The organism is Bacillus sp. KNSH39, assembly GCF_052656585.1.
Genome location: NZ_JBQXYO010000001.1, coordinates 4450172 through 4507842 on the forward strand (window position 1 = coordinate 4450172; position 57671 = coordinate 4507842).

Consider the following 57671-nt stretch of genomic DNA (forward strand, 5'->3'; position numbering starts at 1 on the left):
CCATTCGTTCTAAAAATGGCTGAAGAAGCACTTTTTGTTTTTTTATAACAAATTGGTGTTGTTCTAATTGTACAAGCATAAATAAATCTTGGACGAGATCGGTTACACTATCCGTTTCATCCTCAATAATTTGTAAGTATTCTTCTCGCTCCTCTTTTGTTAAAGAGTCTCTCTTTGCTACCTTCGCATAACCTTTCATATAGGTCAATGGAGTTAATAGTTCATGAGCGACACTAGCGAGAAATTCATTGCGCTCTTTTTTCATATACGTAAGTTCACTCGATAAATCTTCAATTGTTTTTGCTAAACTTCCGAGTTCATCATTTCGTTTAATACCTAATTGAATTGGCTTGTTTAATTTTGACATTTTTTCTGTCGCTCTCTTCATTTTTACAAGTGGTTCTGTAATAACGCGTGAAAAAACAAAGACAGAAATTGTTGTTAAAATAATTGTTAAAACGCTAATGATAAGAAATTGGTTCATGAGTTTAAGTAACATATTTTCTAGGAAAGATGTTTTTAATAACATATATAGCTTTCCTTGAAACTTTGTTGTGTTAAGTGGGCTTACTGTTGTGATGAACTTTGATTTTTTCCAGTTCCTTTCAACGACCAATCCGCCGTCTGGGACAGTTTCTGTTTTACAAGTAAGTTGTTTTTGCATATCTTTTGTTACGGGTTCTGAGGTGGAAATAATTTTGCCATTATGGTCAGTAATAATGATAGCTATATCGGAGTTAGAAATTGATTCCGATTCAACTAAGTGTGCAGCCTCATTCGTAATATCGAACTCAGGGTACACAGGACGTTTAGGATTTTTATTATGTTCAGCGTGTTTCATTTCTTTATAATATTCATCCCGTCTCTCGCGGCTTTTAATTTTTTTACTATAGCGATTACCTTTCTCTAAAAGAGCATCTGTTTCCTCTACAATACGCATTTTTGAAAGGCTTTTATAAAAAGATACGAAAGCAATTGTTTCAATACATAAAGCTAATATTAAAAAGTATGTCCCAATTTTAAGGGAAAGTTTACTCATTTTTTCACCATACCTTATTCATAATAAAGAGTCAGTGGTATACGATTTCCCACTGACCGAAGTAATTATTCACTTTTCCATTTATATCCGACTTTATAGACCGTTTCTAGGTAATCTTCAATCGGAAATCCTTTTTTGCGTAGTTTATCACGGATATTACGAATGTGTGAGTCAATTGTTCTATATTCGATATCTGTTTCATAGCCCCAAATTTTTTCGATTAAATCATCTCGGCTATAAGCACGGTTTGTATTTTGTAAAAATAGTCCGAGTAACGAAAATTCGATAGGAGTTAATGAGATTTTTTCATCATAAACTGTGACAGTATGTTTCGTTTTATCCCACTCAATACCATTGAAACTAACAAAGCCATCTTTTTTTGTACGGCGTAATATAGCCTCGATTCGTGCGACTAATACATGCTCATCAAATGGTTTTGTAATATAATCATCTGCGCCCATCGTGAGGCCTTTCACCATATCGTAGTTTTGGTTGCGAGCTGTTAACATAATGATAGGAACGTTGGAAATTTGACGAATTTGATAGCAAGTATCCCATCCATCCATACTTGGCATCATAACATCTAATAAAATAATATCGAATTCTTTTTGTTCGATTAATTTTAGTGCTTCAAGGCCAGAGGTAGCTTTCATACAAAAATAGCCGCGAGGGCTTAAGAACAGATCTAATAATCGTAACATACGTTCTTCATCGTCTACTAATAAAATTTTTACCATAATCTTGTGCACCCCAAACTGTTCATTCTACTTGTATAGTTTACATGAAAATAATAAAAAACTCTTTTTATGTGATTGAATGGAGGGCTGATTTTTTCGCTCAGAGTAATTGACATAAAAAATGCACTAGTTTTGCACAACTATTTTTTATAATAGAAAACGTAGCGACACAAAATACCCTATGTTGCGACATAACGTCATGTCATTTTATTTATAAAATGACAATTCCATTCTATTGTGTATGTGAGATAGAGAGGGTTTTCGTATTCACCTCGCATCGGATAAGAAAAATTTCCTATCTCACACTTTTTTTAAAAGGAGATCATACACATGAATTCAAAAGAAGAAATTTCAAAAAAAGAAAAGCAAGATCGTAATACGGTTGTCATGTGCGTTGCCGTATCTATGGTTATTATTATAAGTTGCGTAAATAAAATTTTGGGGATTTTATAATATAAAAAAAGCTGATTGCTTCTTAAGAAGCAATCAGCTTTTTTCATTGTTAGGGGGAGTGTTCATATAATAAACCAAGGTAAAATTGCTAATCCAGAAGTTACAATTGCTGTAGTAAATATTAAAAGCATAGCTCGTTTGTTTTGTTTCATGTCACATTCTCCTCTACATATCAAGTACATGCGATCAGCGTGGGATGTAGTTCCCCACTGAGTAAAGTTTCACTTTATATTTTTAGTATAATGAATGGAAAGGTTTGGTACGATCGATAAAGGTGACATGAAGATTACATTGTTGTAATGAAAAAAGCATCTTTCTTAATAAAAAGATGCTTTTGGAAAACTATATTGAAGTATTAATCATTTAAGAACAGAACCATATGTTCCTCGTCCCAATATTGACCGTTATGTTTTAATGAACGCTCTTGTACGCCGTAAGTCTGGAAACCTAATGATTCATATAATTTTTTTGCACCAGCGTTACCAACTACAACATCGAGCATAAGTTGTTCTACATGTAATTTATCGGCATTTTCAATAATTGCTTTAATAAGAGCTCGTCCTGCTCCAAGGCCACGCGCTTTTGGGGAAACGAAAACGGAACCGATTTTTGCTTTATGTTCTTGTTTAATAAAAGGCTTTGTTTCTAAAGTAGCAATGCCGATTAAATCATCATCTTTGAAGACCCCTAGAGTATACTTATCCGGATTGCTTAATCGTTTTGCCATAGCAGCTACAGGATCCTCATGTTTCAAAACGTCTTCATAGGAAGAGCTAAAAGCTTCCGGGTTCTTCGTTAAACCTTCCATACAAACTTTTAAATATATTTCTGCGTCCTCTGTCGTTAATAAGCGAATTTCCATAGTTGTAACCTCCTTGGTCGATTTCAAATAAAATAAATCCATTACTTTTATAAGAGTGTGTATGTGTTTTGTTAGCAGTCTCTTTTAATTTGTAAAAGAATGAAAAGATATATGCTACAATGTTTTGTTTTTTAATATGTAATGAAATTATATATTAACTTTATTAACTATTCAAGTGTTTAATATGTTACATTTTTATAACTAAAATAACTCCTCGATTGAGGAGTTATTTTTTAAACATTGGATTGATAGCCATCAATTCGTTTTTGATGTGTGTAAATATTACAAGAGTCATTTCTAATAAACCCTACGACTGTAATGCCTAAATCATGGGCAAGTTGCAATGCTAGTTTTGTTGGGGCAGATTTAGATAGAACAATTTCACATCCGATTTTTGAAACTTTGAGTAAAATTTCAGATGAAATACGTCCGCTAAATGCGATAATTTTTCCTTTAACAGATATATCATTGCGTAAACAATGACCGTATATTTTGTCTAATGCATTATGTCTTCCGATATCCATTCTTGATAGAAGGATATTATTTCGATCACATAGCGCGGTATTGTGAACACCACCAGTTTGGCGAAAGGTAGTGGAAGATTGTTGTAAAGTATTCATTAAGTAAAAACATTCTTCAGGAGTAATTTTTACATGTATATCATGTAAGTCTTTTGCTTTTGCCGCATCGTTTACGAAAATAAAACCTTGTCTACCTTTTCCGCAGCAAGAAGTGACGTATCGTTTATTATATAAAGTTTGATAGAGCGGATTCACTTTTGATGATTTTACATGGACAATTCCGTTATCTTTTTGAACCCATAGTTCTTCAACATCGTTATAGGAAGAAATAATCCCCTCAGAAATTAAAAAACCAATTACCATATCTTCAATATAATTTGGTGTGCATACGACTGTTACATATTCTTCACCATTCAATTTAATAGTAATAGGAGATTCTGTAACAATCTCATCAAGTTGTTTTGAAAATGTACCAGATTGATAACGTACAATTGTATAAGTCTCTTGCGTAGGCCCCATATTTAATTCCCCTTTTATATGTATTTCTCTCCCACATTTATCATAAAACAATGGGAAAAATAAAAACACCTATTAACAAGAAGATCACAGATTATTTTGGTTATTATTGTATATGTACGATATAATAGAACTGTAGAATAGTGATATTTTCAAGCTTTCGTAGTTATACCTTATAACATCTAGAATCGACTTCATAAGAAAGTATTTGGGTAGAGCGTTTCAAAAAAATGTACAGTAATGCGATTTTGAAAACGGATTCATGATTGTGTTGTACAGTTGGTTGTAAGGAGAGGGGAAACTATGGCAGAACAGACAGTCCGTGTAACCGTCGATGGTAAAGAATTTTCTGCATCAGGTGAAAAGACGATACTACAATTATTTAACGAGAGTAATTTGGAACATCCTCAAATTTGTCATGTACCAGAAGTAGATCCAATTCAAACTTGTGATACGTGTATTGTAGAAGTAAATGGAAAGTTATTGCGTGCTTGTTCAACGAAATTAGAGAACGGTATGCATATCGAAAGACAGTCCCAGCGTGCAAAAGAGGCACAGACTGAGGCAATGGATCGAATATTAGAGAATCATCTACTGTATTGTACCGTTTGTGATAACAATAATGGTAACTGTAAAGTCCACAATACAGTACATATGATGGGAATTGAGGAACAGAAATATCCGTATGAGCCAAAAGTAAGTGCGTGTGAAGTGGATATGTCACATCCGTTTTATCGATATGATCCAAATCAATGTATTGCTTGTGGACAGTGTGTAGAAGTATGTCAAAACTTACAAGTGAATGAAACTATATCGATAGACTGGAGCTTAGACCGTCCACGTGTTATATGGGACAATGGTGTAAGTATAAATGACTCATCTTGTGTAAGTTGCGGGCAATGTGTAACAGTATGTCCATGTAATGCGTTGATGGAGAAATCAATGTTAGGTGAAGCTGGATTCATGACAGGATTGAAACCGGATGTGTTAGATCCGATGATTGATTTTGTAAAGGATGTAGAGCCGGGATATAGTAGTATTTTAGCAGTTTCAGAAGTAGAGGCTGCGATGCGTAAGACGAAAGTGAATAAAACAAAAACAGTTTGTACATTTTGTGGTGTAGGTTGTTCATTTGAAGTATGGACGAAAGACCGCCACATTTTGAAAGTGCAGCCTGTTTCAGATGCGCCGGTTAACGGTATTTCAACATGTGTAAAAGGCAAATTTGGATGGGATTTTGTAAACAGTGAAGATCGTATTACAAAGCCATTAATTCGCCAAGGGGATATGTTTGTTGAAGCTTCATGGGAAGAGGCTCTTGAAGTTGTTGCATCCAATATGCAGCATATTAAATCAGAATATGGAAGTGATGCATTTGGGTTTATTTCTTCTTCGAAAGTAACGAATGAAGAAAATTATCTTATGCAAAAACTAGCCCGTCAAATATATGGAACGAATAATGTAGACAACTGTTCCCGTTATTGTCAATCTCCAGCAACAGACGGTTTATTTAAAACTGTCGGTATGGGCGGGGACGCTGGAACAGTGAAAGATATTGCGGAAGCAGGCCTTGTCATTATCGTTGGAGCAAATCCGACAGAAGGACATCCTGTACTTGCAACGCGTGTAAAACGTGCTCATAAATTACATGACCAAAAATTAATTGTGGCGGATCTTCGTAAACATGAAATGGCAGAGCGTGCGGATTTATTCATTCATCCGCGCCAAGGAACTGATTATGTATGGCTCGCTGGTATTACGAAATATATTATTGATCAAGATTGGCACGATAAAAAGTTCATAGCTGAAAATGTGAAGAATTTTGATGAATATAGCAAAATGGTAGAAAAGTATACGCTTGATTATACAGAAGAAATTACGGGGATTTCGAAAGAAAATCTGAAAGAAATGGCTCGTATGGTATATGAAGCAGATGGTACTTGTGTACTTTGGGGAATGGGTGTAACTCAAAATACTGGAGGAAGTACAACTTCAGCAGCAATTTCAAATCTATTGCTTGTTACAGGTAACTATCGTCGTCCTGGTGCAGGAGCATACCCATTACGCGGACATAATAACGTACAAGGCGCTTGTGATATGGCAACATTACCAAACTGGCTTCCAGGTTACCAAGCGGTTTCAGATGATGCGCTCCGTGCGAAATTTGAAAAAGCATACGGTACTACAATTCCGAAAGCACCAGGCTTAAATAATATTGCAATGTTACTTGCGGCAGATGAAGGAAAACTGCGTGGTATGTATGTTATGGGTGAAGAAATGGCTTTAGTAGATTCGAATGCCAACCATGTACAACATATTTTAGCAAATTTAGATTTCCTTGTTGTTCAAGATATGTTCTTATCGAAAACAGCTCGTTTTGCTGATGTTATTTTACCGGCAGCACCAAGCTTAGAAAAAGAGGGAACATTTACGAATACAGAGCGCCGTATTCAAAGATTATATGAAGTATTGAAGCCGCTTGGTGATTCAAAGCCAGACTGGTGGATTTTACAAAAAGTAGCTCGTGCGCTTGGCGGGGACTGGAATTATGAAAGTCCAAGTGAAATCATGGATGAAATTGCATCGCTTGCACCTTTATATTCTCAGGCAACATACGATCGTTTAGAAGGATGGAATAGTTTATGTTGGGGTAGCCATGATGGTAGCGATACACCGCTATTATATGTGGACGGATTTAACTTCCCGGATAAACTAGCTCGTCTATCATTAGATGAATGGGTACCACCAGTTGTAGCGCCAGATGAGTATGATTTACTTTTAAATAATGGTCGTATGTTAGAACATTTCCACGAAGGGAATATGACGAATAAATCGGCTGGTATTTTATCTAAAGTATCTGAAGTGTTCGTTGAAATCTCGCCTGAACTTGCCCTAGAGCGCAATGTGAAAGATGGTGGTCTTGTAGAATTAGCATCACCATTTGGGAAAATTAAAGTACAGGCACTTGTTACAGATCGTGTAACGGGGAAAGAGCTATATTTACCGATGCATGCAACGGTAAATGAAGAGGCAATCAATATTTTAACTGGAACGGCGACAGATCTTTATACGTGTACACCAGCGTACAAACAAACGATGGTAAAGATGCGTGTATTACGTGAAAAAGGGAAGCGTCCGTTACCATCTTCAAACCCGAGAGATAAAAAGCGTAATCCGCAAAACGGTGTTGAAATCCAGCAAAAATGGCAAAGAAAACAATACGTATCACTTGTGGACTAGGGGGCGGAGATAGTGGCGAAAGAAATTACTGTAATTAAAAAGAAAGTTGTAACAGAGGAAGAACAGAAACAGCAAGTAGCAGATGAACTTCTAAATGAGCTATCTAATAATCGTGAAGCAGTAGAAGAAACGATGCAGCTTTTAGCACAGTTGCAGAAGGCTGGTATATTAGATGCGGCAATTAGTTTACTTGCTGCGAAGGAAGATGTTTCAAAAATCGCTGTGGAGCAATTAAATCGTGAACCCGTTAAAAATGCGTTAAACAATATGATGGGGGCAGGAGAAGCGTTATCTTCAGTTGACCCAGAAATAACGAAGCAAATTACGTCAAGTTTAGTTACAGGATTGCAATTTGCAACAGACGAATTAAATAGTGGTAAAAAAACAAAAGTGATGGATTTCTTTAAAGTATTAAAAGATCCAGATATCAATAGAGCTATTACATTCGGTTTTAGCTTCTTGAAAGCATTTGGACAAGGGTTAGAGAAAAAATAGAATAGATGAAAAAAGTGATGGGAAGTAGCCATCACTTTTTTCATTATATGTATAAGAGTGTTCATGTTAAGCGGAATATATTATTATTAAAAAGATGGATTAGAACTGGAAATATGGAATCCATCTCAAATACCGTTTTAGAATTTGGAGGAATATATGCAACACCGTAAAAAACTATCTATACCAGGAGTAATGAGACATTCCTTTCAAACAGTTAAATTTGCCTTTTGGAATGTATTAACTTTTCAACTTGCTTATAAATTATTAGCAGCGATTGTGTTTGTTCCGCTATTTGGAATCATTTTTAATAAGTTATTGTATTTTGGTGGTTATGCAAATGCGACAAATGATGAATTATTAGCGTTTTTAAAGACGCCTTATGGCATCTTAGCAATCGTAATTTTATCATTGTTAGCACTGTTTCTTATCTTTACAGAATTTGCGGTGCTTATTATTATTTCGTATTTCGCTCATAAAAGACAGAAGGTGAAATTACGTCCGATTTTATATAAAACGGTAACGTATTTACCTACTCTTTTCACATATTGCTTACCAGGATTTATTTTATATGCTGTCGTATTGTTGCCTCTTTTAAATATGGGATATGAAACGGCATTAATCCCGCAAATTCAAATTCCTAACTTTATTACAGGAGAGCTGTTTAAGACAACGATGGGACAAGTTGGTTATTACACGTTCTTTGCTGTAGTCGCGTATTTGAATCTTAGATGGATTTTCGTTCTACCTATTGTTGTTTTAGAGCAAAAACCATTTCGCGTGGCAGCACGTAAAAGTGCAACTTTAGTAAAGGAAAGCTTTTTTAAAGTACTATTCTTTTTAGTAGGATTTTTTATTTCAATTGGAATTGTATATGTCATGTTTTTGGGAATGTATTTATTGTGCCTATGGGGTGTTTATGAATTTACAAACCCGAAAGGAACATTTGCATTATTAGCTGAATCAACGATTTCTGTATTTTTAACGAGTACATTGTATTTATTCAGCTTTATCGTGACGCCATTTTATATTATGGCGATTACGCGATTATACTTACAAAAGGTTCCAGTTGAGGATGTTTTATTAGAAGAAGGATTAGATTATTCGAAAACGAAAGCAGATAAATGTTTCTTCCAAAAACATCGTTGGAAATTCATTGGCGTATACATTGTAGGGATTATTACTGCGGGAATGGTCGTTGCCTTCATTGTAACGTTTATTTCAAATTCGTATAAAGAACCGATTATTATGGCGCACCGCGGGTATATATCAAAAGGCGTAGAAAATACGAAAGAAGCTGTGCAAGGTGCTATTGATGCAAAAGCAGACTACGCTGAAATAGATGTATTACAAACGAAAGACGGTGAGCTAGCGGTTATACATGATTTGAAGCTGAAACGTCTCGCAAATGCTAATGTGCATGTGTCAGATTTAACGATGGCGGAGTTAAGGCAGCTTACCCTTAGTCAAGATGGACTTTCAGGACAAATAAGTACACTTGATGAAATCATTAAGCTAGCAAATGGCAAAATCAAACTTAATATAGAAGTGAAGCTTCATGGGGGCGAAAAAGATTTTGTAAACAAAGTCTTAAAAACGATTAAAGATAATGAATTTGAGAAGCAATGTGTAATTCAAACGTTACACTATCCACTTATTAAAGAGTTTAAGCGTGCAAATCCAGATATAAAAGTAGGGTATATACTGTATGCAAGTAGAGCTAACTTAAAGAATGTGAAGGCTGACTTTTACGTAGCAGAAGAATATATGTTAAATAAGAAATTAGTAAAAGAAGCAAGGAAGTTAAACAAACCAATTTACGTATGGACAGTAAATGATATGGAAAATTTAAAGGCATATTATAAGTTAAACGTAGATGGTATTATAACCGATTACCCTGAAGATGCACGTGAAACAATTAAGATGTTAAAAGAGCAAGAAGCGGAAGAAAGTGATCTGTTTGATAAAATTACTGAAACGACAGATGATTTATTTTCTAAGTTATTTATAAGTTACCCAGCTGCTAGCTAAATGCTAGCAGCTGTTTTTTTGTGAAAAGAATATATCTCTAAAGTATTGAGTAAAGTAATAACTGTATATGTATACGTTATCGCTTAGGTTTCTTACATTGTTAAATTATTGTCAAATAATAAATGATTGCTGTTTATTTTGAAGCAGTATAATAAAAATAGAGTGAAAGATAATGGAATGACACGAAACCCCTAATAGAATCAATGTTTTATATATTTACACTATTCTAAATATAAAAACTTTAGGAAAATGATATGTTAGCGTTTTCATAACTTTTAAGTTATGCTAGAATAAGGACATAAGTTATTAATTATTACAAAAAGAAAAAAGAATCTCTTTTTTCTGTTAATTATAAGGGGGCATTTCATTATGCGTATTGGGGTACCAGCAGAAATTAAAAACAACGAAAACCGTGTGGCAATGACACCAGCAGGTGTTGTACATTTAATTCGTAACAATCACGAAGTATTCATTCAAAAGGGTGCAGGTTTAGGGTCTGGTTTCACAGATGCTCAGTATGTTGAAGCGGGAGCAAAAATTGTTGATACAGCTGAAGAAGCTTGGAATATGGAAATGGTTATGAAAGTTAAGGAACCAATTGAAAGCGAATACAAACACTTCAGTGAAGGCTTAATCTTGTTCACATACTTACACTTAGCTCCAGAGCCAGAATTAACAAAAGCTTTAATCGAGAAAAAAGTTGTTTCTATCGCATATGAAACAGTACAATTAGAAAACCGTTCATTACCATTACTTGCACCTATGAGTGAAGTAGCTGGTCGTATGGCTGCACAAATTGGTGCACAATTCCTTGAGAAAAACAAAGGCGGTAAAGGTATCTTACTTGCAGGTGTTCCAGGGGTTAAACGTGGTAAAGTAACAATCATCGGTGGTGGACAAGCTGGTACAAATGCTGCTAAAATTGCAGTTGGACTAGGTGCGGATGTAACAATCATCGACTTAAGTGCAGAACGTCTTCGTCAATTAGATGACATTTTCGGAAACCAAGTAAAAACTTTAATGTCTAATCCTTACAATATTGCAGAAGCTGTTAAAGAGTCTGATCTTGTAATCGGTGCAGTATTAATCCCAGGTGCAAAAGCTCCAAAACTTGTAACAGAAGAAATGATTAAATCAATGGAACCAGGTTCTGTTGTTGTAGATATCGCGATTGACCAAGGTGGTATTTTCGAAACAACTGACCGTATTACAACTCATGATAACCCAACTTACGAAAAACACGGCGTTGTTCATTATGCAGTTGCAAACATGCCAGGTGCGGTTCCACGTACATCAACTCTTGCATTAACAAACGTAACAGTACCATATGCAGTACAAATTGCTAACAAAGGCTACAAAGAAGCTTGCCTAGGCAACTCTGCATTACTAAAAGGTATTAACACATTAGATGGCTATGTAACATTCGAAGCAGTTGCAGAAGCTCACGGTGTAGAGTACAAAGGTGCTAAAGAATTATTAGAAGCAGAAACAGTATCTTGCTAATAGAAGCATTATACAAAACAAAATCGAACAATATATAAAACAACATGATAAGAGCTAAGAGTGAAGATCTCTTAGCTCTTCTTGGCAAAAGGGGGCATACATCGTGGCCAACCTATTTAAAAAGAAATCCGTTACGCAATTGTTAGGGGAAAGTAAAAGTAAAACTTTGACGAAAACGCTAGGGGCATTTGACCTAACAATGCTAGGGATTGGTGCGATAATTGGTACAGGAGTTCTAGTATTAACTGGATTAGTAGCAGCAAGAGATGCTGGTCCAGCAGTTATTTTTTCATTCATGATTGCAGCCATCGTTTGTGGATTTGCAGCATTATGTTACGCAGAGGTTGCTTCTACACTTCCTGTTTCAGGTAGTGTGTACACATACTCATATGCAACAATTGGTGAGTTTGTAGCTCATTTAATGGGATGGACATTACTATCCGTATATGTTGTAACGACTGCCGCAGTAGCTGGCGGATGGACTGGTTACTTCCATAACTTAGTGAGTGGATTAGGGCTTGAAATTCCAAAAGCACTGCTAACGATTCCGTCTCAAGGTGGTATGGTGAATTTACCAGCAGTTATCGTTACATTAGTTATAACTTGGTTATTATCAAGAGGTACGAAAGAAAGTAAACGCGTGAATAACATAATGGTATTAATTAAAATTGGTATCGTTGTTTTATTCATTGCAGTTGGTGTATTCTACGTGAAACCAGAAAACTGGATACCATTTGCACCGTACGGTTTAAGTGGAGTTTTCGCGGGGGGAGCAGCAGTATTCTTTGCTTTCTTAGGATTTGATGCATTAGCAACTTCTGCTGAAGAGGTAAAAAATCCGCAACGTGATCTACCGATTGGTATTATCGCTTCGTTAGTCATTTGTACAATCATTTATGTTGTAGTTTGTCTCGTTATGACGGGTATGGTTTCTTATAAAGAATTAGATGTACCAGAAGCTATGGCATATGTGTTAGAAGTTGTAGGACAAGATAAAGTAGCAGGTGTAATCGCAATTGGAGCTGTAATTGGTATTATGGCAGTAATTTTTGCTTACATTTATGCAACGACACGTGTATTCTTTGCGATGAGCCGTGACGGTTTATTGCCAGAATCTTTCGCGAAAATTAATAAAAAGACAGAAGCGCCAACATTTACAGTTTGGTTAACAGGAATTGGTAGTGCTTTAATTGCTGGATTTATCGATTTAAAAGAATTGTCGAATTTAGCGAATATTGGAGCGTTGTTAACATTTGCGATGGTTGGTGTGTCAGTTATTATTCTTCGTAAAACACATCCCAAATTACAACGTGGATTTATGGTACCACTTGTACCGATCTTGCCGATTATTTCGATTGCATGTTGTCTATTCTTAATGGTAAATCTACCATTAAAAACATGGATGTACTTCGGTGCTTGGTTAGCAATTGGAGTAGTTGTATACTTTGTTTATTCGAAAAAACATAGTCATTTAAAAGACGATGGAAGTTCGCAGGATAATTTAGAACAAGCTAATTAAAAGCTTAATTAAAAGGGATATAAGTATAGTAAGCCTTGTGCGTCTAGGGAGCGCACAAGGCTTTTTCTTTTCTTGAAATAAAGGGAATGTATATTACTTTGTTGAATTTTTATGTCGGAATATGAAAAAGGGTGTGCGAATTGTGCATCCTTTTTTGTATGAGAATATAGAGGGTGCGGAAAATATGTATACGACTTATTAAAATGTGAACGGAATGTTCATAAAAAAATTCAGATTTCATTGACACATATGATTAGGCGCTCATATAATAAGAGTATAAGATATATGAATGATTGTTCATATGTTCAATTAAAGAGGTGAGCTATAATGGCTGGAAATAAAGTAGAAACACCACAAGAGACATGTTCTCAAACGATAATTCATGAAGAAGTTGTAGAGCAAGTAAAACAAACAATTCCAACTGATGAAAGTTTAAGTAAAGTAGCAGAACTATTTAAAGTATTAGGTGACCGTACACGTACGAGAATATTACATGCGCTATTTGAAGCTGAAATGTGCGTTTGTGATTTAGCTTATTTATTAGGAATGACACAATCATCTATTTCGCATCAGCTTCGTGTGTTGAAGCAAGCGAAACTTGTGAAGAATCGTAAAGAAGGAAAGGTTGTTTATTATTCGTTAGCTGACCAGCACGTAATTCATATCTTCGAGCAAGCGTTTGAACACGTAAACGAAGAAGAATAAAAAGAACGCGAGGAGGGAGAACGATGGCTGAAGCGTTAGTGAAAAAGAAACTGATGTTAGAAGGTTTAGATTGTGCGAATTGTGCAATGAAAATTGAAAAAGGTGTTGGGAATATAGAAGGAGTAAATTCTTGCTCTGTAAACTTTGCAACAAAGACAATGATTTTAGAAACGGCACAAAATAAAGAAAACGAAGTTGTTACGGAAGCAAAACAACTCGTTACAAAATTAGAACCGCATATTAAAGTGCAAGAAGAACAAAAAAATAAAATTGCTAAAGAAGTATTTATATTAGAAGGTTTAGATTGCGCGAACTGTGCAATGAAAATTGAAAATAAAGTTAAGGAAATGCCAGCTGTCTCAGAAGCAACTGTTGATTTCGTATCGAAGAAACTACGAGTAGAAGTTGCGAATAAAAGAGAACTAGAAGCGACTGTAGCAAATATAACAAATGTCGTTCAAAAGTTAGAGCCAGACGTGAAAGTTGTTCGTGAAGAGAAGAACGGTCATGACCACGGGCATAGTCATGATCATGGTGAAGCAAATGTGAAAAAGATGGTAGGGAGATTAGTGGTCGGCGGAATTTTGACAGCAATTGCTGCATTAGCGGGCTTACCACAAATGGTAACAATTCCGTTATTCGTCCTTGCTTATTTATTAATAGGTGGAGATATCGTTTGGAGAGCGGTAAGAAACATAACTCGTGGCCAAGTATTTGATGAAAACTTCTTAATGGCAATTGCAACTGTAGGAGCTTTTGCAATTCAACAATACTCAGAAGCTGTAGCAGTAATGCTATTTTATCAAGTAGGAGAACTATTCCAAAGCATTGCGGTAAACCGCTCTCGAAAATCAATTACTTCATTAATGGATATTCGTCCTGATTATGCGAATGTAAAGGTTGGAAATGAAACGAAACAAGTATCACCAGAAGATGTACAAATTGGCGATTATATTATCGTTAAGCCAGGTGAGAAAGTGCCGTTAGACGGAAAAGTAATTGAAGGAACATCAATGGTAGATACTTCAGCATTAACAGGTGAATCTGTACCACGTGAAGTTGAAGTTGGAAATGATGTATTAAGTGGCTTTGTGAACCAAAACGGTGTGTTGACAATTGAAGTTACAAAAGAATTCGGTGAATCAACTGTATCGAAAATTTTAGATTTAGTTCAAAATGCAAGCAGTAAAAAAGCACCAACGGAAAACTTTATTACGAAGTTTGCACGTTACTACACTCCAGTTGTAGTTATTACAGCGGCAATCATGGCGTTTATTCCACCACTTATTTTAGAAGGAGCTACATTCTCTGAGTGGATTTATAGAGCTTTAGTGTTCTTAGTAATCTCTTGTCCATGTGCGTTAGTTGTATCCATTCCTCTTGGATTCTTTGGAGGTATTGGTGGTGCATCTAAAAGTGGTGTGTTAGTAAAAGGTAGTAACTATTTAGAAGCTTTAAATGATGTGAAATATATTGTTTTTGACAAAACAGGAACATTAACAAAAGGTGTTTTCAAAGTTACAAAAATGGAACCGAGCGAAGGTACTACAAGTGAAGAGTTATTAGAGTATGCGGCATTTGCTGAAGTATATTCTAACCATCCAATTGCCCAATCTATTCGAAAGGCATATGGAAAATCAATTGATGAAAAAATAATCGATGATTATAACGAAATTTCTGGTCACGGTACAGTCGTAAAAGTACAAGGAAAAGAAATTTTTGCAGGTAATGCAAAATTAATGAGAAAAGAAAATATTGAATTTAAGCAACCAGAAACAGTAGGTACATTAGTTCACGTTGCTGTAGATGGAAGATATGCAGGTTATATTGTTATCTCTGATGAGGTAAAAGAGGATTCGAAACAAGCGATTCAAAAGTTAAAAGAACTAGGTATTAAAAAGACAGTAATGTTAACTGGTGATGCAAAACCAGTTGGTGAAGCTGTTGGTAAAGAATTAGGCTTAGATGAAGTTCATGCGGAATTACTACCGCAACAAAAAGTAGAAGAGATTGAAAAAATTGATGCAGCGAAGCACGGAAAAGAAAAAATTGCCTTCGTTGGTGACGGTATTAACGATACACCAGTATTAGCCCGTGCAGACGTTGGTATTGCGATGGGTGGTTTAGGGTCAGATGCAGCAATTGAAGCGGCAGACATCGTTATTATGACTGATGAGCCTTCAAAAATTGCGACAGCTGTAAAAATTGCAAAACGCACAAGAAGTATAGTGTGGCAAAATATCATCTTTGCTCTAGGTGTAAAAGGGATCGTTTTATTACTTGGTGCCTTTGGTATTGCAACAATGTGGGAAGCTGTTTTCTCAGATGTTGGTGTGACACTACTTGCAGTGTTAAATGCAATGCGTGTATTACGAGTGAAAGATTTATAAAAAAGAGGACGCGAACTGGTATTATCCCCTATAGGTAGACAGTAAAAAAAGAGTCCATCTGATATGATGGACTCAATACTGTTTTATCTGGAGGGGATTTTTTTATGGCAAGAAAAGGACAATCATTTCAAAAATATACAGAAGAACTAAAGCAAGAAGCAGTTCGTCTTCGATTAGAAGAGAGAAAATCATTGCGAGAAATTCGTGAACAACTCGGTGTGAAGAGTGATGCTCAGATTATTGAGTGGGTAAAACGTGCGCAACAGGGGGAGTCCTTTGAGGATCAACGTGGTGTCTGGAATCGAAAGAATTTTAATAGTCTAGAAGAAGAAAATGCTTATTTGAAGGCGCAGGTTGAGTATTTAAAAAAGCGCAATCCAAATCTACACGGGAAGGAATGGTCCTAAAGAAAGAACGATTTTCTCTTATCGATTCATTACGCCAAGCCTATCCACTTCGATGGCTGTTTCAAATCGCGGAAGTTTCTAAGGCTGGCTACTATAAATGGCGGAAATATCATAACGTAGAGCGTTTACGTCAGAAAAGGGATATGTGGCATAAAGAACATATTTTATCTATTCATCGTCAGCACCCTTACTATGGGTATAAACGCATGACTCGTGCTTTAGCTCGAGAAGGAATGGTAATGAATCATAAACGTGTTCGCCGTCTCATGAGAGAATTAGGCATCCAATCTATCATCCGGAAAAAACGTCCATTTTACGGAAGGAAAACATCGGTGATATTTAAAAATCATTTGAACCGAGAGTTTCAAGCGGACAAACAAAATCAAAAATATGTAACGGATATTACTTATGTACGAATTGGAGACCAGTTTGCTTATTTGTCAGCCATGTTAGACCTATATAACAATGAAATTGTCGCTTGGAAGCTATCTCGAAGAAATGATTTAGATTTGGTTTTAACTACATTACAACAATTAGAGGGGAAATCCTTATCCATTAAGCCCCTTTTACATTCAGATCAAGGGTTTCAATATACATCAAAATCTTACGCAAAGCAGTTAGAAAGATTAGGATTTGTCGGTAGTCATTCTAGACGTGGAAACTGTTTTGATAATGCGTGTATCGAATCATTCTTCTCACATTTAAAAACAGAGAAGTTGTATTTAGTGCGCCCAAAAACATATGAAATGGCTTATCAAGCAATTCAAGAATATATTCAATTCTATAATACAGAAAGGTTCCAAGAAAAACTTCACGGCCTTTCCCCGATAGAATATCGGGAAAAGGCCGTGGCATAATACTCTTTTTATTACTGTCTACTTGACAGGGAGATGACCAAACCGCGTCCTCTTTTTTATTGGTGATTTTGTTGAAATTGACTCAATAAAATAATATCAAATATTATTTTACTTTAAAATAGTATAATATTAAAATTTACAAATAAGATACATTCGTCTTATTATTTTAATATATTTTTTACAAATATCCATATAGTATTGAAAAAACAGAGAAGGGGAAACTTCTCTGTTTACTTTTGTATGTTTTTTTCAACTTGTTCTCGAACTGTTTGAATGTAATTCATTTTATGATCCCAGCACTCTTGGCTTAAATCGACAGGGTATTCTTCAGGGTTTAAAGTTCGCATATATTCTTCCCAAAATAGAGAGAGGCTCTGTTCATTATATTTTTGAATATCTAATATACTTGGTAGTTCATATGTTCTTTCACCGTTAACGAAAATGTCTTTATGCAGTTCACGGGCTTCAAAGTTTGTTACGAATTTACTTATATATGTGTGAACTGGATGGAACATTTTTAAGCGCTCTTCTTTTCCTGGTTCTTCAGAATCTAACGCAATATAATCGCCTTCTGCATGATCGTTAACCCGATTGATAATACGATAAATTCGTTTCAGTCCTGGAGTGGTAATTTTTTCAGGGTTAGATGAAATTTTAATTGTATCATTTAATTTTCCGTCAGTATCTTCAATCGCAACGAGTTTGTAAACAGCCCCCAATGCAGGTTGCTCAAAGGACGTAATTAATTTCGTTCCAACGCCCCATACGTCAATTTTTGCTCCTTGAGATTTAAGGTGCATAATTGTGTATTCATCTAAATCGCTAGAAGCGATAATTTTTGTATTTGTAAACCCTGCTTCATCTAGTAGTTTTCGTGCCTTTTTCGATAAATAAGCCATATCACCACTATCAAGACGTATGCCATAGAAATCAATACGATCCCCAAATTCTTTTGCAACACGAATCGCATTTGGAACACCAGATTTCAATGTGTCATATGTATCAACGAGAAAGACGCACTTTTTATGAGTTTCAGCGTATTTTTTAAACGCGACGTATTCATCGCGATATGCTTGAACGAAAGAGTGAGCGTGTGTGCCAGCTACAGGAATCCCAAAGCGTTTCCCAGCACGAACGTTGCTTGTAGAGGAGAAACCACCAATAAAGGCAGCACGCGTCCCCCAAAGGGCAGCATCGAACTCATGGGCACGTCTTGTGCCGAACTCTAAAAGCTCATCATTACTTGCAGCATGTTTCATACGTGCTGCTTTTGTGGCAATTAATGTTTGGTAATTCACAATATTTAAGAGGGCAGTCTCAATAATTTGTGCTTCACCAAGTGGTGCATCAACACGTAATAAAGGCTCGTTATTAAATACAACTTCACCTTCTTGCATACTGCGAATCGTCCCAGTGAATTTCATATTTTGTAAATAATGAAGGAATTCTTCTTCGAATTGTAATTCTGCTAAGTAAGCGATATCGCTTTCAGTAAAACTGAAATTTTCTATGTACTCTACAATTTTCTCAAGGCCAGCAAAAACAGCGTAGCCGTTCTCAAATGGAAGCTTTCGAAAATATAAATCAAAAACAGAACGGCGATTATGAATACCATCTTTCCAATATGTATAAGCCATGTTGATTTGATATAGGTCTGTATGTAAGGCATAACTATCGTCTTTATAATGAGTCATCGCGAGAACACCTCCATAATTTGGTTATAGTATACCAATTTTTCACCATTCGTAGCAAAGAAGAGATATTGATGTGAAGTCAAGAGAGAAAAAAATGAAATTATGCATATTTTTTAGAAAATTTATATTTATCAATTTATATTTCTCCAAATTTTATGTATTATTAGAGTAATGGGGGTAATGAGAATGGAGGAGGACAATGCAACAAACATTAGAAAAAATAGGCAAACAAGTCTTTTATAAACGGCTCCAGCAAAAAATGACACAAGAAGAATTATGTCAGGGCATTTGTTCTGTCTCATACTTAAGTAAGATCGAAAATGGAAAGATCGAAGCATCAGAAGAAATTCTACAATTGCTCTGCACAAGACTAGAAATTGCTGTGACGGATTTGAGAGATGTAGAAGAAGATGTGAAGGGGAAGCTAGATGAATGGTTAAATGCACTAGTTCATTTAGACAAGCAACAAGTAGAACGTATATATGAAGAGTTGCAAGGTGAAATGAAGCATGTGTTGGATTTTGAAATTATAAATTATTATAAGTTACTTTATACGCGGTATTTAATGATGAAGCGAGATTTACCTGCTGTAGAGGAAGAATTGGATAAGTTGAAAAAGGTATATAAGAAATACTCACCTTTTCAGAAGATGTTATATACGTATAATAAGGCGTTGTTATATTCTGTGCAGTACAAATATACACAAGCATTAGAATACTTGTTAAAGACAGAAGCGATGGCGAAAGAGTTAGGTTATTATGAAACAGGAATATATTATAATTTAGCGCTAACTTATAGTCAGATGGAAATAGACCACATGACATTATACTTTGCTAACGTGGCATTAGAAGGCTTTAAAAGTGAATATAAATTTAGAAATATAATTAATTGCAAGTTTTTAATTGCTTTTAGTTACACTAGAAAAAAACAATATAACGAAGCTATGGAAATTTATAATCATATCATAAGGGAAGCGACTTCTTTTGCTGATAAAGATAATATTCTATCTATTGCTTTGAATAATATTGGTTACCTGTATTATCGTCAAAAAAATTATACCAAGGCAAAAGAGTATTATATAGAATGTTTAAAGTATAAAAAAGAAGAGGATATGAACTATATTGATGCTATGTATGAGCTTTCGTTACAGTGTATTCAATTAGGAGAAATCGAGGAAGCGGCTAAATGGATTGAAAAAGGCATCATTGCCGCAAGGAAAGATGATAGATATAAAGGGATGCTATATTTATTATTAAGTTTACGATATAAGTATTTTGAAGAAAGAGATGTTTATAAAAAATTTCTAGAAATAGAAGTAGTTCCTTTCTTTAAAGCAGAGGAAAATATAAAAGATTTAAAGAAAATATACTTAGAACTAGCTGAATACTTAGAAGAATGTTCAGATTTTAAAGAAAGTAATCGCTACTATAAGTTAGCGATAAACTTATTAGAAGAATAAGGAGGAGAAATAGTATGAAAAAGTTAATTGCAGGAACATTTGTAGTTATGGCGATTGCGGCGGTGGTATTGGATATTCAGTATGCGTGGAAGCCAGATACTCTTGGCCAAGAAGCTAAAACAGTTCAACAAATTAATTCATAATTGAAAACCCTTTCCAACCGGAAAGGGTTTTTTCAATATTTGTTCCTCAAAATTCTACAAAACTTGAGAAAATAATTATTTGAATTTTTAGTATATTAATAGTGGAAACATAATGCTAATATAAAACTACTCTTTTTCAAAAAAATTTTTTATTAGGGGGAAGGTTCATGAAAAAGAAAAGTTTAGCGTTAGTGTTAGCGACAGGAATGGCAGTTACAACATTTGGAGGGACAGGCTCTGCATTTGCGGATTCTAAAAATGTACTCTCTACGAAGAAGTACAATGAGACAGTACAGTCACCTGAGTTTATTTCTGGTGATCTAACTGGAGCGACTGGTAAGAAAGCGGAATCTGTTGTGTTTGATTACTTAAATGCAGCAAAAGGTGATTACAAGCTAGGGGAAAAGAGTGCGCAAGATTCTTTCAAAGTGAAACAAGTGAAGAAAGATGCTGTAACTGATTCAACAGTAGTACGTATGCAACAAGTTTACGAAGGAGTACCTGTATGGGGTTCTACTCAAGTAGCTCACGTAAGTAAAGACGGTTCTTTAAAAGTATTGTCTGGAACAGTTGCACCTGATTTAGACAAGAAGGAAAAGTTGAAAAATAAAAATAAGATTGAAGGCGCAAAAGCGATTGAAATCGCGCAGCAAGATTTAGGGGTAACACCGAAATATGAGGTAGAACCAAAAGCGGACTTATATGTATATCAAAATGGTGAAGAAACAACATATGCATACGTTGTAAATCTAAACTTCTTAGATCCAAGTCCAGGAAACTACTACTATTTCATTGAAGCAGACAGCGGTAAAGTATTAAATAAATATAATAAATTGGATCATGTAACAAATGAAGATAAATCACCAGTTAAGCAAGAGGCTCCTAAACAGGATGCGAAAGCAGTAGTAAAACCTGTAACAGGAACAAATAAAGTAGGAACTGGTAAAGGTGTATTAGGAGATACAAAATCACTTAATACAACGTTATCTGGTTCATCTTACTACTTGCAAGATAATACGCGCGGGGCAACAATTTTCACATATGATGCGAAAAATCGTACTACATTGCCAGGAACTTTATGGGTAGATGCAGATAATGTTTTCAATGCAGCGTATGATGCAGCAGCAGTAGATGCTCATTACTATGCAGGTAGAACATATGATTATTATAAAGCTACATTTAACAGAAACTCTATTAATGATGCAGGAGCTCCGTTAAAATCGACAGTTCATTACGGAAGTAAGTATAATAATGCATTCTGGAATGGCTCACAAATGGTATACGGAGATGGTGATGGTGTAACATTCACTTCATTATCTGGTGGAATTGATGTAATTGGTCACGAATTAACGCATGCTGTTACTGAAAATAGCTCGGACTTAATTTATCAAAATGAATCAGGAGCGCTAAATGAAGCAATTTCTGATATTTTTGGTACTTTAGTAGAATTCTATGATAACCGTAACCCGGATTGGGAGATTGGTGAAGATATTTATACGCCTGGTAAAGCAGGAGATGCGCTTCGCTCTATGAGTGATCCAGCGAAATACGGTGATCCAGACCATTATTCTAAGCGTTACACTGGTACTAGTGATAACGGTGGGGTTCATACAAACAGTGGTATCATTAACAAACAAGCTTATTTATTAGCAAATGGTGGTACGCATTCGGGTGTAACTGTAACGGGCATTGGTAAAGATAAGTTAGGTGCAATTTATTACCGTGCAAATACACAATATTTCACGCAATCTACTACATTTAGCCAAGCTCGTGCTGGTGCAGTACAAGCTGCAGCTGATTTATATGGTGCGACTTCTGCGGAAGTAGCAGCAGTTAAGCAATCATTTAGTGCTGTTGGTATTAACTAAGGATTTAAAGGATAGCTATTAATAAAATACCTCAAAAATAAAGAAGGAGCCTATGCTCCTTCTTTATTTTTTTCTCCATTTTTTCCACAAATAATATAATCCGATACAACCTGCAATTGTCACAATCCACTTTGCTTCATTTGTTCCGTTCATGACATGATAGGCAGAATATACTTCGATTAACAATGCCGGTATTTTCCCTATTGTGCTGGCAATACTGAAGGAGAGTAATGACATCTTACCTAGAGCCGCAAATAAAGTCACAATACTTGATGGGATGAAAGGTATCAAGCGAAACGATAGAACGAGTAGAAAGGCCTCTCTACCTTCTACATAAAGAAGACGCTCTACCTTTGGGTATTTATTTACTTTATCGTGAGTGAACTTTTGAAGGCCCATGCGGTAAATATAAAACGAGATAATAGCCCCTAATGCTTCGCCTACGATCGAAATAACAGTACCATTTGTTACGCCAAAGAGCTGTATATTAATGGCGGTTAAAAAAATACTAGGGATAAAACCTAAAAGACTAATGATGATGTTAATTAAGATACTAAGTGGAATTGCGATTGAATAGTATTCTGTTAAGAAATTTTGAATCGTTTCAGCCATTGTTTAAAATCCTTTATCTTTTTTTGCATTACACCACATTTCGTTTGTATAGGCAAGGGTAAATTTACATAATGTAGAAAAACGTTGATAAGAAGGTGTCTTTATACCTTATATGGGTATTAGGTATATGAAAATAGGGGTATTTTAAAATATTTTTAAAAATACTATAAAAACCTTTGTATAAAAGAGTTTTATAGTTATGTTATCTGTGATTTCATCTGGGAAATAATCGAAAAATATAGGGGGTATATATTATAAAAGGCAAAAATAGAGGGTTGATGAAATTGCTGGGGTAAATATGGAAAAATAGATGAAAAAAATGAAAACTGATAGATTTTTTCGTTGTGAAATTGACTTTTAGTGAAGTTGCGATAATAATCATGGAAGAGGTGATATGATGAAACGAATAAGTAGTCTTTTCTTCAGTAGTTTATTGGCATTAATGCTGATCTTAAGCGGATGTGCAGGAAAAGAACAAAAAACAGAGAAACAGACAGGGAATCAAGCTACATCGGTAGAAAAAATTAGTGATAATATTTTAGATGAAATGGAAGGACCACCTAAAAATGGTCATACGATTGAAAGACATGTAGGCAAGTCAGAAGAGGATTTGAAGAATCGCTTGAAGACAGATAAAGTGTCAGCCGCAAGTACATACTATGATAAAGAAACAGCGACGAAAGCTGTAAAAGATAGCTTGAAGCAACATGACAAGGAAATTCAAGATTGGTTAAAAAATTCTAAAGAGGCTCGTCTCGTATTAAATACAACTCATTCATTTCCTGTTGGAAAAACGGTAATAAAGAAAAATATGAGTGTAAAAGACAAGTTAGTAAAAACTGTTACTGTTTTAGCAAGAGATAAGTCAGGAGAATTAGGGTTTAAGATTATTACTTCTTATCCATCTGATAAATAAGAAGGGGGAGTACATTATGTATACGACATTACAATACTTTCTTAAATCGTACTGTACGTTAAGTATTCATGAGGATGAAATAGTAAGCGTGATGGAAGAGTTTATTGAACAAGAAGACGAAGAAATTGTTTTGAAATTACGTGATGAATTAATAAATATGAAGAAAAAGAACGCGTGGGAAGAGGCGTGTGTATTAGCTGCGAAGCAAGGAAATCGTATGTGGTCTTTAGAAGAAACGAAAGACCATCTTGAAACTTTTTTACTATTACTGCAAAAGAAAAAGGCGTGATTAAATCACGCCTTTTTCTTTATGCTATTCGGTTGATATTATCTATTCTTTTGGAGCGCTTTTATATACGCTTTTTGAAATTTGTCCATTTGATATTACTTCCCCGTTTTGTGTTACTTTTTTATACGTAACCGCGGTGATTTTATCACTAGTTCTACTAATTACTTGAGAAGAAACTTCAACATTTTTACCAGTATTTGTACCGAAAATGCGTGTAGTAATACTACCTCCATTTGAAAATGCTTGAATATAAATATGATTGCCTGTATTATTTTTAAATTTTAAATCTGGACCATAATCTGCTACTGCTGCATCTTGTCCAAGTGGTAAATAATTTACTGGCATAGAATGATTGCTTCGAGAAACAATGCCTAAATCTGCCCTTAAAGCTGCACTGTATAATGTACTACTGACTTGGCAAACTCCTCCGCCTGCACTTTGTATTACTTTACCTTGTGAATATACTGCTGCAGATTTATAACCATGTGCAGCATCAGTTACGCCAACGCGACCGTTAAAACTAAATGTTTCATCAGGTGCGACAATAACCCCACTTAAAGTATTAGCTGACTTATTTACGTTAAATGATTGATTTCCGTTACGGCCAGCCATTGGAGTAGAATATTCAGCAATGACTTCTTTAATACCCATTTTCTGTATGTCTTCTGTAGAACGTTCTGGTTTTATGAATGTAACTGGTAATGTAACATCTGATTTACCAGTAGTAATAGCTTCATTTGTTAAACCGCTTAGTTTCCCTTTATCAATTTTTTCTCCGTTTTGGCTTTGACTAATATTTACTGTTGAGCCTTCAATACTTAATTCTGCGTTAACAGGATTTTTTAATGTTTCATTATATTTATCTTTTATAAAGGTTTCATAAGCTGTTGCATTTAATTGTGGTGTTAATTTATAGTCACGTTTTAATTCACCGTTTTCAGCTTGCTTACGCATTTTGTAACGATTCATTACGTTTCCTTCTTGTTCTTTGAAGATTTTGTCAATAATATCTTTCTCTTTATAATTTATCCCTAAATCTTTCCATGTGTAAGTTTGTTTATCGTTTTGGAATATGTAGGTAAGGGATTTTTGATCTAACTCAGTTACCTTTTGATTAATAATTGCTTGAATATCCTTCTTATTTTTTCCGTCGAGAGAAATACCTTCAAATGTAGTATTTGGTAATGCAGTAGTATCTAATTGATTATTTAATTTGGATACATATTGATATCCTCCAACACCGCCTACACAAAGTAATATGCCCCCAGCAATTGCAGAACCAATCAGTATTTTACTTAGCTTCATTTATTTCCCCCCAGAAATTTATGTATAAATATATGTATTACATTTTTTGTATAAAAATGATGAAAATAACATTATGTACGTACTAGTATACTATTATTTTCACTGTGTGTGTAATGTTTTCATAAAAAATGTTACACCGCTGTAATAATTGTCACTTCTTGTCACAATGTGTATGAAAAATATGTTGAAAAATATAATAAAAAGGCTGTCTAGAAAGATCTAGCAGCCTTTTTATTATAATTTTTTATGTTCATTTTTATTCGTAACACCGAGATGTTTTTGAAGGGTAGTTGAAATAGTATCGACGCTTTTTTCATTTGGAACGTAATAATAAATACCACCTATATATTTATCTGTACCCTCTACTTGCATTTTTTCCATTTTTAAATTTGAATCCATTGAATTTTTTGTAATTGTCATCATATCATCAAAAGTTAAATTAGTTTTTAAATCTTTATCGACAGCGTCTAGTAGGCCACCGATTTTATTAATGGAATTAAGAGATAGTGCCTTTTCAGCAATGGCCTCTAATACAAGCTGTTGACGTTGACCACGCATATAATCACTATCGATATGACGAGTTCTAGCTAGTGCCAGTGCCTCTTCTCCATTTAAATGTTGACGTCCTTTTTTTAGATGAATGGCATCTGCTTCATCTTTACTATTTTGCTCTGTGAACTCAACTGGAACGTCTACAGTAATACCACCAAGAGAATCAACAATTTTAATAAAGGATTTAAAATTGAATTTTACATAGTAGTCAACTGGAACATCTAAAAAGTTCTCTACCGTATCAATTGTGCTGTCTACACCACCGAATACGTGCGCATGTGTGATTTTATCGTATTTATCACGTGATTTAATGTAGACGCGTGAGTCACGTGGAATGCTTACAAGTTTAACGGATTTATCGTTTTTATTAATTGTTGCAAGTAATAACGCATCTGTTCGAGTTGCTTTTCCATAACCTTTTTCCCTAATATCACTTTCATCAACACCCATAATTAGTACGGAAATATTGTCGGTCATAGGTTTAACAGCTTTTTCACGTTTACTGGACTTATCTCCTCGACCTAGTTCAGCATAAGCGTTATTTAAGACGGACTTTGCTTTACTGTATATATGGAAGGAGTAGCCTCCTGCTCCAAGTGCTACAATTAGTAATGGAATAAGAAGGAACCAAAGTAGGCGTTTTTTCTTTGAGCGTCCTTTTTTGGCTCGCGTATTGTTGTTCGTGTCGGATTTCATCATTTTTTCTCCTTTAAAACTATCAAAGTGTATACATTTAGAAGTGTATTCAAACACATAAAAAATATTTTACGCTAAATAAAAGCGATTGTACATGTATAAAAAATAGATGTCTTGATTATTTATAAGACACCTATTCGTTATTGTATACAAAAGATAGGGATAAGAAAATGATAAAATTTTACCTAATTACAACATAATGCTTACGATAATTGCAGATAAAATACTAACGAGAGTAGCTCCATATAGTAATTTAAGGCCAAACCTCGCAACAACGTTTCCTTGTTCTTCGTTTAGTCCTTTTACCGCACCTGAAATAATACCAATGGAAGAAAAATTGGCAAAAGATACAAGGAAAACAGAAATAATACCAACTGTACGGGGAGAAAGGCTATTAGAAATTTTACTAAGGTCCATCATTGCGACAAATTCATTCGTTACAAGCTTCGTTGCCATAATGCTGCCAGCCGCGACAATTTCAGAACTGGGTACACCGATAAGGAATGCGATAGGTGCAAATACATAGCCGATTAATTGTTGGAACGTAATACCGAATATAATGAGGAACAGGTCATTAATACAACTAATTAATGCGACGAATCCGATGAGCATAGCGCCGACAACAATGGCTACACGAAAACCATCAAGAATGTATTCTCCAAGCATTTCAAAAAAGCTTTGTTTTTCACCTTTGATTTCTAAAATATCTTCGTCATCTTTAACGTCGTAAGGGTTAATGATGAGTATGATAATAAAACCGCTAAATAAATTGAGAACGAGTGCAGTTACTACATATTTAGGTTCAATCATTGTCATATAGGCACCTACGATAGACATAGATACGGTTGACATAGCAGAGGCACAAAGTGTATAAAGACGGTGTTTTGGAATTTGAGCTAATTGTTTTTTCACTGTAATAAAAACTTCTGATTGGCCGACAATGGCAGAGGCGATAGCGTTGTAAGATTCTAATTTACCAAGACCATTTATTTTACTAAGAAAGTACCCGATCCAACGAATAAAAAATGGTAATATTTTAAAATGTTGTAATATACCAATTAAAACAGAAATAAAGACGATTGGTAATAATACAGTAAGGAAAAATGGCATTTCACCTTTATTTGCAAGACCACCAAATACGAAATTTATTCCATCAGCAGCATACTCGAGTAGCTTGGTAAACAAACTGGAAATGATTCTAATAAGTATGAGGCCGATTTCTGTATTTAATAGTAAATAGGTTAAAATTAACTGTATAATAAGCATGATAAAAATTGGTTTAAATTTAATATGCTTCTTATTATTGCTAGCAATATAAGCGAGCAAGAAAACAACAATTAGTCCGACGAAAAAAGTAATGAATTTCATGGTAAGCCCCCCTAAAAGAGATATTCTGCTATATATGTTTTTCATTTCAAGGGAGAATATGCATCTTTGGTAAAGAAAGGAATAGAGAGAGCATGAATATATGTAGAGTGCATCACGTTGCAATTATTTGTTCGAATTATGAGACGTCAAAGGATTTTTATACTAGGATATTAGGGTTTAAAGAGATAAATGAAGTATATAGAAAGGAACGAGATTCTTATAAATTAGATTTATGTGTAGGAGAAGAGTATCAAATCGAATTATTTTCATTTCCAAATCCGCCTGAGCGTAAAAGTTTTCCAGAAGCAGCCGGTCTTAGACATTTAGCATTTGCTGTTACAAATATAGAAGAAGCTGTGAAGCATTTAAACCAATGTGGTGTTGAGACGGAACCGATCCGTATTGATGAAATAACGGGGAAGAAATTCGTCTTTTTCCAAGATCCTGATGGTTTACCTTTAGAATTGTATGAGGTTTGAAAATTGGTGGATTTTATATAGAGTTGCTTTCCAATAATTGAAGAAACTAAAGTGAAACTTCTTTTTAAAAGGAGGTGTAACTTTAGCTAAGAAAGCTAAAGAGCATATGTGGATATTTTAAAATTATTGATGGTAGTCATTCTTATTGGGTTAACAGCATTTTTTGTGGCTGTTGAATTTGCAATTATTAAGGTACGTAGCAGTCGTATTGATCAACTCGTTAGCGAAAAAAGACGAGGTGCACTGGCAGCTAAAAAGGTAACTTCAAATTTAGATGAATATTTATCGGCCTGTCAGCTAGGTATTACAATTACTGCTTTAGGGCTTGGGTGGTTAGGGGAACCAACCATTAAACATTTACTCGAGCCGTTGTTTTTAAAATTAAAATTCTCACCTGCAATTTCCAGTACAGTTTCATTTATTATTGCCTTTGCAGTAATTACATTTTTACATGTTGTCATTGGGGAACTTGCTCCAAAGACATTTGCTATACAAAAAGCAGAACAAGTTAGCTTATTGTTATCGAAACCACTTATTTATTTTTACCGAGTTATGTATCCGTTTATTTGGGCTTTGAATGGTTCAGCGAGGGTTGTAACTGGTTTATTCGGATTACATCCAGCTTCTGAACATGAAGTAGCTCATTCAGAAGAAGAATTAAGGTTAATCTTATCTGAGAGCTATGAGAGCGGAGAGATTAACCAAAGGGAATTTAAATATGTAAATAATATTTTTGAATTTGATAATAGAGTAGCAAAAGAAATTATGGTACCTCGTACGGAAGTTGTAGGCTTATATGAGGACGAACCATTTGAAACACATATTAAAGTAATCGCGCAAGAAAAGTATACGAGATATCCTGTATTTGGTGAAGATAAAGATGAAATTATTGGGATGGTTAATGTAAAAGATTTATTTATTCGTTATATGGATGGTAATCGGGATGAAGAGTGCTCAATTATGCCATATACAAGGCCAGTTATTGAAGTGCTAGAAAATATTCCAATTCATGATTTACTATTACAAATGCAAAGAAAACACATTCCATTAGCTGTATTGTATGATGAATATGGTGGTACAGCTGGGATTGTTACACTAGAAGATATTTTAGAAGAAATTGTTGGAGAAATTCGAGATGAATACGATGAAGATGAGAATCCTCCTATAGAGCATATAAGTGAAGGTTATAAAATCGTAGAGGGAAAAGTGCTTATTAGTGAAGTAAATGATTTGCTTGGCATACATTTAATTGCTGATGATGTAGATACAATTGGTGGCTGGATTATGGTACAAAAACAAATCGTTGCTGAAGGAGATATTATTGAGAAACACGGTTTTTATTTTAAAGTCCTTGAAAAGGATATGCATCAAATTAAACGAGTGGAAATAAGGAAAGTAGAAGAATGATTTTCTATAAACTTTAATAAAAAGGATATACAGAAAAATAAATGTTTGCGCTTTCAAAAAAGGTGCTATATAGTGAAGGTGGATACTGAAAAATTCTTCTGAATGATACTCGTGTTTTTAGAGGGCGGATTTTTTGGATAAGGATTTAGAATGAAAAAGTATAGGTGATAAAAATGATAGCAACGAAGGATATACGTATAGAAAAAGATTTTTTAGGTGAAAAAGAAGTACCAAGTGTAGCTTATTATGGTGTACAAACATTACGTGCCGTAGAAAACTTCCCAATTACAGGATATCGCATTCATCCATCACTCATTACAGCAATGGCAATTGTGAAAAAAGCGGCGGCGCTTGCGAATATAGATACTGGTTACTTAGCTAAAGACATTGGACATGAAATTGCAGAAGCAGCGCAAGAAATTGTTGATGGAAAGTTTCATGATCAATTTATCGTGGACCCTATTCAAGGTGGAGCCGGAACTTCTATTAATATGAATACAAATGAAGTAATTGCGAATAGAGCGTTAGAACGTATGGGATATGAAAAAGGGGCGTATGCGAAAATTAGCCCAAACACTCATGTGAACATGGCCCAATCAACGAACGATGCGTTTCCAACAGGGATTCATATTGCAACTCTTATGATGTTAGAAAAGCTTCTTATTACAATGGAAGAACTTCATTCTGCTTTTCGTAAAAAAGCAAAAGAGTTTGATCATGTTATTAAAATGGGACGCACACATTTACAAGATGCAGTTCCAATTCGCCTTGGACAAGAATTTGAAGCGTATAGCCGAGTGCTTGCGCGTGATATAAAAAGAATTAAACAGTCTCGTCAACATTTATATGAAGTGAATATGGGCGCGACAGCTGTTGGTACAGGATTAAATGCAAATCCTATGTATATTGAACAAGTGGTAAAACATTTAAGAACGTTTAGTGGATTCCCACTTGTTGGTGCAGAGCATTTAGTTGATGCAACGCAAAATACAGATGCATACACAGAGGTATCTGCAGCACTTAAAGTATGTATGATGAACATGTCTAAAATTGCAAACGATCTTCGTATTATGGCGTCTGGTCCACGTGTTGGGTTAGCTGAAATTCAATTGCCAGCACGTCAGCCAGGTTCATCGATTATGCCAGGAAAAGTAAATCCAGTTATGGCAGAAGTGATTAACCAAGTCGCATTCCAAGTAATCGGAAACGATCATACAATTTGCTTAGCATCAGAAGCAGGACAATTAGAGTTAAACGTAATGGAGCCTGTGCTTGTATTTAATTTAATTCAATCTATTAGTATTATGAATAATGGATTCCGTGTATTCCGTGAATATTGTATTGAAGGAATTACGGCAAATGAAGAATTGCTGAAGCAATATGTTGAGAAAAGTGTTGGAATTATTACAGCAGTTAATCCTCATATTGGTTATGAAGTAGCATCTCGTATTGCACGTGAAGCAATTGAAACAGGGAAATCTGTTAGGGAGTTATGTTTAGAACATGGTGTACTGACAGAAGAGGAATTGGATATTATTTTAGATCCATTCGAAATGACTCACCCTGAAATTGCTGGAGCTTCTTTATTAAAAAATAAAAAAATGTAATGTGAAAAACACCGATCCACTTGGATCGGTGTTTTATTTTTAAAAGATATTAAATACAGCGTTTAATTGAAGTAAGCTAATAACAGCTAAGAAGATTAAACTGTATTTCATTGCTGTCTTAAATAGAGCAGATTCTTTACCAACTAGTCCAACTGCGGCACAAGCAACTGCTACAGATTGTGGTGAAACCATTTTTGCCATTGTACCACCTACTACGTTTAAGGCAACGAGTGTAGAAGGAACGATGTTTAACTGGTCTGCTGTTACTGCTTGAAGTGGTGCGAATAAAGAACCACTTGAAACTACTGAACCTGTAATGAATACGCCAATCCATCCTAAGATTGGAGAAAGAACTGGGAATGCATTACCAGTAGAAGAGAATGCAAGTCCAAGTGTAGATGACATACCAGAGTAGTTTTCTACGTAAGCTAAAGCGATAACGCTACAAATTGTATATACTGGAGCTTTTAATTCTTTCATTGTTTCAATCATTAATTCTTTAACCATTTTACCTTTTACGCGGTAAACGATAAGTGAAACGATAATTGCTAGTACAATCGCAGTAGTTGTAGAAGAGAATACATCAAATTTGAAAACAGCTGCGAAAGGTGTATCAGCTTTTGTAATTGGTGTAGTTTTCATAACAGCATTATGAAGACCAGGGAACTGAATGTTAAATACTAAGTTTGCTAACGCACCATCTGGAGCAAATAAAGCTTTAATCGGTTTTAAGTTAAAGATTGTTACAAATGCAGTTAAGAATACGAATGGAGACCAAGCGTATAAAATTTGATTGAATGTATGTGATACTTTAGTTTCTTGTTTTTCTTCTTTAGTAGAAGATTTTGGTTGCCAAACACGTAAGAATAATGCAAGAGCAATCATACTTACAACTGCTGCGAAAATATTAGTAAGTTCTGCACCTAAGAAGTAAGTCACAGCGAATTGAGTAATAGCGAAAGAAACACCACTTACAAGAATACCTTGCCAAGTTTCTTTAATACCTTTAATTCCATCGACCATTGAAACAAGTAAGAAAGGTAAAATAATACTAATGAAAGGTAAAATAAGAACAGTTTGACGACCAATAGTTAATGCGTCAAGTTGAGTTAATTGTGCTGGCACTGTAACTGGAATACCCATAGCACCCATAGCACCACCAGCAATATTAGCTACTAAACAAATACCTGCTGCTTTTAATGGATTAAAGCCCATACCTACAAGTAGTGCGGCTGTAATAGCAACTGGAACCCCTAGACCAGCTGCACCTTCTAAGAAAGCACCGAAAGAATAAGCGATTAATAATACTTGTAAACGTTGATCATTTGTAATGCTTGAAATACTATCGCGAATAATATTGAATTGCTCTGTTTTAACAGTTAATTTGTAAAGGAAAATTGCGGCGATAACGATAGTACAAATTGGATAAAATCCAGATAAAACACCGAATCCAGCAGATGCTACAGCTACTGTTGCTGGCATTTTATAAACAAATATTGCAAGGATAATAGCGACAATCACACTATAAAGACCAGCCATGTAACTTTTCATTTTGAATCCCATTAAACAAATGATGAAACAAAAGATTGGAAGTGCTGCGATTAGTGCAGATAACCAAATATTGTTTAATGGGTCATAAATTTGTGTCCAAGTACTCATAATAATGACAACTCCTATCTATTATATGTGAAGAAATTCACATTATTTGTGAAACTATTCACAATCAACTTACATGCTTAGTATATTCTCCTTCAACACTATTGTCAACGTAAAAAAGTATAATTATTCCATAATAGTGTTAAAAGAAAAGCTTTGTTCATAAAGTAGACAAAAAACACACTCAAATGAATTTAAGTGTGCTGTATAAACTATTTGCATATTATTTTGCTTATTCAGCTGGCATGTTTCCTATAAGTGTATATTAGATGCCATCTTTTATATCGAGTATAAAGTTTGATATATGAACTGATCTGTCCTATTTGATCTAGTGTGAGGGAGGATTGGTGAGTGGATTTAAATAGGAAGTTTTGCACAACAGTCCAACCGCTTGCAATACGAATAAAAAATTAGAAACAAATTTTTAATATCACATCATCTCTTTTTACTGAAAATTCCTTTTAGCGTAACAAAGAGGTTAATTATAGTTCAACTACATTACGATAGGTTATCAATTATAGACGGTATTTTACAATACCGTTACTGTGCGTTTCAATGAGGTGAAAATATAACAAAAAGCTTGATAAAACAACGTTTGCAAGCAAAGTATTCGTAGGCCATTATTTTGCTTTTTCGTTATATCATATAGTATAATATTCAAAATCAGCAAGGATTTTTTCCTGAATTTTTGCTGATAAAGATGGAAAAATTTTTCGGCTTTATAGGTTGATAAAGTTATGTCGTAACAGGAAATATAAGAACAGATATATAAATAAATAAAAAGAACATAAAAACGCAAATAAAAACGAAAATGAGGGGAACTTTATGAGCCAAAATCAATTCGAATGTCGTATTTCAGAAGAAGATGTACAAATGTTAAGAGCGTTAGCTCACCCACTTCGTCTACGTCTAGTAATGGAACTTATGCAAAGAGGAACATGTAATGTAACACAACTACAGGAAGTATTAGAAATTCCGCAATCAACGGTTTCACAACATTTAACGAAGTTAAAGCAAAATAAAGTAGTGCGCTTTGAAAGACGAGGATTAGAAGTGTATTATCAAATCCATAATGATAAAGTAAGTGCGGTAGTAAAAACATTATTTTCTTAAAATTTGAATATTATGGAAAAAGACGTATGGAATATACGTCTTTTTTTATTTGTCAGAAAGGTAGCGAGAGAGTAAATATTAGCATGTGAGGAAGAAATGACTATCAATCAACATGCTGCCTTACGGAATATATTCTAAAAGGAAAAGAAAAAATAGAAAGGAGTGTAGTAAGCAAAAGGAGGGACAGTAGTATGGATGTGAAACGTGTGAAACAAATTTTATCTTCTTCAAGTAGAATTGACGTTACATATGAGGGCGTACCAGTATGGATTGAGAGCTGTGATGAGCAGAAGGGGAGTGCTCAAGTGTATGATGTATCTAATCCTGGTGAGAGCGTTCATGTGGACGTGACAGCTTTAGAGGAGAAATAATAAAAAAGACGCTTCTCAATTGAGAAGCGTCTTTTTGTTATTCCATCATATGTGCAATTTTCTTAGAGAACATAAGAAGTACTAATCCCAGTACAATTACGATAATACCGATACTTGCGAATACTTCTAAATATCCTAAAGATTGAGTGAAAGCAGCTAATTGTCCTGCTAATAAGTTTGCGCAGCCAGTACCAGCTAACCATACCCCCATTAATAATGATGCTAATTTAACAGGAGCGATTGCACTTACCATAGATAATCCGATAGGTGATAAGAATAACTCACCGATTGTATGGAACATGTAAGTGAATACAATGAATAGTAAGTTTGCCTTTATTGTAATATTACTTTCATCGCTACCAGTTTTTAATACAGCTAAAGTTAGAACTAGATATCCAATTCCTAGTAAAATCATACCTAATGCCATTTTTGTTGGGATTTTTAAATCACCATTTTTTGTTTTCGAAAGTTTAATCCATAATGCAGAAACTGGTAATGCTAATAAGATAATGAATAGTGGGTTTACAGATTGGAACCAAGGTGTTGGAATTGTAAATCCACCGATTGTACGATCTACGAACTTATCTGTGTAAAGTGTTAAAGAACTACCAGCTTGCTCAAATCCTGCCCAGAAGAATACTACGAAACAAGTTAAAATTAAAATTGCAGCAGTGCGTTTTTTCTCTTGTGTTGTTAAAGGTTTTTTCTCAATTACTTTTGCATTTTTTTCTTTAGATTTTTTCCCTACAACAGTTGTTCCGATAGATCCTAAGTAACGAGGTGCTAATAAGTTAAAGGCAATCTGACCAATGATCATACCGATACAAGCTGTTAAGAATCCATATTTATAATCTGCGAAATAACCGCAAATGAATGGAGCAACAAAAGCCCCTAAGTTAATTCCCATGTAGAAGATAGTGAAGGCACTATCACGACGAGAATCGTTTTCGCTATATAATTGACCTAATAAAGTCGAAATATTTGGTTTGAAGAATCCATTACCAATAACTAATAATCCTAATCCTAAAAATAGTCCGGTTTTTGTGTTCATTGAAAATAGTACAAAGTTACCAAGTGCCATGATGATACCACCAATAGTAATGGCATGTCGCTTCGTAATGAAATGGTCAGTTAACCAACCACCGATAATCGGTGTGAAGTATACTAACATTGTGAAAATACCGTAAATTTGAACTGCAACTGCTTTATCAAATCCTAAACCGCCGCTTACTAAGCTCGTTGTTAAATAAAGAACTAATAAGCCACGCATTCCGTAATAACTAAATCTTTCCCATGCTTCTGTAAAGAACAACAAGTATAACCCTGGTGGATGTTTTTTTGGTGATTGTTGCTCTCCAGCTTTGTCTAATTTTAAAGCTGCATCCATTTTTGTTTCCCCCTAATCCTGTATAACGGATATTTATGTAATCATTTTAATTTACAAAATATTTAGAAGTCAATAGAATTATATGGAAATAGAAAGAAAATTTCTAAAAAAGTTCTATTTTTCTTCGACCGTTACTGTATTTTGCCCTGAAAACGAGATGATAAGCGTTTTCAAATGTAATAATTGAATTCTAAAAGAAAATAAAATAGTGATTAATCAGAAAATTTAGATTAAAATATTTATTCTGATATAGAGAAAATATATTCTATTTACTTTTATAATATAACATATTGGGAATAAAAATACAAAATGAAATAATGTGACACTTCAGTGAAATAGAAAATAGCCAGCACCATAGGAGGGTGCTGACTAGAGGTGTATTATTTAACAAAGCGCTTTTCGATGTCATCTAGTAATAGGTTAGCAGCAATTACACCGCCAGCTGTATTCCAAATAACATCGTCGACTTTGTATGCTTTACCATTCTTTACGGCATTTAAATTTTTAAATAGAGGATCGTTTATATATTCTTTTTCTAGTTCAGATCCTTTTTTCTCATTTCCTTTATCGAATGTGAAGTAGAATAATACGTCACCATCCATAGCAGAAATACGCTCTTTAGATACGTTACGCTCTGCAAAATCATCTTTGTTTTGATCTCCAGGACGTTTAAATCCAAGTTCTTTTAAAATAACACCAGAGAATGTATCGCCATGATAAATACGAACATCACCAGGCATGAAACGAACCATAGAGATTTCTTGATTTACTTTATCGCCAAGTTTGCCTTTTAAATCTTTCATACGTGATTCGTAATCAGCTACAACTTTTTGACCTTCTTTTTCTTTATTTAATGCTTTTGCATAAAATTTGAAGTTATCTTTCCATTCACCACGTAATGTTTCTGAGAACACAGTAGGTGCAATTGCTTTTAATTGTTCGTACACTTTTTCGTGGCGCATTTTGTTACCGATAATTAAGTCTGGTTTTAAAGAAGCGATTGTTTCAACGTTAACTTGTCCTTCATCACCAACAACTTTTACATCTTTCATTTTATCCTTAATATGTGGATACCATGGGTCACCAGTCCAAGACTTTACAGCACCAACTGGTTTCACACCTAATTCAAGTAAAGCTTCAGTTCCTTCATTTGTTAAGATAACTACACGTTTTGGATTAGCAGGAACTTCTGTTTTACCCATTGCATGTTCTACAGTAACCACTTCTTTTTTATTATCTTCTTTTGTAGATTCTTCTTTGTTATTTGATTTTCCACAAGCGCTTAAAAGCATTGAAAATGCTAGTAAAAATACAAATACTGTAAACGATTTCTTCCGCATGAAATTCATTATGTACCCCCTATATGTTGAGAATATTTTTCAATAGCAAGCATGATATTAAGCCTTTATCTTTTGATTGTCAATACATATGGGTGAAAATAATTCTCATTTCCGTTGACAATGAGAATTAAGTTGAAATACACTAACAACGTATCATTATACATTGAAGGGGAAACGCTGCATGTTATTAAAAACAAATCGAGCAAAATGGATTGGATTATTTGTTGGAATCATTGCAGTCGTTATTTGTATTTGGGGAAGTATTATTTTCGGATATACAAATACGAGTTGGAAACTAGCATTGGATGCTTTTTTCCATTTTAACGGTTCCAATGAACATATTATTATTCAGAATGTACGTCTGCCTAGGGCGTTAATTGCAGCTAGTGTTGGTGCTAGTTTAGCCATTGCTGGTTGTCTTATGCAAACTTTAACTAAGAATCCACTTGCTTCTCCAGATTTTATTGGATTAAATTCAGGTGCTGCGTTCTTTATAGTTGTAGCAATTGTAATCTTTTCAGTAACATCATTATCAGCTTTCACATGGATTGCCTTTTTAGGAGCGGCGGTTGCAGCTGTACTTGTATTTGCTTCTAGTTCTTTAGGAAAAGAAGGGACTACTCCTCTTAAGTTAACGTTAGCAGGGGTCGCAATTAGTGCGTTATTTTCATCATTAACACAAGGATTACTTGTGTTAAATGAAAAAGCACTTGAAGAGGTATTATTTTGGCTTGCTGGATCTGTGCAAGGGAGAAAGTTAGAAATTTTACAATCTGTATTCCCATATTTATTAATAGGATGGATTGCATCTCTTATGATGGCAGGGAAAGTAAATACATTGATGATGGGAGAAGACGTCGCGAAAGGACTTGGACAACGCACAATTTTAATGAAATCGTTCGTGTTACTTATTATTGTACTGTTGTCTGGTGGTTCAGTTGCGGTTGCTGGTCCAATTGGATTTATTGGAATTATTACTCCGCATTTTGCTAGATTTCTTGTTGGAGTTGACCACAGATGGAGAGTGCCTTATAGCGGATTGTTAGGTGCAATACTACTAATATTGGCTGATATAGCAGCAAGATATGTCATTATGCCACAAGAAGTACCAGTAGGAGTTATGACAGCATTTATTGGAGCACCGTTCTTTATTTATATTGCACGTAAGAGAGGGCTTAGCAAATGAAGAAATATATTCCGTTTCGTATAGGAAAAGGCGAGCTCTCGTTTTTAATGTATAAACGAGCTTGTCTCGTCTTGTTAAGTTTACTAGTTGTTTTAGTAGGATTATTCTTTGCGAGCGCAGGTATGGGGGACATGAAAATTGCTCCTTATGACGTATGGCAAGCAATTACTGGAAATGGCGATGCGATGTCAAATATGGTTGTAAATAAGTTTCGTATGCCACGTATTTTAATTGCTATCCTCGTAGGAATTGCGCTTGCAGTAGCGGGCTGTATTTTACAAGGGCTCGTTCGAAATCCACTTGCTTCTCCTGATATCATCGGGATTACGGGCGGGGCAAGTGTTGCAGTTGTATTATTTTTAGCGCTATTTAGTGATAAAAATAATGCGCTAACTGTAAGCATTCATTATATGCCGTTAGCAGCTTTTGCAGGAGCAACGATTGTAGCGGTTTTTGTATACTTATTTGCATGGAAAAATGATGGATTATCACCAATTATTCTCGTTTTAATTGGTGTTGGATTTTGGGCATTAACGAAGGCGGCAACAACATTATTTATGTTGTTAGCACCAATTTATCAAGCGAGCCAAGCGAATGTATGGATTACGGGTACCGTTTATGGCTCTTCTTGGCAAAATGTTATGGTACTTGCACCGTGGGTTCTCATTTTAACGGTAATATCATTTATAGCTGCTAGACATTTAAATGCGCAAGAGCTAGGGGATGATATTGCGGTAGGACTTGGTGTTCCTTTAACGAAGTCACGCGTATTCATGTTATTACTTAGTACGGCTTTAATTGGGGGAGCAGTTGCCTTCGCCGGAGGGATTGGATTTGTCGGTTTAATGGCACCTCATATTTCACGAAGGCTAGTTGGTTCTTTATACGGTGCATTGCTCCCAGTTGCAGCTATTGTCGGTGCAATTCTAGTACTTGCTGCAGATTTAATAGGGCGTACAATTTTCACACCACTTGAAATTCCAGCAGGGGTATTTACATCAGCAATTGGTGCACCTTATTTTATTTATTTACTTTATAAAAGTCGGAATTCATAAAGGGAGATGAATATGCAAAAAGCATTGGAGACGAAACGCTTGACGTTGTCTTATGGTGAAACAATTATTATTGATGAGTTGAATTTTGAAATTCCAAAAGGTGAAATTACAATCTTTATCGGTTCCAACGGTTGCGGGAAATCAACTTTATTACGTTCACTAGCTAGATTATTAAAGCCAACAACTGGTGACATTTTGTTAGATAATCAAGCTATTCAAAGTATGCAAACGAAGCAAATTGCTCGTCAAATGGCAATTTTACCGCAAGGACCGCAAGCACCAGAAGGGCTTACAGTATTGCAACTTGTAAAACAAGGACGCTATCCATATCAAACATGGCTGAAACAGTGGTCAGAAAAAGATGAGGAAATGGTACAGAAGGCACTTGCAGCAACAGGTATGACAGAATTTGCTGAGCGTGATGTGCATGCTCTTTCAGGTGGGCAGCGTCAACGTGCTTGGATCGCAATGACACTTGCACAAGATACAGATATCATTTTACTGGATGAGCCAACTACATACTTAGATATGACTCACCAAATTGAAGTGCTAGATTTATTATTCGAATTAAATGAAACAGAACAAAGAACAATTGTTATGGTATTACATGATCTGAATTTAGCATGCCGCTATGCAGATAACATTGTAGCAATTCAAGATAAACAAATATATGCACAAGGTAAACCTGAAGAAGTGGTAGATGAGAAACTAGTACGTGATGTATTCCGAATGGAGTGTCAAATTAGTACGGATCCGTTGTTTGGAACACCGCTTTGTATCCCTCACGGAAGAGGAAGACGTGTAGTTAAAGAAGTTGCTCAGGCAATGAGATAAAAAAACGATGAGTGATTCATCGTTTTTTTTTATTTGGTACAAGAAAATAAGAGGAAGAGAGGAATACGTAAGCGACGTTTATACTCTTCTTCATCTTGAAAATAGGTTGGATTTGGTGTAGCTTCTTTTAATGATGTAATGGTAAATCCGGCTTGCTGTAATAATGTGAAATACTCTTCCGTTGTACGATGATATTTAATAACTTCTTGGTCAATTCATGGTTCAACCCGTTTGCCTAGTTTAAAGTAATCATCGACGAGCCAACTCGTTCTTTTACCACTTGTTTGTAAGCTTTCAAATGAAGAAGTAATAACGGGATGTTGAACGCTAAAGGTAAAGGTGCCATTTGTTTTTAAAGTTTGAAATACATTTTGAAAAATAGTATCAAGATGTTCAATATAATGTAAGGCGAGTCTAGATGTTACTAAATCAAAAGTGGAAGAGGGGTAGGTATAATCTTTGAGGTTTAAAAAATGAACAGATCCATTTTTATTTTCTAGTTGTTTTTTAGCTTTTTCATACATAAGTTTGGAGCCTTCAATGCCGGTGTAAGAGTAGCATCCCTTCTCTAATAATTCCGCGCCAAACTTAGCATCACCACAGCCTAAATCGAGAATTTGTTTTCCTTGTACATGACCAATGAGCTGAAAGAATACTGGTTTTTCAATGGATTCATTTGGGCTATTTTCTCGGTATCTTCGTTTCATATATTGTTCGAAAAATGCTGTGTTATTGTATACATCAGATTCTGTAAATGCCATGTTTGAAACCTCCCGAAATATTTTTTTAATTCTATCAAATATGAAAAGTAAATGATAGATTTATTGTAATGAATCATATATAATCTAGAATTGTAAGCGGTTACTTTAAACTATTTTTCTATAATAAATTCTGAAAACGTGTTAAGCTAGTAGAGGGATTATTAGAACTATTAAGACAATAATCCGCTTACATGAACGATGGGAGGCTTCACGATGTCTAGTAAAACACTTGCGAAATTTTTAGAAGAAAATTTAGAGGATTTAAAATCAAAGGGGCTTTATAACGTAATTGATCCGCTTGAGAGTTCAAATGGACCGATCATTACAATTGGCGGAAAAGAATATATTAACTTATCTTCAAACAACTATCTGGGATTAGCAACAGATAGCCGTTTGCAAGAAGCAGCAATTGGTGCTATTCATAAGTACGGTGTTGGAGCAGGGGCTGTTCGTACAATTAACGGTACTTTAGATTTGCATATTAAGTTAGAAGAAACAATTGCAAAGTTTAAACATACAGAAGCAGCAATTGCTTATCAATCAGGATTTAACTGTAATATGGCAGCGATTTCAGCTGTTATGGATAAAAATGATGCGATTCTTTCAGACGAATTAAATCATGCATCTATTATTGACGGTAGTCGTCTATCAAAAGCAAAAATTATTGTTTATAAACATTCTGATATGGAAGATTTACGCCAAAAAGCAATCGCGGCGAAAGAATCAGGTCTTTACAATAAATTAATGGTAATTACAGACGGTGTCTTTTCGATGGATGGAGATGTTGCAAAACTACCAGAAATTGTTGAGATTGCAGAAGAGTTAGATTTAATGACATACGTAGATGATGCACACGGTTCAGGTGTACTTGGAAAAGGTGCAGGAACTGTAAAGCACTTCGGTCTTTCTGATAAAGTTGATTTCCAAATTGGTACATTATCAAAAGCAATTGGGGTAATTGGTGGATATGTAGCAGGGAAACAAAACTTAATTGACTGGTTAAAAGTTCGTTCACGTCCATTCTTATTCTCTACAGCATTAACACCAGCTGATGCAGCAGCTTGCATGAGATCAATTGAAATCTTAATGGAAAGCACAGAGTTACACGATCGCTTATGGGAAAATGGCCGCTACTTGAAACAAGGATTAAAAGAACTTGGCTTTAACATTGGGGAAAGTGAAACGCCAATTACACCTTGTATTATTGGGGACGAAGTATTAACACAAGAATTTAGTAAACGTCTAAATGAAGAAGGTGTATACGCAAAATCTATCGTGTTCCCAACTGTAGCAAAAGGAACAGGGCGCGTTCGTAATATGCCTACAGCAGCTCATACGAAAGAAATGTTAGATGAAGCAATTCTTAAGTATGAAAAAGTAGGAAAAGAAATGGGCATCATTTAAGTAACGACATCTTTTGAATAGCTTGCAAATGAGGAGTGGGGAAAATGAAAAAAATTCTAGTAACCGGTTCTTTAGGGCAAATTGGTTCTGAACTAGTAATGAAACTTCGTGATGTATACGGCGCATCAAATGTTATTGCAACAGATATTCGTGAAACAGATAGTGAAGTAGTAACGTCTGGTCCATTTGAAACGTTAGATGTAACAGATGGACAAAAACTACATGATATTGCAAAGCGTAATGAAGTAGATACAATTATTCATTTAGCAGCTTTACTTTCAGCAACAGCAGAAAAAAATCCGTTATTTGCATGGAATTTAAATATGGGTGGACTTGTAAATGCTCTAGAAGCAGCTCGTGAATTAAACTGTAAGTTCTTCACGCCAAGTTCTATCGGTGCATTTGGTCCATCAACGCCAAAAGATAATACACCGCAAGATACAATTCAGCGTCCTACTACGATGTATGGGGTAAACAAAGTGGCAGGGGAATTACTATGTGATTATTATCATCAAAAGTTTGGCGTTGATACGCGCGGTGTGCGTTTCCCAGGTTTAATTTCTTACGTAGCTCCTCCAGGAGGCGGAACGACTGATTATGCAGTTGAAATTTATTATGAGGCGATTAAAAAAGGTGCATACACCTCATACATTGCTGAAGGAACATATATGGACATGATGTATATGCCTGATGCTTTACAAGCGATCATTTCATTAATGGAAGCTGATCCAAGTAAGCTAGTGCATAGAAATGCATTTAACATTACAGCAATGAGCTTCGAGCCAGAGCAAATTGCAGCGTCAATTCGTAAACACATTCCGACGTTTACAATGGATTATGCAGTAGATCCAGCTCGTCAAACAATCGCTGATAGCTGGCCAAACTCTATTGATGCAACAGCAGCAATGAAAGAGTGGGGCTTTAAAGCAGAATACGATTTAGACAAAATGACAACTGACATGCTGGCTAAGTTAAAAAAAAAGCTCACAGCTGAGTTAGTGATGAATTAATAGGAAGAGTCGATTCTTAGGAATCGGCTCTTTTTGTTTGTATTTTGGTAATATACAAATAATTACAAATGTGATAGAATGAGTTAATTTGTGTGTAAAGGGGAGACAGGGAATGGAGAAATGGGAATTAGCAAAGGAAATTTACAGTACGTCACGTTTAACGGGAACATTTAAGCTTCGATCAGGACAAGTATCAAATCAATATTTTGATAAGTACTTATTTGAATCTAATCCAGTACTGTTATTAGAAATTACTAAACAGTTGAAAGAGCTCATTCCTCCTGATACAGAAGCACTCGCTGGTTTAGAGATGGGAGGAATTCCAGTAGCAACAGCATTATCTTTACAAACAGGTATACCGGTCGTATTTGTAAGAAAAGAAGCGAAGAAGTACGGCACATGTAAGTTAGCAGAAGGCGTTAATATTGCTGGGAAAAATATTTGTGTTGTTGAGGATGTTATTACGACAGGTGGTCAAATATTATTAAGCACGAAAGATTTAAGAGAACTAGGTGCGAAAGTACATCATGTTCTAGGTGTGATTGAACGAACGAAAGAGGGAAGAGAAAACTTATTAGCAGATGGTTTACAACTACATTCTTTATTTACAATGGATGAGTTAATTGAAGGAGAAAAGCAACATGCAAAGAGTTGATGTCGTATATGCACTAATACATGACGAAGAAACAGATAAAATATTAATGGTACATAATGTAGAACAAAACGTTTGGTCATTGCCAGGTGGGGCTGTGGAAAAAGGTGAAATATTAGAGGAAGCACTAATAAGAGAAGTGAAAGAAGAGACAGGTTTAACTGCTACGTTAGGTGGACTTGTTGCGATCAATGAAAAATTCTTTGAAGAATCAGGGAATCATGCACTATTTTTTACATTCCGAGCGAATGTAGAAAAAGGTGAACTTATTGCGGAAGATGAAGGTGAAATTTCTGCAGTAGAGTGGGTGGATCGAACAATTGCGAATGAGCGCTTCCCATACTATGACGGAGGATTTGAATATTTGTTAGAAATAGCCATTCCATACAAGTTTCAACCAGAAACAAAGTAATTGAACGAAAAAACAGGAGCCACAAGGCTCCTATTTTCTATTCAATCGTCTTCAGTAATAATTTTTTCAGTAATGGTTTAATCTTCAGTCGTAAATCTTCAGCGTGATTTGCAACTAAGAAGTGATGGTTATAAATGTTTTTCATCAATTGATAAGTTGCTTCTTTCGCTTCGCCTTCTTCGATGAAGATACCGATTACTTCCATACCACTTTTACGCGCGAGTTTAACAGCTTCATGCGTATCTAAAATTCCGTCTTGTTGATAGTCTAGCGCAGAAGGCTCACCGTCTGTGAAGACTAGTAAGAATTTATGTTTCTCAGGTCTTTTGGCAAGCTTTTCAGAAACGATACGAATAATATATCCGTCGCGGTTATCTTCTTCTTCACGAAGTTGCATAATTTCTGGACCAACGTTTGGTAACGTTGAGTTTTTATAATTTACAACTTCATGGATAACGTTCGGCTTATCTTCAGGTTTAGCGCTAGAGGCATCCTCCCAAAATCCGCTAATAGCGTGCGGGATTTTTAAAGATTTTAAAGCTTCATGGAATAGTACAACACTCTTCTTCGTTTCTTCCATTTTGTTATACATAGAACCAGAACAGTCAACTAACAGTTGGAATGCAACGTCGAGCTCTTGTGATTCTTGCCCTTTTTTATAAAACATGCGAGGCTGCTTTTCAGTATAAATACGAAGGAATTTCTTACGAAGTCTTCCGTAATATTTATCACTATTTGCATTCGTTTTATTTTCAATCGTTTTTTCGATAATTTTCTTTAATTCTTTTACATCTTTATTAACGACTGATTTGATAGCTTGGTAATCCTTTTTCTCATCAGGATTTGGTTTACGTGCTTCTTTAAATGTATGAGAAGCGCCAGTGTTATATTTACCATATGCACCATCATTTTGACTAGAAGCGTGTGAAGCCCTTGCTTCTTCTGTATCAGCGCCATCAAAGTTGGATTGTGTACTTTTTTGAGAAGTACCTTGTACAGAACCAAGTGCTTGGTCGCCATCTTCTGATTCACGAGCAGTATCGCCCATCATGTTTGTTTTTGTTCCGCTTTCTAATTCAAAGCGTAAAAAGTTCTCGTTTTCGTTATTTTTATTTTCACGATGCCATGTGGAGAAACTTTCATCCATTTTGTTTTTATTTTCATCGTCATCTATAAGCTGCGTATCATCATTTGCTAAATCTTCGACGCGACAGTTCTTTTCGTCTGCAAGAACAGATAAATAAAGCGGTGCATGTCCGAAATAGTTGTTAAGCATATCACTTTCAAGAAGCTCCTCTAAGCGGTAGCGAATTTTCTCAACGATATACATAATATCTTCCGTATTACGAGCTTGGAATGTTTCATGCAAAATAGCTTCAATTTGTTCGAAATATTCATTATTAAACATTTCATATTTATCGCTCGTTAATGAAAGATAGCATAGGCAAAATAGACGATCACCGTGATAGTTACGAACGCGATTGATTTCATTTTGTGAGCTAAAGTAATTGCGATACATTTCTTTTCTTCTTTTAAAAACATGCTTCGTGCCAGGACGTAAGTTCTTTACAATTTCCTCAACGCGTAAATCTTCTAATAGAACAAATAATTGTGTTAAAAACTTTTTTAGGGGCGATTCTTGCAATTCAATCGCATAAGAACGAATTAAAGTCATGTCCGAGTAATGTTTATTACCAAGTGCTTTTAAGAACACTTCGCTTTTTAATCCGATTACTGTATCTTCTTCTTTTCGATCATCCCAAAAGTGACTAATGACAACTTTCTTTTCAATTTCGTCGTAGTATGCTTTATAGCCATATTCAAGATAGGCATCGTCTTCTTTTAGAAGGGCATACATTAAGTTTTCCATTTGTAGAAACAGCGACGCATCAATTTTTTTGTCACTAAAAATTTGTCTCATAAATTATCCCTCAAAGAAATAACTTTCTGCTAATTCACGGACAGTCATTTGTTCTGTTTCATCATTAAGTTTTGCAATTATGCTTCGTTCAATCGCTCGCATAACAGGAATATATACACCTAAATCACATGCGTCGATAATGCCACGAATACTTGCCGCTTCTTCACTTACACGTCCATCGCGAGCTAAAGGCATAAGGTCGCTTGCAAAGGCAACGAACTTTTCAATGGTTGCAACATCTTTTAATTTTGATTCTGCTAATAATAATTCTTTTAATGTATCACCTTGAATGTAAGGAACTTCAATAATAACAAAACGGTTTTTTAACGCTTCGTTTAGTTCACTTGTTCCAACGTAACCTTCGTTAATCGCAGCAATTACACGGTATTCGTCATCACCGTATACAACCTCTTGTGTAAATGGGTTTGTAATCATTTTACGGTAATCTAATGCGCCGTGAAGAAGTGGTAACGTTTCAGGTTTTGCCATATTGATTTCGTCAATATATAGGAAGTGACCGTTCTTCATTGCTTTCATAAGAGGACCGTTAACGAATGAAACTTCAGATGCACCATCTTTCGTTTGTAGTGTGTTGTATCCTAAAATACCCTCTACATCTAAGTCGACAGAGCAGTTAATGCTATGCATTGGTTTTTGGAATAAAGAAGAAAGAGTTTCCGCTAGTACTGTTTTACCACTACCAGTCGGTCCTTTTAATAGAATGTTCTTGCCAAGAAGAAGTGCTGTAATCGCATCTTCAATAATGCTATTATCAGACGCTTTATATATTTTCGTTCCGATTAAATGTGCGTTTTCACCAGCTTCTTGCTTATTCTTTTCATGAATCGTAGAAAGCTGTTGTTTTAAATCAGCATGTATATGAAATTGTTCTAACATGTATTTCCCACCTAACATTATTTTCATAAAGTAATACATCTTATGATAACTTGTTTTAATATGGTATGCAAAGAAAAGGAAGGAGGATAAAGGGAAAAGAAAAAGCAATCAAGATGAAGTTGATTGCCTACAGTAAAGGAGAAATGAGCCTCATGAAAGACTCCAATATGCGTTTTTTTATACTTCTTTTTTGGAAAGAGTTCCATTTAATTTCAGTTGAATGTTTAAAATCTTCTTCAAAATCACGTTTAATATCGTGAACTGTTTTTGATTCATAAAGTACACTAATAATTTCGTAATTCAATTCAAAGCTACGTACATCCATGTTCGCTGTTCCAATAGTTGCAATTGTATCATCAACGAGTACAATTTTTGCATGCATAAAACCATCTTTATAACTGTAAATAGAAGCACCAGCTTTTAAAAGCGGAGTGAAATAGGATTGAGATGCTTGATCACTAATGATGCTATCACTTTTACCTGGATATAAAATCCGTACATCTATTCCGGCAATTGCACTTAAGCGTAATAATGTTAAAGTTTCTTGATCTGGAATAAAGTAGGGTGTAGCGATCCAAATGGATTTTTTTGCAGAGCCCATAACAGCTAATAATGTATTACGAATACTTTTATCATCGGAGCTTGGTCCGCTTGCTACGATTTGAACAGCACCTTCTGCATTTGAAATCTCTTTACCTGGGAAGTATTGTCTATTCATGAATTGATCCCAGGAATAAGTATTTAAACCACTAGAGGCATAGAGCCAGTCTTCTAGAAAGATTGCTTGTAATTTATATAATGCTTTTCCTTCTATTTTTAAATGACTATCACGCCAAACAGGAAATTTCTTGGAACGGCCAAGATATTCATCACCGACATTGAGTCCTCCGGTAAAACCAATTTCGCCATCTACAATAACAATTTTTCGATGGTTACGATAATTGACAGTTTCAAGTAACCAAGCTGAAAAAATAGGGTCAAATTCTACAATTTCAATCCCAGCTTCTTTCATAGGTTGCAAAAATCGTCGTCTTAACGTATTACTTCCAAGGCCATCATAAAGGAAGCGTACAATAACACCATCTTTTGCTTTTTGTATTAAAGCATCTCGAACTTTTGTACCAATTTCATCAGATTTATAAATGTAGTATTGAATATGTATATGATGTTTTGCTTGCTCTATAGCTCGCAAAATTTCTGAAAATGTTTGATCTCCGTTTGTTAAAAGTTTTGTAGTTGTTTTATCTGCAGCAGGACCGCCTCCAAATTTTTGTATGACTTCTGTTAAATGTATGGAACGTTCATTTAGTGGGACTGTGAGTAATAACTCTAGTCTTCTTCCTTCTAATATTTCACGGAATAATTTTCTTTGTTCTTCTGAACGATGGAGATGTTTTTTTCTTCTCCAGCGGCTGCGCCCGAAAATAGCGTATAATAGCACACCTATAATAGGAAGAAGTGCTAATACTAAAAACCATGCTAATGTACTTTGTGGAGATCTATTTTCTATAAAAATAACGAATGAAATTCCTACGATTGTGATGGACCATAGAGCACCGACAAATGTATATAACGAGATATACGATGTATTTAATAGGAACAGAACGATAGATACAATTGTAAATATTAATAGTAATTGAACGATAGGCTTCTTCATTTCTATATAATTCCCCTAATCTTTTTTCAATATAGACTTCTTAAATAGAAGATGTAATATGACATCTTTATTATAAGGTGTTTTGCTTTTTTTACAAAATATAGACATTTCACCTATACTTTCCGCATTTGTCCTACATACAGTGTACTATCCCATTTTTTATCCCACTCTTAACGCATATGAAAATGAAAAAATCGAAAAGGAGCGGAGAAACATGAATTATATAGAAAATAATGGATTGTATTATCGAAATCATCATGGAGGACACAATCATGGTGGGCACAATCATAACGGTGGACATCATCATCATGGAGGACACAATCACTATGATCACCATCATCATCACGGAGGCGGATGGGGCTGGGGTGGTGGTAGTTCATGGGGAGGCGGATTTTTCCCTGGAAGCTTTGCAGGAGGAGTGTTAGGCGGACTAACAGCTGGTGCATTAACAGGTGCAACAAGTGGAGGGTATTATCCGGCTCCATATCCAGTAGCTTATCCGTCGCCATACCCTGTAACGTATCCAATGCCATACCCAGGTTATCAGCAAATACCATATTCGTATTAAACTAAAAAAGAGGCTATCCTCTTTTTTAGTTTAATACGGTATTTATTTATAAAATACTTCCAAAATTAAGGTGAAAATATGTTAATATTTTGTTATTGTAATTCAAAAACATATACATTGATGTAGAGTTTTATATTATTATTCGTGAATAGTTATGTAGTATGTTCTAATTTCTATTTCGTTATTAAAAACAAAGAGATCAGATGTGAGTGGTATTAGTTGGAAACAAGGCTTGCATAGAGCCACTTAAAGGGATTGCAGTATAATAAGGTACGAAATAATTAGGGAGATGAGAAGCTACTATTTATAATTAGAACGGTATAATATTGCTTTTTATTACAAATAATATTATGTTATTTTAATCGGTCTATTCAAAAAGATAATTTATGTAATGGGCTAGTATTAGAAAATGAAATATCTCTATTTCTATGAAGAGAAACAGGTTGTGTTTTAGTCAGATAGAAGCAAGGAGAGATGCGCATGCTAGAACAGAGAGGTCATGCATTATATGACTCTTCATTGCGAGATTTAAAGTTAGCATTAGATGAGTCTTCAATTGTTGCAATTACAGATCGAAAAGGTCTTATTACATATGTAAATGATAAATTTTGTGAAATCTCTAAATACAAAAGAGAAGAATTAATTGGAAAAGATCACCGTATTTTAAATTCAGGACATCATCCAAAAACCTTTTTTCAAGACTTATGGAAGCGTATTTTGAATGGGAAAGTATGGACAGGTGAGATTCGGAATCGAGCAAAAGATGGTACATATTATTGGGTCAAAACAACAATTGTTCCATTTTTAAATGAAAAAGGAGAGCCATACCAGTTTATCGCAATTCGAAATGATATTAGTAGTAGAAAAGAAGCGGAACATAGATTGCGGCTAAGTGAAAGTCGTTATAGGGAACTTGCCTATCATGATGCTTTAACGAGTTTGCCTAACCGTTTACAATTAATAACGACCGTTAACGAATTGATTGCAGATAAAAAAGAATTTGGTATGATTTACTTTGATTTGGACCGTTTTAAATTAGTAAATGATACATTAGGTCATATGATAGGGGATTTACTTTTAAGTGAAGTTGCTTCAAGGTTGCATTATGTACTAGGAGAGAAAGATGTTCTGGCTAGGCTAGGTGGCGACGAATTTGTGCTGTTAACAAAAAATCATAGACAAGATGATATGAGTCAGTTAGCGACATCTGTGTTGTCATGTTTTCAGGCACCATTTATGCTGGAAGGCCATGAAGTATACATTTCAGCTAGTCTAGGACTTTGTTCTTATCCACAAGACGGACAAGATGTGGAAACGTTATTGAAAAACTCTGACTTAGCTATGTATAGTGCAAAAGAACAGGGGAGAAACGCTGCGTGTTTCTTTACAGATGAGCTACGCGCGAAAATAAATCGTAGAATGAAAGTTGAGTTTGCTTTGCAAAAGGCAATTCGTGATGAAGAGTTAGATGTAGCATTGCAGCCTATTATTGATTTGAAAACGAAGAGATATTCTGGTATAGAAGCTTTAGTACGTTGTATGACAGAAGACGGACCTATTTCACCAAGCGAATTTATCCCTGTAGCTGAAGAGTCTGGACTTATTATAAAACTAGGAGACTGGGTATTAGAAAAATCATGTCGCTTGTTTAAAACATTGCCGAATTATCAAGAAGGACTAAAGTTATCTGTGAATTTATCTATACAACAATTAATGCAGAAACGTTTTATTTTATCAGTACGTAGCATTTTAAAGAGAACTGGTTTTCCTCCGAACCGTTTAATATTAGAAATAACGGAAAGTATTGCAGTCCGCCATTTTGATTATATTATTGCTACATTACAAGAATTAAGAAATATGGGTGTTTTAATTGCTTTGGATGATTTCGGAACTGGCTATTCTTCCTTATATTATTTAAAACAACTACCACTGGATATTGTAAAAATTGATCGTAATTTTATTCGTGAATTTCATTATGATCACGCACAACCAGAACGAACGATTGTAAAATCCGTTATTGAAATTGCTCATAGTTTAAATTTAGCAGTAGTTGCTGAAGGAGTAGAAACAGTAGAGCAAGAGAGTTTGTTACAATCAATGAGCTGTGATTATGTACAGGGATTTTATTATGCGAAACCTTTATCTGTAGGAGAGCTAAAAGAAAAGTTAATTACAGATTTTTAATAAAAAAGAGAAGCCAGCAGCTTCTCTTTATTTAATCCGTTTTTTGTGAGTCTTTCATTAGTACTGGATAAAGAATAAGACCTAATACGAACAATCCAATTCCTAAGAAGAATGTTTTTAAATCAGCAGTTCCCGTTTTGATAACCCAAATGGAGTATATCAACGCTAATGTAGTAATGATTCCATCTTTTATTCGAGAACCTGGCAGTATATCATACGTTTCTCCTGTAATAACTAATTTTAATTGGTACAAGGTAGAAACAAGGTATGGAATTAAATAGGCTAATGTTGCTACGACGATAGCGAAACTATACGCTTCTGAAACAGTACCAGAAATCGTTGAAAATAAGAAAATTTGCGTCATTACATTTGTAATCAATAGTGATTTTGAAGGACTACCTTTTTTATTTGTTTTCCCGAAAAACTTAGGGAAAAGTCCATTTTTTGCTGCCTGGTAAGGTACTTCTGAACTAACAACAATCCAGCCAACTGTAGATCCAAATAAAGATATAAGAGCGAGTAAAGCCATTATATATGCACCTTTATTTCCAATTGCTAAATTTAATGCGTCTACTAATGGTTTTTGAGACTCTTTTAAAGCATCTTGCGGAAGAGCTCCCATTGTAAGTAAAGTAATTGACATGTAAATAAGAAGAGCGATAATTAATCCGAAAATCGTAGCTTTTTTTACATCGCGCTGTGATTTTGCACGATTAGAAAGCATAACTGCTGATTCAATACCGATAAATGCCCAGAGTGTTGCAATAGCAGCTGAATTGATTTGTCCACCTAATGAGATTGATTGTCCTGCTTCATTCATAAAGGTTTGACCGTCTCCGAAATTAGAGGCGTTGAAAATGAATAATGTAATTACAATAAACATTGTAAATCCGATAATTTTTGCAATGGTAGCAAGTAGATTCATGTTTCCAGCTCGATCAATATTTTGAGAAAGAATATATTGAATTCCCCACAGCATAAGGCTACATACGAGGAAAGTTAATCCTTTTCCGAGTTCCAGTGAAAATCCATTTATTGAAAAAAGAATTTGCTTACTTTGTAAAACTGGAAAGAATGTTGATAAATATCCAGCAAAGGAAATAATAACAGATGCTGTTGCAGCCCAGTTAGCAGCCCAATATCCCCATGCCATACTATATCCTGCAACTTTACCAGCTTTTTTTGAAGGAAACATCGCTTGAGCATAGCTTTGTGGTCCAGCTTTTAATTCTGGTTTCCGAATCGCTAAATTTCCAAATACAAGTGCAATCATAAATACGCCAAGGCCTGTAATACTCCATGCGAGTGTAGAACCCATTGGCCCTGATACTTGTGCTAAATTTGCTGGAAGCATAAATACGCCACCGCCAACCATATTCCCGATAACAAATGCTGTTAAAACCCATAATCCCCATTTTTTCGTTTCCATTTTTGTTAACTCCTTTGTAGTAAGTTTTGCTTAAACATCATTTTTTACTAGCTTTTTGACAATAAAAAAAGAGCCATGTAGATAAAAAAATACCTACATGGCTCTTTCGCCAAAGCGTAGGTACAACGGGAATAACCCTTGTACCTACGCGTAATTTTTCCGCTAGGTTTCAAGGGTTACGTATGATGATGATGTTTTTGTGCAAATGTAACTACAGTTGTTGTATAAGTAAGCATAGTTCTTTGCTCCCTTTCTCCTCTGATTTTGAAGTTAGTATACTACATGTTTTTTTGAATGAAAAGAAAAATATAAAAATTTTTATAAAAATACGTTTTAAAGATTAAATATTTACCTATATTTTTCTTGTACTGGAAAATAAGTGAGAGATTGGCAGAAGAGTGAAGCATGTTATAATACATATAGAATTAGAAGGTGACAAGGGGCTATTGTAGATGATGAGTAAGTATGAACAAATTTATACAGAAATCAGTAAATCTATTGATAATAAACAATTAAAAGAGGGATGCAAAATCCCATCAGAAACAGAATTAATGAAGCAGTATGAGGCAAGCCGAGGCACGGTAAGAAAAGCTGTAGATTTACTGCAAGAGCGTGGATATGTGCAAAAAATTCATGGAAAAGGTGTTTTTGTTTTAAAGCGAAAAAATATTGAATTTAATTTTGGCGGTATTGTAAGTTTCCAAGAAGAAAATGAACGTTTGGGACGTCATTGTATTACGGAAGTTGTGGAAATGGACAAAGAAAAAGCCACAAAAGAAATTGCGAAATTATTAAATGTAAAAGAAAAAACAGAGATTGACCATATTAAACGTGTACGAAATATTGATGGAGAAAAAGTAATTTTAGATATAAATCATTTTGTATCTGAGTTTATTCCAGGATTAACGAAAGAAATTGCAACTGCATCGATTTATAAATACATCGAGAAAGAGCTTGGGCTACATATTAGTTATTCGCAGAGGGTAATAGAAGTACAGCCATGTACAGAGGATGACAGAAAGTATTTAGATTTAAATGGAACAGACTATGTTGTCGTTGTGAAAAACTTTACACATTTGTATGATGGAAGTCAGTTTGAATATACAGAATCACGCCACCGTTTAGATATTTTTCACTTTTCGGATGTGGCACGCAGGAAGTAAAGAGGTGGAACAAAATATTGTTTCATCTCTTTTTTTTATAAAAAAAACACAAACTCGTATATACGAGTGTTGACTAACTTATATATACGAGTTAATATGTAATTGTAAACGGTATCAAAAAAAGAAAAGAGGGACGGGAATATGGGGAAAGACTATCGTAAAACAGCAGAGGAAGTGTTGCAGTATATTGGTGGGAAAGACAATATTGAACAAGCTGCACATTGTGTGACGAGGCTCCGTATCGCTTTAAAAGATGAAAGTAAAATAGATAATGATAAATTACAGTCTGTTTCATTAGTGAAAGGAGCGTTTCATAACGCTGGTATATTTCAAGTTGTAATTGGTCCAGGGGATGTAGATCGTGTTTACGCTGAATTGATAACGCTTGCAGGTATGAAAGAATCGACTGTAGCGGACGTAAAAGACTCTGGAAATCAGAAGTTAAATCCAGCTCAAAAGTTTGTAAAAATATTTTCGGATGTATTTATGCCGATATTACCAGCGATCGTAACAGCTGGTTTACTAATGGGTATTAACAATCTATTAGGCGCAAAGGACTTATTTTTTGATGGGAAAAATTTATTAGATGTTTATCCGAACTTAGGCGGGCTTTGGGATTTAATTAATATGATGGCCAATACAGCATTCGTATTCTTACCAGCACTTGTCGGTTGGTCAGCAACGAAGCGTTTTGGTGGTAGTCCAATACTAGGGATTGTTATGGGATTAATGCTTGTGCACCCGGCCTTATTAAACGCTTGGGACTATGGAAAAGCAGCGACTGGTTTAGAGGGTCAAAAGATTGAGTACTTCAATATTTTAGGACTATTCCAAATTGAGAAGGTAGGATATCAAGGACAAATTTTACCTGTTTTAGTAGCAGCATTTGTATTAAGTAAAGTGGAAATTTTCTTAAAGAAACATGTACCAAATGCAATTCAATTATTAGTTGTACCAATTACAACAATCGTTGTGACAGGTGTGTTAGCACTAGGAATTATCGGTCCGGTTACACGTCATATTGGAGATTTATTAACAGTAGGATTAGTAGGTGTATATGAAACAGTACCAGTAGTTGGAGCAGTATTATTTGGAGCGTTATATGCACCGCTTGTAATTACAGGTATGCATCATATGTTTATTGCAATTGATTTACAATTGATTGCACAACATGGCGGGACATTTATTTGGCCGATGATCGCTCTTTCTAACATTGCGCAAGGTAGTGCGGCACTTGCGATGTTCTGGATTTCTAAAAATCAAAATGATAAAAGTATGGCATCAACATCAGCCATTTCAGCATACTTCGGTATTACAGAACCAGCGATGTTTGGGGTGAATTTACGAAATAAGTTCCCGTTCTATGCAGCGATTATAGGATCTGCTGTGGCAGCGATATTCATTACATTAAATGGTGTATTAGCGCCTGCTATCGGAATTGGCGGATTGCCAGCATTTATTTCTATCATTCCGAAATCGATTCCAATGTTTATTGTAGGAATGATTATTGCAGTTGTAATCCCGTTTACTTTAACATGGTTATTTGCAAAAAGAGTCAAACAGAAGTAGGAGGAAGTTAAACATGAAGGATTGGCATAAAAGTGTAGTCTATCAAATTTATCCGAAGAGCTTTAATAGTTATTACAATAGAGAAACCGGGGATATAAAAGGTGTTACAGAGAAACTAGATTATTTAAAAGAACTCGGAGTGGATTATATATGGTTAACACCGATATACCAATCACCACAAAATGATAATGGATATGATGTAAGTGATTACTACAGCATTGATCCATCTTACGGAACGATGGAAGAGTTTGAAGAACTTTTAGCAGAAGCGAAAGTACGTAACATTGAGATTATGCTTGATATTGTTGTAAATCATAGTTCGACTGAACATAAGTGGTTTAAAGAAGCGAAGGAAGATAAAAATAGTCCATATCGTAATTACTATATTTGGCGTGATGAAAAAAATAATTGGCAGTCTAAGTTTGGTGGATCTGCTTGGAAATATGATGAGAAGACGGAGCAATATTATTTACATTTATTTGATGAAACACAAGCTGATTTAAATTGGGAAAATGAAAAACTTCGTGAAGAAGTATATGATATGATGCGTTTTTGGCTGGATAAAGGAGTAACAGGATTCCGATTAGATGTCATTAACTTAATTTCAAAAGACCAATGTTTCTTAAACGATGAAGGTAGTACTGCGACAAGTGATGGACGCAAGTATTATACAGATGGTCCGCGTGTTCATGAATATTTACAAGAGATGAACCGAAATGTTTTTGCAGGAAAAGATGTAATTACAGTTGGAGAAATGTCATCTACGACAATTGATAATTGTATTAAATATTCAAACCCTGAGCGTAATGAATTAAGTATGACGTTTAGTTTCCATCATTTAAAAGTAGATTATCCGAATGGTGATAAGTGGACGAAGGCTGATTTTGATTTTATTAAATTAAAAGAGATTATGTCTAGCTGGCAAATTGAAATGCAAAAGGGCGGAGGATGGAATGCGTTATTTTGGTGTAATCATGACCAGCCTCGCATCGTGTCACGCTTTGGTGATGATGGAAAGTACCGAAACGAATCTGCAAAAATGTTAGCGACAGCCATGCACATGCTGCAAGGAACGCCTTATATTTATCAAGGGGAAGAAATCGGTATGACGAATCCTAAATTTGAGTCCATCGAGCAATATCGTGATGTGGAATCGTTAAATATATACGATATAAAGCTAAAAGAAGGGCTATCAAAAGAAGAGATTATCGGGATTTTAAAGCAAAAATCTCGTGACAACTCTCGCACTCCGATGCAGTGGAATGAAGAGATGAACAGTGGTTTTACAACAAGTACACCTTGGATTTCAGCGGCTGAAAACTTTAAAGAAATAAACGTAGAGAAGGCATTAGAAGATAAAGAGTCCGTATTTTATCATTATAAAAAGTTAATAGAACTTAGAAAAACATATGATGTAATTACAGAAGGAGAATAT

Annotated in this window: 47 protein-coding genes and 1 pseudogene (2 of these 48 running past the window's edge); 31 read left to right on the plus strand and 17 right to left on the minus strand. The window is 35.0% G+C overall.

The features are described 5' to 3' along the window. Together ACUL40_RS22745 and ACUL40_RS22750 are read right to left on the minus strand one after the other, a co-directional pair. Window positions 1–1039: the 5' portion of a HAMP domain-containing sensor histidine kinase gene (locus ACUL40_RS22745; RefSeq protein WP_000041022.1), read on the minus strand. It extends 416 nt beyond the left edge of the window; 1039 of the gene's 1455 nt are visible here — the first part of the coding sequence; it begins with the start codon at window positions 1037–1039; its stop codon lies beyond the left edge, outside the window. 65 nt (window positions 1040–1104) lie between these two features. Next, window positions 1105–1776, minus strand: a complete 672-nt coding sequence (locus tag ACUL40_RS22750) for a response regulator transcription factor (protein ID WP_000238957.1) — start codon at window positions 1774–1776, stop codon at window positions 1105–1107. Between the two features lie 330 nt (window positions 1777–2106). On the opposite strand from ACUL40_RS22750, the gene ACUL40_RS22755 reads away from it, so the two are divergent. After that, window positions 2107–2229 carry a hypothetical protein gene (locus tag ACUL40_RS22755; protein WP_001085006.1) on the plus strand — a complete coding sequence of 41 codons (123 nt, stop codon included), beginning with the start codon at window positions 2107–2109 and terminating at the stop codon, window positions 2227–2229. Window positions 2230–2584: 355 nt separating this feature from the next. Here the strand turns inward: ACUL40_RS22755 and ACUL40_RS22760 are convergent, their stop codons facing one another. Next, window positions 2585–3091 (minus strand): GNAT family N-acetyltransferase, encoded by a 507-nt coding sequence (locus tag ACUL40_RS22760; RefSeq protein WP_000405868.1) that lies wholly within the window; start codon window positions 3089–3091, stop codon window positions 2585–2587. Window positions 3092–3324: 233 nt separating this feature from the next. Next, a complete protein-coding gene (gene fdhD / locus ACUL40_RS22765; RefSeq protein WP_000529242.1) occupies window positions 3325–4131 on the minus strand; it encodes a formate dehydrogenase accessory sulfurtransferase FdhD in 807 nt (268 codons plus the stop codon). Between the two features lie 300 nt (window positions 4132–4431). On the opposite strand from fdhD, the gene fdhF reads away from it, so the two are divergent. From fdhF to ACUL40_RS22805, 8 genes are all read left to right on the plus strand, one after another. Continuing rightward, window positions 4432–7368 carry a formate dehydrogenase subunit alpha gene (fdhF, locus tag ACUL40_RS22770; protein ID WP_163061826.1) on the plus strand — a complete coding sequence of 979 codons (2937 nt, stop codon included), beginning with the start codon at window positions 4432–4434 and terminating at the stop codon, window positions 7366–7368. Window positions 7369–7380: 12 nt separating this feature from the next. Beyond that, window positions 7381–7863: a DUF1641 domain-containing protein gene (locus ACUL40_RS22775; protein WP_001040540.1), complete on the plus strand. Its 483-nt coding sequence runs from the start codon at window positions 7381–7383 to the stop codon at window positions 7861–7863. A 156-nt stretch (window positions 7864–8019) separates the two neighbouring features. Beyond that, window positions 8020–9891, plus strand: coding sequence for a glycerophosphodiester phosphodiesterase (locus ACUL40_RS22780; RefSeq protein ID WP_001164716.1), 1872 nt, complete (start codon window positions 8020–8022; stop codon window positions 9889–9891). A 369-nt stretch (window positions 9892–10260) separates the two neighbouring features. After that, complete coding sequence (ald, locus tag ACUL40_RS22785; protein WP_001219742.1) at window positions 10261–11394, plus strand: alanine dehydrogenase; 1134 nt, start codon at window positions 10261–10263, stop codon at window positions 11392–11394. 103 nt (window positions 11395–11497) lie between these two features. Further along, complete coding sequence (locus ACUL40_RS22790) at window positions 11498–12913, plus strand: amino acid permease (RefSeq protein ID WP_001284893.1); 1416 nt, start codon at window positions 11498–11500, stop codon at window positions 12911–12913. 327 nt (window positions 12914–13240) lie between these two features. After that, complete coding sequence (locus tag ACUL40_RS22795; protein ID WP_000918378.1) at window positions 13241–13618, plus strand: ArsR/SmtB family transcription factor; 378 nt, start codon at window positions 13241–13243, stop codon at window positions 13616–13618. Between the two features lie 23 nt (window positions 13619–13641). After that, on the plus strand, window positions 13642–16008 hold the full coding sequence (locus ACUL40_RS22800; RefSeq protein ID WP_000796569.1) for a heavy metal translocating P-type ATPase: 2367 nt from the start codon (window positions 13642–13644) through the stop codon (window positions 16006–16008). Window positions 16009–16112: 104 nt separating this feature from the next. Beyond that, a protein-coding gene (locus ACUL40_RS22805; RefSeq protein WP_445423132.1) for an IS3 family transposase occupies window positions 16113–17272 on the plus strand; the annotation gives its coding sequence in 2 pieces (ribosomal slippage) (window positions 16113–16371 and window positions 16371–17272; 1161 coding nt in all). Window positions 17273–17502: 230 nt separating this feature from the next. On the opposite strand, the gene ACUL40_RS22810 is transcribed toward ACUL40_RS22805, so the two are convergent. Further along, on the minus strand, window positions 17503–18966 hold the full coding sequence (locus tag ACUL40_RS22810; protein WP_000150184.1) for a nicotinate phosphoribosyltransferase: 1464 nt from the start codon (window positions 18964–18966) through the stop codon (window positions 17503–17505). Between the two features lie 199 nt (window positions 18967–19165). Here ACUL40_RS22810 and ACUL40_RS22815 point away from each other — a divergent pair, with 199 nt between their 5' ends. From ACUL40_RS22815 to ACUL40_RS22825, 3 genes are all read left to right on the plus strand, one after another. Beyond that, complete coding sequence (locus tag ACUL40_RS22815; RefSeq protein WP_001187963.1) at window positions 19166–20425, plus strand: tetratricopeptide repeat protein; 1260 nt, start codon at window positions 19166–19168, stop codon at window positions 20423–20425. 14 nt (window positions 20426–20439) lie between these two features. Then, the gene (locus ACUL40_RS22820; protein WP_000733137.1) at window positions 20440–20568 is read left to right on the plus strand and encodes an NprX family peptide pheromone; all 129 of its coding nucleotides are present in this window, start codon (window positions 20440–20442) and stop codon (window positions 20566–20568) included. Window positions 20569–20735: 167 nt separating this feature from the next. Next, complete coding sequence (locus ACUL40_RS22825) at window positions 20736–22436, plus strand: M4 family metallopeptidase (RefSeq protein ID WP_000730383.1); 1701 nt, start codon at window positions 20736–20738, stop codon at window positions 22434–22436. A 63-nt stretch (window positions 22437–22499) separates the two neighbouring features. On the opposite strand, the gene ACUL40_RS22830 is transcribed toward ACUL40_RS22825, so the two are convergent. Then, window positions 22500–23048, minus strand: a complete 549-nt coding sequence (locus ACUL40_RS22830) for a TVP38/TMEM64 family protein (RefSeq protein ID WP_000852226.1) — start codon at window positions 23046–23048, stop codon at window positions 22500–22502. 397 nt (window positions 23049–23445) lie between these two features. On the opposite strand from ACUL40_RS22830, the gene ACUL40_RS22835 reads away from it, so the two are divergent. Together ACUL40_RS22835 and ACUL40_RS22840 are read left to right on the plus strand one after the other, a co-directional pair. Next, entirely contained in the window at window positions 23446–23964 is a 519-nt protein-coding gene (locus ACUL40_RS22835) for an RNase A-like domain-containing lipoprotein (protein ID WP_000822694.1), read from the plus strand. A gap of 16 nt (window positions 23965–23980) precedes the next feature. Next, on the plus strand, window positions 23981–24253 hold the full coding sequence (locus ACUL40_RS22840; RefSeq protein WP_000288803.1) for a hypothetical protein: 273 nt from the start codon (window positions 23981–23983) through the stop codon (window positions 24251–24253). A gap of 42 nt (window positions 24254–24295) precedes the next feature. Here ACUL40_RS22840 and ACUL40_RS22845 read toward each other — a convergent pair whose 3' ends face one another. The 3 genes from ACUL40_RS22845 to ACUL40_RS22855 all read right to left on the minus strand — a co-directional run bounded on the left by ACUL40_RS22845 (window position 24296) and on the right by ACUL40_RS22855 (window position 28174). Next, window positions 24296–25558 carry a VanW family protein gene (locus tag ACUL40_RS22845; RefSeq protein WP_000777355.1) on the minus strand — a complete coding sequence of 421 codons (1263 nt, stop codon included), beginning with the start codon at window positions 25556–25558 and terminating at the stop codon, window positions 24296–24298. A gap of 234 nt (window positions 25559–25792) precedes the next feature. Beyond that, a complete protein-coding gene (locus ACUL40_RS22850) occupies window positions 25793–26809 on the minus strand; it encodes an LCP family protein (RefSeq protein WP_002163841.1) in 1017 nt (338 codons plus the stop codon). Between the two features lie 186 nt (window positions 26810–26995). After that, window positions 26996–28174, minus strand: a complete 1179-nt coding sequence (locus ACUL40_RS22855) for a NupC/NupG family nucleoside CNT transporter (protein ID WP_000668866.1) — start codon at window positions 28172–28174, stop codon at window positions 26996–26998. A 92-nt stretch (window positions 28175–28266) separates the two neighbouring features. Between ACUL40_RS22855 and gloA2 the strand changes: the two genes are divergently transcribed. The 3 genes from gloA2 (at window position 28267) to aspA (ending at window position 31667) form a co-directional block, all read left to right on the plus strand. After that, the gene (gene gloA2 / locus ACUL40_RS22860; protein ID WP_001017675.1) at window positions 28267–28653 is read left to right on the plus strand and encodes an SMU1112c/YaeR family gloxylase I-like metalloprotein; all 387 of its coding nucleotides are present in this window, start codon (window positions 28267–28269) and stop codon (window positions 28651–28653) included. A 108-nt stretch (window positions 28654–28761) separates the two neighbouring features. Beyond that, the gene (locus tag ACUL40_RS22865; protein ID WP_000353313.1) at window positions 28762–30060 is read left to right on the plus strand and encodes a hemolysin family protein; all 1299 of its coding nucleotides are present in this window, start codon (window positions 28762–28764) and stop codon (window positions 30058–30060) included. Between the two features lie 173 nt (window positions 30061–30233). Next, entirely contained in the window at window positions 30234–31667 is a 1434-nt protein-coding gene (aspA, locus tag ACUL40_RS22870; RefSeq protein ID WP_000562156.1) for an aspartate ammonia-lyase, read from the plus strand. Between the two features lie 39 nt (window positions 31668–31706). Here the strand turns inward: aspA and ACUL40_RS22875 are convergent, their stop codons facing one another. Next, window positions 31707–33326, minus strand: coding sequence for an L-lactate permease (locus ACUL40_RS22875; RefSeq protein ID WP_000109096.1), 1620 nt, complete (start codon window positions 33324–33326; stop codon window positions 31707–31709). A gap of 822 nt (window positions 33327–34148) precedes the next feature. Here ACUL40_RS22875 and ACUL40_RS22880 point away from each other — a divergent pair. Next, window positions 34149–34436, plus strand: a complete 288-nt coding sequence (locus ACUL40_RS22880; protein ID WP_000081428.1) for an ArsR/SmtB family transcription factor — start codon at window positions 34149–34151, stop codon at window positions 34434–34436. Window positions 34437–34627: 191 nt separating this feature from the next. Then, entirely contained in the window at window positions 34628–34807 is a 180-nt protein-coding gene (locus tag ACUL40_RS22885; protein WP_000382679.1) for an acid-soluble spore protein H, read from the plus strand. A gap of 37 nt (window positions 34808–34844) precedes the next feature. On the opposite strand, the gene ACUL40_RS22890 is transcribed toward ACUL40_RS22885, so the two are convergent. After that, window positions 34845–36194 carry a peptide MFS transporter gene (locus ACUL40_RS22890; RefSeq protein ID WP_000338317.1) on the minus strand — a complete coding sequence of 450 codons (1350 nt, stop codon included), beginning with the start codon at window positions 36192–36194 and terminating at the stop codon, window positions 34845–34847. A gap of 380 nt (window positions 36195–36574) precedes the next feature. Further along, complete coding sequence (locus tag ACUL40_RS22895) at window positions 36575–37543, minus strand: ABC transporter substrate-binding protein (RefSeq protein WP_001010276.1); 969 nt, start codon at window positions 37541–37543, stop codon at window positions 36575–36577. Between the two features lie 172 nt (window positions 37544–37715). On the opposite strand from ACUL40_RS22895, the gene ACUL40_RS22900 reads away from it, so the two are divergent. From ACUL40_RS22900 to ACUL40_RS22910, 3 genes are read left to right on the plus strand one after another with little or no spacing between them, the layout of a single operon-like run. Then, entirely contained in the window at window positions 37716–38720 is a 1005-nt protein-coding gene (locus tag ACUL40_RS22900; RefSeq protein ID WP_000925232.1) for a FecCD family ABC transporter permease, read from the plus strand. Beyond that, window positions 38717–39775: a FecCD family ABC transporter permease gene (locus ACUL40_RS22905; protein ID WP_000760060.1), complete on the plus strand. Its 1059-nt coding sequence runs from the start codon at window positions 38717–38719 to the stop codon at window positions 39773–39775. Before ACUL40_RS22900 ends, ACUL40_RS22905 begins: the two co-directional genes overlap by 4 nt. A 12-nt stretch (window positions 39776–39787) precedes the next feature. After that, the gene (locus ACUL40_RS22910; protein WP_445423041.1) at window positions 39788–40609 is read left to right on the plus strand and encodes an ABC transporter ATP-binding protein; all 822 of its coding nucleotides are present in this window, start codon (window positions 39788–39790) and stop codon (window positions 40607–40609) included. Window positions 40610–40638: 29 nt separating this feature from the next. Here ACUL40_RS22910 and ACUL40_RS22915 read toward each other — a convergent pair. Then, window positions 40639–41370, minus strand: a pseudogene (locus ACUL40_RS22915) (class I SAM-dependent DNA methyltransferase). Window positions 41371–41583: 213 nt separating this feature from the next. Between ACUL40_RS22915 and ACUL40_RS22920 the strand changes: the two are divergent. The 4 genes from ACUL40_RS22920 to ACUL40_RS22935 all read left to right on the plus strand — a co-directional run bounded on the left by ACUL40_RS22920 (window position 41584) and on the right by ACUL40_RS22935 (window position 44848). Continuing rightward, on the plus strand, window positions 41584–42774 hold the full coding sequence (locus ACUL40_RS22920; RefSeq protein WP_000095905.1) for a glycine C-acetyltransferase: 1191 nt from the start codon (window positions 41584–41586) through the stop codon (window positions 42772–42774). 44 nt (window positions 42775–42818) lie between these two features. Further along, complete coding sequence (locus tag ACUL40_RS22925; RefSeq protein WP_000723125.1) at window positions 42819–43784, plus strand: L-threonine 3-dehydrogenase; 966 nt, start codon at window positions 42819–42821, stop codon at window positions 43782–43784. 112 nt (window positions 43785–43896) lie between these two features. Next, window positions 43897–44439: an orotate phosphoribosyltransferase gene (pyrE, locus tag ACUL40_RS22930; protein WP_000417037.1), complete on the plus strand. Its 543-nt coding sequence runs from the start codon at window positions 43897–43899 to the stop codon at window positions 44437–44439. Then, window positions 44426–44848, plus strand: coding sequence for an NUDIX hydrolase (locus tag ACUL40_RS22935; protein ID WP_006919539.1), 423 nt, complete (start codon window positions 44426–44428; stop codon window positions 44846–44848). Before pyrE ends, ACUL40_RS22935 begins: the two co-directional genes overlap by 14 nt. 37 nt (window positions 44849–44885) lie before the next feature. Here the strand turns inward: ACUL40_RS22935 and ACUL40_RS22940 are convergent, their stop codons facing one another. The 3 genes from ACUL40_RS22940 to ACUL40_RS22950 form a co-directional block, all read right to left on the minus strand. Then, a complete protein-coding gene (locus ACUL40_RS22940) occupies window positions 44886–46769 on the minus strand; it encodes a vWA domain-containing protein (RefSeq protein ID WP_001248875.1) in 1884 nt (627 codons plus the stop codon). A 3-nt stretch (window positions 46770–46772) separates the two neighbouring features. Further along, a complete protein-coding gene (locus ACUL40_RS22945) occupies window positions 46773–47666 on the minus strand; it encodes an ATP-binding protein (protein WP_000892971.1) in 894 nt (297 codons plus the stop codon). A 127-nt stretch (window positions 47667–47793) separates the two neighbouring features. Beyond that, window positions 47794–49323 carry a cardiolipin synthase gene (locus ACUL40_RS22950; RefSeq protein ID WP_000743030.1) on the minus strand — a complete coding sequence of 510 codons (1530 nt, stop codon included), beginning with the start codon at window positions 49321–49323 and terminating at the stop codon, window positions 47794–47796. 214 nt (window positions 49324–49537) lie between these two features. Here ACUL40_RS22950 and ACUL40_RS22955 point away from each other — a divergent pair, with 214 nt between their 5' ends. Together ACUL40_RS22955 and ACUL40_RS22960 are read left to right on the plus strand one after the other, a co-directional pair. Next, a complete protein-coding gene (locus tag ACUL40_RS22955; protein ID WP_001106379.1) occupies window positions 49538–49891 on the plus strand; it encodes a hypothetical protein in 354 nt (117 codons plus the stop codon). Between the two features lie 480 nt (window positions 49892–50371). Further along, window positions 50372–52075, plus strand: a complete 1704-nt coding sequence (locus ACUL40_RS22960; protein ID WP_000893345.1) for a putative bifunctional diguanylate cyclase/phosphodiesterase — start codon at window positions 50372–50374, stop codon at window positions 52073–52075. Window positions 52076–52106: 31 nt separating this feature from the next. On the opposite strand, the gene ACUL40_RS22965 is transcribed toward ACUL40_RS22960, so the two are convergent. Then, the gene (locus tag ACUL40_RS22965) at window positions 52107–53504 is read right to left on the minus strand and encodes an amino acid permease (RefSeq protein WP_144640751.1); all 1398 of its coding nucleotides are present in this window, start codon (window positions 53502–53504) and stop codon (window positions 52107–52109) included. Between the two features lie 452 nt (window positions 53505–53956). On the opposite strand from ACUL40_RS22965, the gene treR reads away from it, so the two are divergent. The 3 genes from treR to treC form a co-directional block, all read left to right on the plus strand. Beyond that, window positions 53957–54667 (plus strand): trehalose operon repressor, encoded by a 711-nt coding sequence (gene treR / locus ACUL40_RS22970; protein WP_000987242.1) that lies wholly within the window; start codon window positions 53957–53959, stop codon window positions 54665–54667. Between the two features lie 141 nt (window positions 54668–54808). Next, window positions 54809–56236: a PTS system trehalose-specific EIIBC component gene (gene treP / locus ACUL40_RS22975; RefSeq protein ID WP_000513942.1), complete on the plus strand. Its 1428-nt coding sequence runs from the start codon at window positions 54809–54811 to the stop codon at window positions 56234–56236. Between the two features lie 13 nt (window positions 56237–56249). Continuing rightward, on the plus strand, window positions 56250–57671 hold the 5' portion of the coding sequence (gene treC / locus ACUL40_RS22980) for an alpha,alpha-phosphotrehalase (RefSeq protein WP_047792195.1). 240 nt of this gene lie beyond the right edge of the window; 1422 of the gene's 1662 nt are visible here — the first part of the coding sequence; it begins with the start codon at window positions 56250–56252; the stop codon falls past the right edge of the window.

Bases quoted from the DNA above. Each gene is read 5' to 3' on its own strand.
- ACUL40_RS22750 (WP_000238957.1), bottom strand. From the start codon at position 1,776: ATGGTAAAAATTTTATTAGTAGACGATGAAGAACGTATGTTACGATTA.
- ACUL40_RS22755 (WP_001085006.1), top strand. From the start codon at position 2,107: ATGAATTCAAAAGAAGAAATTTCAAAAAAAGAAAAGCAAGATCGTAAT.
- ACUL40_RS22760 (WP_000405868.1), bottom strand. From the start codon at position 3,091: ATGGAAATTCGCTTATTAACGACAGAGGACGCAGAAATATATTTAAAA.
- fdhD (WP_000529242.1), bottom strand. From the start codon at position 4,131: ATGGGGCCTACGCAAGAGACTTATACAATTGTACGTTATCAATCTGGT.
- fdhF (WP_163061826.1), top strand. From the start codon at position 4,432: ATGGCAGAACAGACAGTCCGTGTAACCGTCGATGGTAAAGAATTTTCT.
- ACUL40_RS22780 (WP_001164716.1), top strand. From the start codon at position 8,020: ATGCAACACCGTAAAAAACTATCTATACCAGGAGTAATGAGACATTCC.
- ald (WP_001219742.1), top strand. From the start codon at position 10,261: ATGCGTATTGGGGTACCAGCAGAAATTAAAAACAACGAAAACCGTGTG.
- ACUL40_RS22795 (WP_000918378.1), top strand. From the start codon at position 13,241: ATGGCTGGAAATAAAGTAGAAACACCACAAGAGACATGTTCTCAAACG.
- ACUL40_RS22800 (WP_000796569.1), top strand. From the start codon at position 13,642: ATGGCTGAAGCGTTAGTGAAAAAGAAACTGATGTTAGAAGGTTTAGAT.
- ACUL40_RS22810 (WP_000150184.1), bottom strand. From the start codon at position 18,966: ATGACTCATTATAAAGACGATAGTTATGCCTTACATACAGACCTATAT.
- ACUL40_RS22815 (WP_001187963.1), top strand. From the start codon at position 19,166: ATGCAACAAACATTAGAAAAAATAGGCAAACAAGTCTTTTATAAACGG.
- ACUL40_RS22820 (WP_000733137.1), top strand. From the start codon at position 20,440: ATGAAAAAGTTAATTGCAGGAACATTTGTAGTTATGGCGATTGCGGCG.
- ACUL40_RS22825 (WP_000730383.1), top strand. From the start codon at position 20,736: ATGAAAAAGAAAAGTTTAGCGTTAGTGTTAGCGACAGGAATGGCAGTT.
- ACUL40_RS22830 (WP_000852226.1), bottom strand. From the start codon at position 23,048: ATGGCTGAAACGATTCAAAATTTCTTAACAGAATACTATTCAATCGCA.
- ACUL40_RS22835 (WP_000822694.1), top strand. From the start codon at position 23,446: ATGAAACGAATAAGTAGTCTTTTCTTCAGTAGTTTATTGGCATTAATG.
- ACUL40_RS22840 (WP_000288803.1), top strand. From the start codon at position 23,981: ATGTATACGACATTACAATACTTTCTTAAATCGTACTGTACGTTAAGT.
- ACUL40_RS22845 (WP_000777355.1), bottom strand. From the start codon at position 25,558: ATGAAGCTAAGTAAAATACTGATTGGTTCTGCAATTGCTGGGGGCATA.
- ACUL40_RS22850 (WP_002163841.1), bottom strand. From the start codon at position 26,809: ATGATGAAATCCGACACGAACAACAATACGCGAGCCAAAAAAGGACGC.
- ACUL40_RS22855 (WP_000668866.1), bottom strand. From the start codon at position 28,174: ATGAAATTCATTACTTTTTTCGTCGGACTAATTGTTGTTTTCTTGCTC.
- gloA2 (WP_001017675.1), top strand. From the start codon at position 28,267: ATGAATATATGTAGAGTGCATCACGTTGCAATTATTTGTTCGAATTAT.
- aspA (WP_000562156.1), top strand. From the start codon at position 30,234: ATGATAGCAACGAAGGATATACGTATAGAAAAAGATTTTTTAGGTGAA.
- ACUL40_RS22875 (WP_000109096.1), bottom strand. From the start codon at position 33,326: ATGAGTACTTGGACACAAATTTATGACCCATTAAACAATATTTGGTTA.
- ACUL40_RS22880 (WP_000081428.1), top strand. From the start codon at position 34,149: ATGAGCCAAAATCAATTCGAATGTCGTATTTCAGAAGAAGATGTACAA.
- ACUL40_RS22885 (WP_000382679.1), top strand. From the start codon at position 34,628: ATGGATGTGAAACGTGTGAAACAAATTTTATCTTCTTCAAGTAGAATT.
- ACUL40_RS22890 (WP_000338317.1), bottom strand. From the start codon at position 36,194: ATGGATGCAGCTTTAAAATTAGACAAAGCTGGAGAGCAACAATCACCA.
- ACUL40_RS22895 (WP_001010276.1), bottom strand. From the start codon at position 37,543: ATGAATTTCATGCGGAAGAAATCGTTTACAGTATTTGTATTTTTACTA.
- ACUL40_RS22900 (WP_000925232.1), top strand. From the start codon at position 37,716: ATGTTATTAAAAACAAATCGAGCAAAATGGATTGGATTATTTGTTGGA.
- ACUL40_RS22905 (WP_000760060.1), top strand. From the start codon at position 38,717: ATGAAGAAATATATTCCGTTTCGTATAGGAAAAGGCGAGCTCTCGTTT.
- ACUL40_RS22910 (WP_445423041.1), top strand. From the start codon at position 39,788: ATGCAAAAAGCATTGGAGACGAAACGCTTGACGTTGTCTTATGGTGAA.
- ACUL40_RS22920 (WP_000095905.1), top strand. From the start codon at position 41,584: ATGTCTAGTAAAACACTTGCGAAATTTTTAGAAGAAAATTTAGAGGAT.
- ACUL40_RS22925 (WP_000723125.1), top strand. From the start codon at position 42,819: ATGAAAAAAATTCTAGTAACCGGTTCTTTAGGGCAAATTGGTTCTGAA.
- pyrE (WP_000417037.1), top strand. From the start codon at position 43,897: ATGGAGAAATGGGAATTAGCAAAGGAAATTTACAGTACGTCACGTTTA.
- ACUL40_RS22935 (WP_006919539.1), top strand. From the start codon at position 44,426: ATGCAAAGAGTTGATGTCGTATATGCACTAATACATGACGAAGAAACA.
- ACUL40_RS22940 (WP_001248875.1), bottom strand. From the start codon at position 46,769: ATGAGACAAATTTTTAGTGACAAAAAAATTGATGCGTCGCTGTTTCTA.
- ACUL40_RS22945 (WP_000892971.1), bottom strand. From the start codon at position 47,666: ATGTTAGAACAATTTCATATACATGCTGATTTAAAACAACAGCTTTCT.
- ACUL40_RS22950 (WP_000743030.1), bottom strand. From the start codon at position 49,323: ATGAAGAAGCCTATCGTTCAATTACTATTAATATTTACAATTGTATCT.
- ACUL40_RS22955 (WP_001106379.1), top strand. From the start codon at position 49,538: ATGAATTATATAGAAAATAATGGATTGTATTATCGAAATCATCATGGA.
- ACUL40_RS22960 (WP_000893345.1), top strand. From the start codon at position 50,372: ATGCTAGAACAGAGAGGTCATGCATTATATGACTCTTCATTGCGAGAT.
- ACUL40_RS22965 (WP_144640751.1), bottom strand. From the start codon at position 53,504: ATGGAAACGAAAAAATGGGGATTATGGGTTTTAACAGCATTTGTTATC.
- treR (WP_000987242.1), top strand. From the start codon at position 53,957: ATGATGAGTAAGTATGAACAAATTTATACAGAAATCAGTAAATCTATT.
- treP (WP_000513942.1), top strand. From the start codon at position 54,809: ATGGGGAAAGACTATCGTAAAACAGCAGAGGAAGTGTTGCAGTATATT.